We start from the raw sequence: 56,963 nt of genomic DNA, 5'->3' as shown, positions 1-56,963 counted from the left end.
GACCAGGGGTCGGCCTTGGACACCCGCAGCCGCGCCTTGCGGGTGCGCGGCGTCGTGCGCGCCCCGGTCCGCGGACGGCGCACGGCGCCGGACTGGGCGCCCTGGTACGCCTGCGGCGGGTGGTACGGCTGGGACGACTGCTGCTGAGGCTGGCGCTCGCCGGGCAGCGCCCCGTTCCCCTGCGCGCCCTTGCCGGCCGCGTACGAGGCCTCGTACTGGTCGGCAGCCTGTCCAGCGGCTCCGGACCCTCGGGTGTCCGTCACAGTCCCCCCCTGGGATCCATGAGACTCGTTCGAGTCGTGTGCGTCAGTGGCGGAGCCACGGGCACCGTCCGTACCGGTAGTGCCGGTCCGCTTTGCCTCGGCGCCCGTGGCTCCGCTCACGATGACTCACTCCTCGCGCTACTCGGCCGAGGAGTCCGTGCCCTCGTCCGTACCGGTGGCCGGTTCGGCTGCGTCCGATTCGTCGACGACGATGTCTCCGTCGACTTCCTCGGCCTCGCGCCCGGCCTCGGCGTTACGAGCGATACCGACCACGGCATCGCGCTTGCCCAGGTTGATCAGTTGGACGCCCATCGTGTCACGGCCCGTCTCCCTGACCTCGTTGACTCGCGTACGAATCACACCGCCGGACAGTGTGATGGCGAGGATCTCGTCGGTCTCCTCGACCACCAGGGCGCCGACGAGCTCGCCGCGGTCCTCCACGATCTTGGCGGCCTTGATGCCGAGGCCACCGCGACCCTGGACGCGGTACTCGTCGACGTTGGTCCGCTTCGCGTACCCACCGTCGGTGGCGGTGAAGACGAACGTACCGGGGCGAACCACATTCATCGAGAGCAGTTCGTCGCCGTCGCGGAAACTCATGCCCTTGACGCCCGAAGTGGCGCGGCCCATCGGGCGGAGCGCGTCGTCCGTTGCGGTGAACCTGATCGACTGGGCCTTCTTGCTGATGAGCAGCAGGTCGTCCTCGGCCGAGACCAGCTCGGCGCCGATCAGCTCGTCGTCCGAACCGTCGTCCGTCTCACGGAGGTTGATGGCGATGACGCCACCCGAACGAGGCGAGTCGTAGTCCTTGAGCGGCGTCTTCTTGACGAGGCCGCCCTTGGTGGCGAGCACCAGGTAGGGCACCGCTTCGTAGTCACGGATCGCGAGGATCTCGGCGATCTGCTCGTCCGGCTGGAAGGCGAGGAGGTTCGCCACGTGCTGGCCGCGCGCGTCGCGTCCGGCGTCGGGCAGCTCGTACGCCTTGGCGCGGTAGACGCGGCCCTTGTTGGTGAAGAACAGCAGCCAGTGGTGTGTCGTCGACACGAAGAAGTGGTCGACGATGTCGTCCTGCTTCAGCTTCGTGCCGCGGACGCCCTTGCCGCCGCGCTTCTGCGAGCGGTAGTCCTCCGTCTTGGTGCGCTTGATGTAGCCACCGCGCGTGATGGTGACGACAATGTCCTCCTCGGCGATCAGGTCCTCGATGGACATGTCACCGTCGAAGGGCACGAGCGCGGAGCGACGGTCCTCGCCGAACTTGTCGACGATCGCCGCGAGCTCCTCGCTGATGATCTGGCGCTGCTTCTCGGGGGAGGCCAGGATCCCGTTGTACTCGTTGATCTTCGCCTGGAGCTCGTCGTGCTCGGCGACGATCTTCTGGCGCTCCAGGGCGGCGAGCCGGCGCAGCTGCATCTCGAGGATGGCGTTGGCCTGGATCTCGTCGATCGACAGCAGGCCCATCAGGCCCTCGCGCGCGATGTCGACCGTCTGGCTGCCGCGGATGAGCGCGATGACCTCGTCGATGGCGTCCAGGGCCTTCAGGAGGCCACGCAGGATGTGCGCCCGCTCCTCGGCCTTGCGCAGCCGGTACTTCGTACGGCGGACGATGACCTCGACCTGGTGGGCCACCCAGTGCCGGATGAACGCGTCCAGGGAGAGGGTGCGCGGCACGCCGTCGACCAGCGCCAGCATGTTGGCGCTGAAGTTCGACTGCAGGTCGGTGTGCTTGTAGAGGTTGTTCAGCACGACCTTGGCGACCGCGTCGCGCTTGAGGACGATGACCAGGCGCTGGCCGGTGCGCGAGGAGGACTCGTCGCGGACGTCGGCGATGCCGCCGACCTTGCCGTCCTTGACCAGGTCGGCGATCTTCTGCGCGAGGTTGTCGGGGTTGGTCTGGTACGGGAGCTCGGTGACCACCAGGCACTGGCGGTTCTGGATCTCCTCGACCGCGACGACCGCGCGCATGGTGATGGAGCCGCGGCCCGTGCGGTAGGCCTCCTCGATGCCCTTGCGGCCCACCACCAGGGCGCCGGTCGGGAAATCGGGGCCCTTGATGCGCTCGATAAGGGCGTCGAGCAGCTCCTCGTGCGTGGCGTCGGGGTGCTCCAGGGCCCACTGCGCGCCCGCCGCGACCTCGCGGAGGTTGTGCGGCGGGATGTTGGTGGCCATGCCGACCGCGATGCCCGCCGAGCCGTTGATCAGCAGGTTCGGGAAGCGCGCCGGCAGAACCGTCGGCTCCTGGTTGCGGCCGTCGTAGTTGTCCGTGAAGTCGACGGTCTCCTCGTCGATGTCACGGACCATCTCCATGGCGAGCGGCGCCATCTTGCACTCGGTGTACCGCATGGCGGCCGCCGGGTCGTTGCCCGGGGAGCCGAAGTTGCCGTTGGAGTCCACCAGCGGCATCCGCATCGACCACGGCTGGGCGAGGCGCACCAGGGCGTCGTAGATGGAGGAGTCGCCGTGCGGGTGGTACGTGCCCATGACGTCACCGACGACGCGGGCGCACTTGTAGAAGCCCTTCTCGGGGCGGTAGCCGCCGTCGTACATCGCGTACAGGACGCGACGGTGGACGGGCTTCAGGCCGTCCCGTACGTCGGGCAGCGCGCGGGACACGATGACGGACATCGCGTAGTCGAGATAGGAGCGCTGCATCTCCGTCTCGAGCCCGACGGGCTCGACACGCATGCCCACGCCGGGAACGGCGGGCTCCTCTTCGGGCATCACAGGGGTGTTCTCGTCGGCCATTGCTGGTCAAAGTCCTTTCGAGGTGCGGCTCGTACGGGCCGACTCAGATGTCGAGGAAACGGACGTCCTTGGCGTTGCGCTGAATGAACGAGCGCCGTGCCTCGACGTCCTCTCCCATCAGCACCGAGAAGAGGTCGTCGGCCTGTGCCGCGTCGTCCAGGGTGACCTGGCCGAGCACGCGGTGTTCCTGGTCCATCGTCGTGATGCGCAGTTCCTCGGCGTTCATCTCACCGAGGCCCTTGAAGCGCTGGACCGAGTCGTCCTTGATGCGCTTGCCGGCCTGGCGGCCGAGCTCCACCAGGGCGTCGCGCTCGCGGTCCGAGTACGCGTACTGGAAGTCGTCCCGCGACCACTTGATCTTGTAGAGCGGCGGGCGCGACAGGTAGATGTGCCCGGCCTCGACCAGCGGCCGCATGAAGCGGAACAGGAAGGTCAGCAGCAGCGTGTTGATGTGCTGACCGTCGACGTCGGCGTCCGCCATCAGGATGATCTTGTGATAGCGGAGCTTCTCGATGTCGAAGTCCTCGTGCACACCGGTGCCGAAGGCGGAGATGAGCGCCTGGACCTCCTGGTTGTGCAGGATCTTGTCGATGCGCGCCTTCTCGACGTTCAGGATCTTGCCTCGGATGGGCAGGATCGCCTGGTACATCGGGTTGCGGCCGGACTTCGCCGAACCACCGGCGGAGTCACCCTCGACGATGAAGATCTCGCACTTCGTCGGGTCGTTCGACTGGCAGTCGCTCAGCTTGCCCGGCAGCGACGCCGTCTCCAGGAGCCCCTTGCGGCGGGTCAGGTCGCGCGCCTTGCGGGCGGCCACCCGCGCGGTGGCGGCCTGGATGCCCTTGCGGATGATGTCCGCGGCCTCGTTGGGGTTCCGGTCGAACCAGTCCGTGAGGTGTTCGTGGACGACCTTCTGCACGAAGGTCTTGGCCTCCGTGTTGCCCAGCTTGGTCTTGGTCTGGCCCTCGAACTGGGGCTCACCCAGCTTCACCGAGATGATCGCGGTCAGACCCTCGCGGATGTCCTCACCCGTGAGGTTGTCGTCCTTCTCGCGAAGGAGCTTCTTCTCGCGCGCGTAGCGGTTCACCAGACCCGTCAGCGCGGCCCTGAAGCCCTCTTCGTGCGTACCGCCCTCGTGGGTGTGGATGGTGTTCGCGAAGGAGTACACGCCCTCGGTGTACTGCGAGTTCCACTGCATGGCGATCTCGGCCGAGAGGAGGCGCTCCTTGTCCTCGGCCTCGACGTCGATGACGGTGGGGTGGATGACCTCGCCCTTGCGGGAGTTGAGGTACTTCACGAAGTCGACGATGCCGCCTTCGTAGTGGTACGTCACCGTGCGGGGCTCGTCGTCGGCCGCCTCCGCCGTGTCCGCGCCCACCACGGCCTTCGCCGACTCGCGCTCATCAGTGAGTTTGATCGTCAAACCCTTGTTGAGGAACGCCATCTCCTGGAAGCGCCGTGCCAGCGTCTCGAAGGAGTACTCGGTCGTCTCGAAGACGTCGGGGTCGGCCCAGAAGGTGACCGTCGTGCCCGTCTCCTCGACCCGCTCGTGCTGGGCGAGCGGGGCCGTCGGGACGCCCAGCTTGTAGTCCTGGGTCCAGCGGTAGCCATCGGTCCTGACGTCGACGGCCAGCTTGGTCGACAGGGCGTTGACGACCGAGACGCCGACGCCGTGCAGACCGCCGGAGACGGCGTAGCCGCCACCGCCGAACTTGCCGCCCGCGTGCAGCACGGTCAGCACGACCTCGACGGCCGGCTTCTTCTCGACGGGGTGGATGCCCACCGGGATGCCACGGCCGTTGTCGATGACACGGACGCCGCCGTCGGCGAGGATCGTGACGTCGATGGTGTCCGCGTACCCGGCCAGGGCCTCGTCGACGGAGTTGTCGACAACCTCCTGCACGAGGTGGTGCAGGCCACGCTCACCGGTCGAGCCGATGTACATGCCGGGTCGCTTGCGGACCGCGTCCAGACCCTCGAGGACGGTGATCGCGCTGGCGTCGTACGAGGGCGGGGCCTCGCCGTTCTCGCCGGCGGCGGTGGACGGGATGTTCTCGTTGGGGTTGCCGGAATCGGCCACGAAGCGCCCTTTCTGGCACAGCACAAGCCAAGCTCCCGGCGGTGGCCGGAGCGGCTGCGTCGTTCAGCGATAGTCAGCGTTGCTCGGTGCGTCCCACAAGTGGGGCGGGATTAGCTTCCAGTCTACCGGTAGCGCTGACAGTGATGGGGGTTTGCCGGTACCTGAGTCCGCATGTGCCGTCCTGAACGGGACTCGGCCGACTCCCCATATGCGGAACGGGGCTCCAAAGGGCTCACAGCGGCACTCAGCGCTTCGGGACGTCAACCGCCAGCTACCGTCGCCGACGGGCTCATCCGTAGGTGTCGCCGGGGCCCGTGCTTCCGGGGGCGCGCAAGGGTCCGAAGCGGCGCGCGGGGCCCTGGGGGCCGAGCACCTTGATGAGGCGTACGGTGCCCTGCCCCAGGTCCTCGTTGAGGCGCGCGACCAGCTGCGGAGCCATCAGCCGCAGCTGCGTGGCCCACGCCGTCGAGTCGCACTGCACGGTCAGGACACGCTCGTCCTCGTCGTACTTCTGGGGTACGCAGTGGTTGGCCAGGTCGTCGCCGACGATCTGCGGCCAGCGCCCCATCACGCCGCCCACCGCGGCCGGCGTCTCCCAGCCGCGCTCGGTGATCAGCCGGTTGATCGCGGAACCGAGCGGCAGCGGATCGCGCCCGTCGGCGCGCGCGCCGGACCGCAGTCCGCCGCGGCGGGCCTGCTTCTTCTGCTGTGCGGCGTCGCCACGCGCGCGTGCCTGTTCTTTCGCGGCCCGCAGGGCGACCCTCGCCAGGTCGACGCCGGACGGCTCGGGCGGCTTCGGGCTCTCCGCGGGCCCGGGGGCACTCTCGACGGGCTCCTCGGCGCTCATGCGCGCTCCACCGCGCCGTCCGCCACCGCGTAGCGCGTGCCGCTGAGCACGCCCGGGACGTCGTCGTCCACCGCCGCGGTGACCAGCACCTGCTCACCCGGGGCCACCAGCTCCGCGAGGCGCTCCCTGCGGCGCGCGTCCAGCTCCGCGAAGACGTCGTCGAGGACGAGCACCGGCTCGTTGCCCTCGGCCCTCAGCAGGTCGTACGAGGCCAGGCGCAGCGCCAGCGCGTACGACCAGGACTCGCCGTGGCTCGCGTACCCCTTGGCGGGGAGCTGGCCCAGCTTGAGGACGAGGTCGTCGCGGTGCGGGCCGACCAGGGTGACGCCCCGCTCGATCTCCTGCTTGCGGGCCTCCTCCAGGGCGGCGGTCAGCTGCTCGTAGAGGGCCTCGCGCGTGTGCCCGTCACCGGGCGCGGAGGGCTTGTACTCCAGCGAGACCGGGCCGCCTCCGGGCGCCAGCTGCTCGTACGCCTTGTCGGCCAGCGGCTGCAGCGCCGAGATCAGGTCGAGCCGCTGGGCGAGCAGCTCGGCGCCCGCGCGCGCGAGGTGCTGGTCCCAGACGTCGAGGGTGGACAGGTCCATGGAGCGGCCGCCGTGCCGGCGGGCGAGAGCGGCCGACTTCAGGAGGGTGTTGCGCTGCTTGAGGACCCGGTCGTAGTCGGACCGGACGCCGGCCATGCGCGGCGACCGCGCGGTGATCAGCTCGTCGAGGAAGCGGCGCCGCTCTCCGGGGTCGCCCTTGATCAGTGCGAGATCCTCGGGCGCGAACAGCACGGTGCGGACGATCCCCAGCACGTCGCGCGGCCTGACCTGCGAGGACCTGTTGATGCGGGCGCGGTTGGCCTTGCCGGGGTTGAGTTCGAGCTCGATGAGCTGCTGGCGCTCGCCCTGGCGGACCGCGGCCCTGATGACGGCGCGCTCGGCGCCCATGCGCACCAGCGGCGCGTCCGAGGAGACCCGGTGGCTGCCGAGGGTGGCCAGATAGCCGACGGCCTCGACGAGGTTGGTCTTGCCCTGGCCGTTGGGGCCCACGAACGCGGTGACGCCCGGGTCGAGCGGTACCTCGACCCGGGCGTACGACCGGAAGTCGGCCAGCGAGAGATGCGTGACGTGCATGGTGTGCGCCGACCTCCCCCGGCCTACTTCACTTGCTTCAGAGGCCTGTGGGAAACGGCTGGAGTTCCCCACAGGCTGTGGATCAGTTCTCGCTCTTGGACTCCACCGCGTGGCCGCCGAACTGGTTGCGCAGCGCGGCGATCATCTTCATCTGCGGGGAGTCGTCCTGGCGCGAGGCGAACCGCGCGAAGAGCGAGGCGGTGATGGCCGGCAGCGGCACCGCGTTGTCGATGGCGGCCTCCACCGTCCAGCGGCCCTCTCCGGAGTCCTGCGCGAAGCCGCGCAGCTTCTCCAGGTGCTCGTCGTCGTCCAGGGCGTTCACCGCGAGGTCGAGCAGCCAGGAACGGATGACCGTGCCCTCCTGCCAGGAGCGGAAGACCTCACGGACGTCGGTGACGGAGTCGACCTTCTCCAGGAGCTCCCAGCCCTCGGCGTAGGCCTGCATCATCGCGTACTCGATGCCGTTGTGGACCATCTTCGAGAAGTGGCCCGCGCCGACCTTGCCCGCGTGCACCGAGCCGAAGTCGCCCTCGGGCTTGAGCGCGTCGAAGATCGGCTGGACCTTCGCGATGTCCTCGGCGTCGCCGCCGTACATCAGCGCGTAGCCGTTCTTCAGGCCCCAGACGCCGCCGGAGACGCCGCAGTCGACGAAGCCGATGCCCTTGGCCTTCAGCTCCTCGGCGTGCTTCTCGTCGTCCGTCCAGCGGGAGTTGCCGCCGTCCACGACGACGTCGCCGGGCTGCAGGAGCTCGGCGAGCTCGTCGACGGTGGACTGGGTCGCGGCTCCGGCCGGAACCATCACCCACACCACCCGCGGGCCCTTGAGCTTGCCGACCAGCTCTTCGAGGCTGGAGACGTCAGCGACGTCCGGGTTGCGGTCGTATCCGATGACGGTGTGACCTGCGCGGCGGATGCGCTCGCGCATGTTGCCGCCCATCTTGCCGAGGCCGACGAGACCGAGCTCCATCAGAGGTTCCTTCACTAACGAGGTGGCGTTACGGCACTTTCGTACCTGCGTCCGAGCCTACGCCCGGACGCACGCACACACCTGTGGGCTCAGCCGCTCAGACGTACCGGCATGATCAGGTACTTGTAGGCGTCGTCGGCCTCCGCGTCGACGGCCGGCCGGCCGCTCAGCAGCGCGGGCTTCGTCGATGTGGTGAACGACAGCTGGGCGACCGGCGAGTCGATCGCGCTGAGGCCGTCGAGCAGGAACGTCGGGTTGAAGGCGATCGAGATGTCGTCGCCGTCCAGCTGGGCGTCGACCCTTTCCACAGCCTGTGCGTCGTCGCTGGATCCGGCCTCCAGGATCAGCACGCCCTGCTCGAAGCTGAGCCGCACCGGGGTGTTCCGCTCGGCCACCAGGGCCACACGCTTGACGGCCTCCACGAAGGGGGCGGTCTCGATCACGGCCACCGAGTTGAACTCGGTCGGGAACAGCGTGCGGTACTTCGGCAGGTCGCCCTCGAGCAGCCGCGTCGTCGTACGCCGTCCGGCGCCCTCGAAACCGATCAGACCCTCGCCGGCACCCGAGCCGGACAGGGCCAGGGTGACCGTGTCGCCGCTCGTGAGGGCCTTGGCGGTGTCCAGGAGCGTCTTGGCGGGCACCAGGGCCACAGCGGACGCCTCGGGGTTCTCCGGCTTCCACAGGAACTCGCGGACCGCGAAGCGGTAGCGGTCGGTGGAGGCCAGGGTGACCGTGTCGCCCTCGATCTCGATGCGCACACCGGTCAGCACCGGCAGCGTGTCGTCGCGGCCCGCGGCGATGGCCACCTGGGAGGCGGCCGAGGCGAAGACCTCACCGGGGACGGTGCCCGTGGCGGTCGGCATCTGCGGCAGCGCGGGGTACTCCTCCACAGGAAGCGTGTGGAGTGTGAACCGCGAGGAGCCGCAGACCACCGTCGCCCGTACACCGTCTGTGGAGATCTCCACCGGGCGGTTGGGGAGCGCACGGCAGATGTCCGCGAGCAGGCGGCCCGACACGAGGACGGTGCCCTCCTCGTCGATCTCCGCGTCCACCGAGACCCGCGCCGAGACCTCGTAGTCGAAGCTCGACAGGCTCAGTGCGCCTTCCTCGGCCTTCAGCAGCAGGCCCGCGAGGACGGGCGCAGGCGGCCGGGCCGGGAGGCTGCGCGCCGCCCAGGCCACTGCCTCCGCGAGTACGTCGCGTTCAACCCGGATCTTCACCGTTAGCCGACCTCCTGCTGTTGCTGGCTGCTCTCGCCCGCTGGGCCTGTGGCCCTCGTCGTCTGACTCGGTGTCTCTCAGCCATGCCGTGGGAAGGACACCGGGGACCAGTCTGACGCACCGCGCTGACAGTCGGTGCCTGTCGGGGTCAAGTCGTGCCGAGCGGTGTCGGAGCTCCGGAGCGAGAGTTGTGCACAGCCCCCACTTCGAAACCATTTCCCCGGTCTCTCTAGTTGGGAGTAGTAGTAGGGGCTGTGGAAACCGTGGATAACCGCGAATGCGCAGGTCAGCCCCGGTTTTTTATCCACTGTGCCTGTGGGCGGAGCCGGTGGACAACCGGTGGTTTCTGTGGACGGGCGAAAGTTCTGCACACCCGATGCACAGGGAGGGGCTACTTCTCCCCAGCGCTGTCCCCAGCTTTACCCAGCTTCCCCACAGGCCAACCGACCACCTTGGTGTGACGCCTTTCACTCGACCCGGTGAGAGGGCGCGTTGCGTTGCCGAACAGTGGACAGCCGTGTGGAGAAGCTGGGGAAAGCTGGGGACAACGCGCTCCAGCCTGTGGGCCGCCGGTGGACAACTTCATGCACAGCCTGTGGACGAATTTTTCCTCCACAGCCTGTGGAGAGTCGTCGTCCACGAATCCACAACCACTTGACCTGGCCTGATGATCTCTCAGCAGACTCCCCTGTGGACAGCGTCTGGACAACTTCCCGGTCCCCAGGGTGTGGAGGGGAAAAAGTGTGCACCTCTGTGGAGAACAGCCGTCTGAGCAGGGGAAATCGAACAGCGGGAGGCGGTCGTACGACGTCTCTGTACGGGTCGGGGCCGCCCGGAACGGCCACCTGCGGCCCGTAAAACGCCCTCCACGCGCGCGTGCACGACGAAAAAGGGCGCCCCAGGAGTTGCCCCGGGACGCCCTCAGCGATGTGTCGCGGCCGCTGTCAGCCGTTCTTGATGCGGTTGGTGAGCTCGGTGACCTGGTTGTAGATGGAGCGCCGCTCCGCCATCAACGCGCGGATCTTGCGGTCGGCGTGCATGACGGTCGTGTGGTCGCGGCCGCCGAACTGCGCGCCGATCTTCGGCAGGGAGAGGTCGGTCAGCTCCCGGCAGAGATACATGGCGATCTGGCGGGCCGTCACCAGGACACGGCTGCGCGAGGATCCGCACAGGTCGTCCACCGTCAGCCCGAAGTAGTCGGCGGTCGCCGCCATGATGGCCGTCGCGGTGATCTCCGGAGCCGCGTCCTCACCGCCCGGGATCAGGTCCTTGAGGACGATCTCGGTGAGCCCCAGGTCCACCGGCTGCCGGTTCAGCGACGCGAACGCGGTGACTCTGATCAGCGCGCCCTCCAGCTCACGGATGTTCCGCGAGATCCGGGACGCGATGAACTCGAGCACCTCCGGCGGCGCGTTCAGCTGCTCCTGCACCGCCTTCTTGCGGAGGATCGCGATGCGCGTCTCCAGCTCCGGCGGCTGGACGTCGGTGATCAGACCCCACTCGAAGCGGTTGCGCAGCCGGTCCTCCAGCGTGACCAGCTGCTTGGGCGGCCGGTCGCTGGAGAGCACGATCTGCTTGTTCGCGTTGTGGAGCGTATTGAAGGTGTGGAAGAACTCCTCCTGCGTCGACTCCTTGTCCGCGAGGAACTGGATGTCGTCGACGAGCAGGATGTCCATCTCGCGGTAGCGCTTGCGGAAGCTGTCGCCCTTGCCGTCGCGGATGGAGTTGATGAACTCGTTGGTGAACTCCTCCGAGCTCACGTAGCGCACGCGCGTGCCGGGATACAGGCTGCGGGCGTAGTGCCCGATCGCGTGCAGCAGATGCGTCTTGCCGAGTCCCGACTCCCCGTAGATGAAGAGGGGGTTGTACGCCTTCGCCGGCGCCTCGGCGACGGCGACCGCGGCCGCGTGGGCGAAACGGTTCGACGCGCCGATGACGAAGGTGTCGAAGAGGTACTTCGGGTTGAGGCGCGCGGTGGGCTCGCCGGGTCCCGTCGCGGGCGCAGGCTGCGCGGCCAGCGGGCCGGGGGCGCCGCTGGACGAGGTGGGCCCGACCGGGCCGCCCCGGTGCACGCCGTGGCCGCCGTGGGTGCCGTGACCGCCACCGCCCCGGTGACCGCCGGGCGGCTCCGACATGTCGTGGCGCTCACGCCGGTCGTGCTGCTCGGAGCGCTGCTGCTCGTAGCGCTCCTGCGGCGGCTGTGAGCGGTAGTCGTGCTGCGGCTGCTGGACCGGGTTCGCGTACGGGTCGCGGTCGGGGAAGCCGAGCCGAGGCTGCTGCCAGCCGTAGTCGTCCTGCTGCTGAGGCTGCTGCTGCGGCCAGGCGCCGGGGGCCGGGCGCTGGTAGTCGGGGTAGGCCGGGCGCGCGGTCGGCAGCTGCTCGGACCGGGAGCCGCCCTGGTGCTCGTCCGCGGGGCGGCGTCCGTAGGCGTCGTACGCGTCGTGTCCCTGCCCGGAGGCGGGGGGCAGCTCGGGCTCCTCGTAGCGCTGCTGATGCGTCTGCTGCTGGTGCGCCTGCTGCTGATGTGACTGCTGGTGCTGGGGGGCCTGGTGCTGGACGGGCGGGGCCGGCGGGCCCGGGGGCTCACCGACGGAGTCGTCGACCGTGATGGCGATACGGATCGGACGGCCGCACTCGCGGCTCAGGGTCTCGCTGACCACGGGGGCGAGACGCCCCTCCAGTACGCCCTTGGCGAATTCGTTCGGAACGGCGAGCAGCGCGGTGTCGGCGACGAGCGCCAGGGGCTGGCAGCTCCGCAGCCACCGCTCGTCCTTCGCCTCCACGCCCTGCCCGCGGCCCTCACCCAGCAGATGTTCCAGGACTCGTGGCCACACTGCGGCAAGATCGGCAGGTACGTCAGCCACAGGGCACGCTCTCTCACGGGGTCCCACGAACGTGTGGTTCTCGGGACGGAAACAGGAAGGGGGAGAAGGAAGGGAACGAATCGGAGTTCCGTCACGGTAGTCAGGGCGACGGCTACGGTTCAAGTTGTTGTCCACAGGCTGTGCACAGTGTCTCCCCTCGGAGGCCGGTTTGACCGGATGGCGTAGCCCCGCGTACCGTGACCAGGTCGAGTTGTCGATGGCTGCTGCCGCCTGCCTCCGATGGGCAAAGATCACGATCTGTGATTGTGAAGCGGTGCACTCGGTGCGTATTCGCGAGCTTCTCGTGGGCGCACGGTGACAGCCAGGCGATGTCCCGCCACCACCGAATCATTTCTGGAGCCCCCGAGTGAGCAAGCGCACCTTCCAGCCGAACAACCGTCGTCGCGCCAAGACCCACGGCTTCCGCCTGCGGATGCGCACCCGTGCCGGCCGCGCGATTCTCGCGAACCGTCGTGGCAAGGGTCGCGCCAGCCTTTCCGCCTAATCGCATCAGGTCATGACGTCGTGCTGCCTACCGAGCATCGGCTGAGGCGGCGCGAAGACTTCGCGACCGCGGTACGCCGAGGACGCCGGGCCGGACGCCCGCTTCTCGTCGTCCATCTGCGTAGCGGCGCAACGGACCCGCACGTGTCGGGGGAGAGCTCTCCCCCGACACGTGCGGGTTTCGTCGTCAGCAAGGCCGTGGGCGGAGCGGTCGTACGCAACGCCGTGAAGCGCAGACTCCGTCATCTGATGCGCGACCGGGTGGCCGAGATGCCCCCCGGTAGCCTGGTAGTAGTACGAGCGCTGCCCGGATCGGGTGACGCCGACCATGCACAGCTGGCCCGAGACCTGGATGCCGCCTTGGAGCGGCTGCTGGGAGGGGGCGCGCGATGAAGTACCCGCTGCTGGCTCTGATCAAGCTGTACCAGTGGACGATCAGTCCGCTGCTGGGCCCGGTGTGCAAGTACTACCCGTCGTGTTCTCGCTACGGCTACCTGGCCATCGACCGGCACGGTGCGATCAAGGGAACGGCGCTCACTGCCTGGCGCATCCTGCGGTGCAATCCGTGGTCGCTCGGTGGTGTCGACCATGTTCCGCCGCGCAAGCGTCCGCGGTGGCACGAGATGCTGCGCGCTGCCTGGCGCGAACGCAAGGGCGGGCCCTCCGCCGCAGGCGCCCCGACCGGAGATCTTCCCCCGGGAACGGCCGCCGAGACCGAGACCCCGTCCCATGCTCAAGGAGCCTGATTAGTGGACACGATTGCCAGTCTCTTCAGCTTTATCACGACACCAGTTTCGTGGGTCATCGTCCAGTTCCACTCGGTGTACGGGAAGATCTTCGGTCCCGACACGGGCTGGGCCTGGGGCCTGTCCATCGTGTCCCTGGTGATCCTCATCCGGATCTGCCTGATCCCGCTCTTCGTGAAGCAGATCAAGGCGACTCGGGCGATGCAGACGCTGCAGCCCGAGATGAAGAAGATCCAGGAGCGCTACAAGAGCGACAAGCAGCGCCAGTCCGAAGAGATGATGAAGCTGTACAAGGAGTCGGGCACCAACCCGCTCTCCTCGTGCCTTCCCATCCTGGCCCAGTCGCCGTTCTTCTTCGCGCTGTACCACGTGCTCAACGGCATCGCGACCGGCAAGACGATCGGCGTCATCGACGACCAGCTCCTGGAGAGCGCGCGTAAGGCCCACATCGTCGGTGCCCCGCTGGCCGCGAAGTTCACCGACGGTGCCGACAAGGTCGCTTCCCTCGGTGCCACCCTGACGGATGTCCGGGTCGTCACCGCGGTCATGATCGTCATGATGTCGGCGTCGCAGTTCTTCACGCAGCGCCAGCTGATGACGAAGAACGTGGACACCACGGTCAAGACGCCCTTCATGCAGCAGCAGAAGATGCTGATGTACGTCTTCCCGGTCATGTTCGCCGTCTTCGGCATCAACTTCCCTGTCGGTGTCCTCGTCTACTGGCTGACCACCAACGTGTGGACCATGGGCCAGCAGATGTTCGTGATCCGCCGTAACCCCACCCCCGGCTCCAAGGCCCAGGCCGCCTTCCTGGAGCGCCTGCAGAAGCAGATCGCGCACAACAAGAAGGTGCGGGGACGTGGCAACACGAACATCATCAAGGCGATCGTCGCCAAGGGCCGGGACCGCAACGAGTTCGAGCGCAAGTTCATCAACGGTCTGACCAAGGCGGGCCTCGCGGCCCAGGCCGACGGCACCGTGGTGGAGAGCGACACCACCGTCCTCACCGAGAGCGAGGACGGCACGCCCGGCCAAGGCGCCCCGAAGCGCCAGCAGCCCAAGCGTCAGAGCAAGTCCAAGCGCCAGACCGCCACGACGCAGGCGGCGGGCGCCACGAAGGCGGACGTCTCCTCGGAGACGAAGCCTTCGCTGGAGAAGACCGCGGCCGAGCCCGAGGACGCTTCCCCCCAGACCAAGCCGGCCGGTGGCACCAACAAGCAGGGCAACCAGCCTGGCGCCGGTCAGCGCAGCCGAGCCAAGTCGGGACAGCAGCGCAAGGGCCAGCAGCGGCCCAAGCACCCGTCCTCCAAGAAGTAGAAGGAGCCCATCCAGTGACGGAAGGCACCACCACCTCCGCCGCAGCCGAGGCCGGCGACACCCTCTCCCGCCTCGAGCAGGAGGGCGAGATCGCCGCGGACTACCTCGAGGGTCTGCTCGACATCGCCGACCTCGACGGCGACATCGACATGGACGTCGAGGCCGACCGGGCCGCTGTCTCGATCATCAGCGACAGCGGCAGCCGCGATCTGCAGAAGCTCGTCGGCCGTGACGGTGAGGTCCTGGAGGCCCTGCAGGAGCTCACGCGTCTCGCCGTCCACCGCGAGACGGGTGACCGCAGCCGCCTGATGCTGGACATCGCGGGCTACCGCGCCCAGAAGCGCGAGGAGCTCTCGGAGCTGGGTGCCAAGGCCGCGGCCGAGGTGAAGAGCTCCGGCGAGCCCGCCAAGCTCGAGCCGATGACGCCGTTCGAGCGCAAGGTCGTGCACGACGCGGTCAAGGCTGCCGGCCTCCGCAGCGAGTCCGAGGGCGAGGAGCCGCAGCGCTTCGTCGTCGTTCTCCCTGCCTGATCGGCACAGCGTTTTCCGGCCCCGTCTGTTCGCAGGCGGGGCCGATCTTTGTCAGCCTGATAGACAGCCACCCCCAGTGCGGTACGGAAGGACGGCCCCCGTGACGGAGGCAGCGGAACTCCCCCCGGCGCCCGAAGAGGCCCGGACGGTATTCGGTGATCGCTTCTCGGACGCGGTCCGGTACGCGGAACTGCTGGCCGACGCGGGAGTGCAGCGAGGCCTGATCGGTCCCCGCGAAGTGCCACGGCTGTGGGAGCGACACCTGCTGAACTGTGCGGTGCTCTCCGAGGTGGTGCCCGAGGGCGTCACCGTCTGCGACGTCGGCTCGGGCGCCGGCCTGCCGGGCATCCCGCTGGCCCTGGTCCGTCCGGATCTGAAGATCACGCTCCTGGAGCCGCTGCTGCGGCGCACGAATTTCCTCACTGAGGTCGTCGAGCTGCTCGGCCTCGACCACGTCACGGTGGTGCGGGGCCGTGCCGAGGAAGTCCTCGGCAAGCTGCCTCCCGTCCATGTGGTGACCGCGCGAGCCGTCGCTCCGCTGGACCGACTGGCGGCATGGGGCGTCCCGCTGCTCCGTCCGTACGGAGAGATGCTGCTCCTCAAGGGCGACACCGCCGAGGAAGAGGTGAAGGCGGCAGGCGCCGCGCTCAGCAAGCTGGGCGCGGTGGACACCTCGGTGCTGCAGGTCGGCGAGGGCGTGGTGGACCCGCAGTCCACGGTCGTCCGGGTCGAGGTCGGAGAGAGCCCCGGCGGTGTGCGCTTCGCAGCGAAGCGCGCCAAGGCCGCCCGCACCGGCCGCACGCGCCGACGCCGCTGAGGCGCGCTACCTGCCGCTCTCCAGTCGGCGTCGCTGATCCGTCCTGACGACGAGCCGTACTCCACACAAGCTGCCAAACGTACGCATACCGGGGTGTCGCACCAGCGGCACCCCGGCTGCCGTGCATCGTGTTTCACGTGAAACGTCGCTCACTGCTGCATGGCATCATCAGTCGCGGCCGCGCTGCGGAACCTCGCGACCGCCGGCCACTCGGTTCCCTCGATAAGGGCACGGAGTTTTCCACAGAGGTGGATTCGTCCACAGAAGACCGGGCCTCGCTGGTTCATGACCCTCAAAGCATGGGAGGCTCTGTTCATTGCGAGCCTGATGTCGAGGAGAGTGAATCCTTGCGGTCCGACGCCAACATCGCGGGACCGATGACCGATCCGGTCCCCGGTCCCCGTACCGAGTCGGCGGGGGAGGATGTTTCACGTGAAACACCGACCCCGATGGACGACACACCCATCGGTCGTGCTGCCCAACTGGCAGTAGAAGCGCTCGGCCGCGCAGGCGAAGGCCTGCCCCGCCCCGAGCAGACCCGCGTCATGGTGGTCGCCAACCAGAAGGGCGGGGTGGGCAAGACGACGACGACCGTCAATCTCGCCGCCTCGCTCGCTCTGCACGGCGCCCGCGTCCTGGTGATCGACCTGGACCCGCAGGGCAACGCCTCCACGGCTCTCGGTATCGACCATCACGCCGAAGTGCCGTCCATCTATGACGTGCTGGTGGAGAGCAAGCCGCTCTCCGACGTCGTGCAACCGGTGTCCGATGTCGAGGGACTCTTCTGCGCCCCGGCCACCATCGATCTCGCCGGTGCGGAGATCGAGCTGGTGTCGCTGGTGGCGCGGGAGAGCCGATTGCAGCGGGCAATCCAGGCGTACGAGCAGCCGCTGGACTACATCCTCATCGACTGCCCGCCGTCCCTGGGCCTGCTGACGGTCAACGCCCTGGTGGCCGGTGCGGAGGTGCTGATCCCCATCCAGTGCGAGTACTACGCACTGGAAGGGCTCGGTCAGCTCCTGCGGAACGTCGATCTGGTCCGCGGACACCTGAACCCGAACCTGCATGTGTCGACGATCCTGCTCACCATGTACGACGGCAGGACCCGACTCGCCTCCCAGGTGGCGGACGAGGTGCGCAACCACTTCGGCGAGGAGGTCCTGCGGACGAGCATTCCGCGGTCGGTCCGTATCTCCGAAGCGCCGAGCTACGGCCAGACGGTGCTCACCTATGACCCGGGGTCGAGTGGGGCCCTCTCCTACTTCGAAGCGGCACGAGAAATCGCGCTGCGCGGGGTCGGAGTGCGCTACGACGCCCAGCACGCCCACGTGGGCGCTCAGAACGACCAGCACAGCACGACGGAGGGGATGCAGTGAGCGAGCGACGGAGAGGACTGGGCCGAGGCCTCGGCGCCCTGATCCCTGCGGCCCCGACGGAGAAGCAGCCCCCACCGAGTGCGGGTGGAGCATCTGCTTCCCCCTCGGCGGTGCCGGTACTGACGGCCGAGCGCGGGGTCGCGGCCGCGAAGGTGACAGCGCTCCCCCAGAGCTCTGTTTCCCATGAAACGGTCGAGCCGCCTCGCCAAGCCGCAGAGGCGCCGACGGAGCATCAGACGGTCGCCGGGGCGTACTTCGCCGAGCTGCCGCTGGACTCCATCACGCCCAACTCGCAGCAGCCGCGTGTGGTGTTCGACGAGGACGCACTCGCCGAGCTGGTGACCTCCATCAAGGAGGTCGGGCTCCTCCAGCCGGTCGTCGTCCGGCAGCTGGGCCCCGCGCGCTACGAGCTCATCATGGGTGAGCGGCGCTGGCGGGCCTGCCGGGAGGCCGGCCTGGAGCGGATCCCCGCCATCGTCCGGGCCACGGAGGACGAGAAGCTTCTCCTGGACGCGCTGCTCGAGAACCTGCACCGCGCCCAGCTGAACCCGCTGGAAGAGGCCGCCGCCTACGACCAGTTGCTCAAGGACTTCAACTGCACGCACGATCAGTTGGCGGACCGCATCGGCCGGTCCCGTCCGCAGGTCTCCAACACGCTGCGCCTGCTGAAGCTCTCGCCGGCCGTGCAGCGCCGGGTCGCCGCCGGAGTCCTCTCCGCGGGCCACGCCCGCGCACTGCTCTCCGTCGAGGACTCGGAGGAGCAGGACCGTCTTGCGCACCGGATCGTGGCCGAAGGCCTCTCGGTGCGTGCCGTCGAGGAGATCGTGACCCTCATGGGGTCGCGGCCGCAGAGCGCCCCGAAGGCCAAGGGGCCACGCGCCGGAGCCCGTGTTTCGCCGGCACTGTCCGGCCTCGCCACGCGCCTCTCCGACCGGTTCGAGACGCGGGTCAGGGTGGACCTGGGCCAGAAGAAGGGGAAGATCGTCGTTGACTTCGCCTCTCTGGAGGACCTGGAGCGCATCCTCAGCACGCTGGCCCCGGGAGAGGGACCCGTGCTGAAGAACGGTCTGGCCGAGGACGACTCGGACGACACCTCCGAGGGTATGTCCGGAGACCGGGAAGCCTGAGCCGCAGAGTCCGGCACCGCGAGAGCGGGCCGTGTCCGGTCTGTACCGGAACACGGCCTGCTCTTTGCTTTCTTACGGTTTCGATGCAATCACATCGTGGATACGATGCGTTCGGGTATGGCGCATCCACCTGACGGCACCTCATGGGGGAGGCAGGGGTCATGCGAACGATGAGCCGCACCGGACTGATGACCGCGAGCCTCGGGCTGGGAGCGGTCGGCGGGTTCGTCGGCAGCCTGCTCAGGGAACGCAGCGCTCTGACCGCCGCCCGCTGTACGGCGGCCGAGGGAAATGAGGAATCGCGTTCATGGGGCGTCGGCTCGTACCGCTCACACTGGACAACCTCCCGGATCTCCCCGAACGGTGCCGGACGTGCGTCTTCTGGGAGCTGGACCCGGTCAGCGGCCAGGCCGCGGTAAAGGCGGGAACCCCGGAGCTGGAGAAGGAGGCGTGGATCTCCGCCGTCCTCCTGGAGTGGGGGTCCTGTGGCCGGGTGGTCTATGTCGACGACATGCCGGTGGGCTTCGTGCTCTACGCGCCGCCGGCGTATGTACCGCGCTCCACGGCCTTCCCCACGAGCCCGGTGGCCCCGGACGCCGTGCAGCTGATGACCGCCTGGATCATGCCGGGCTATCAGGGGCAGGGCCTGGGCCGGGTGATGGTCCAGACGGTGGCGAAGGATCTGCTGCGCAGGGGCTTCAAGGCGATCGAGGTCTTCGGGGACGCGCGCTGGGAGAAGCCGGCCTGTCTGCTGCCCGCGGATCATCTGCTGGCGGTGGGCTTCAAGACGGTCCGCCCGCACCCCGCCTATCCGCGGCTGCGGCTCGAACTGCGCACGACGCTCTCCTGGAAGGAGGACGTCGAGCTGGCGCTCGACCGGCTGCTGGGGGCGGTCCAGAAGGAGCCTGCGCTCCGACCGCTATGAGCCCGGCGACCGGGTCGCCGAACGACGAATGGACCAGCCCCCGGAGGGACTGGTCCATTCGTGTTTCACGTGAAACATCGTCGCTGATTACTCGGCGATGAAGTCCTCGAGGTCGCGGACGATCGCGGCCTTCGGCTTGGCGCCCACGATGGTCTTGGCCACCTCGCCACCCTGGTAGACGTTCAGGGTCGGGATGGACATGACGCCGTACTTGGCGGCCGTCGCCGGGTTCTCGTCGATGTTGAGCTTGACGACCTCGATCTTGTCGCCGTGCTCGGCGGCAATCGCCTCGAGGGACGGGGCGATCTGACGGCACGGGCCGCACCAAGCGGCCCAGAAGTCCACCAGGACGGGCTTGTCGCTCTTGAGGACGTCCTCGTCGAAGGAGGCGTCCGTCACGTTCTTCAGGTTGCCGGCCACTGCGGGCTCCTCATTTCTCGGGGTGGTGCAGGGGGAAGGGTACGGGTCAGACGCTGGCGGTCGGGGTCTTCTCGGGCTCCGGGGCCTCGGCGTCGGAGAGCGCCGCCAGGAACCGCTCGGCGTCGAGAGCGGCCGAGCAGCCGGTGCCGGCCGCCGTGATGGCCTGACGGTAGGTGTGGTCGACGACGTCACCGGCGCCGAAGACACCGGTCAGGTTCGTCCGGGTCGAAGGTGCGTCGACCTTCAGGTACCCCTCGTCGTCCAGCTCGAGCTGGCCCTTGAAGAGCTCGGTGCGCGGGTCGTGGCCGATCGCGATGAACAGGCCCGTCACCGGCAGCGCGGACGTCTCGCCCGTCTTCAGGTTGCGCAGCGTCAGGCCCTCGAGCTTCGGGTCACCCTTGATCTCGGCGACCTCGCTGTCCCAGATGAACGAGATCTTCGGGTCGGCGAAGGCACGCTCCTGCATCGCCTTGGAGGCACGCAGGGTGTCACGGCGGTGCACGATCGTCACGGACTTGGCGAAGCGCGAGAGGAAGGTGGCCTCCTCCATCGCGGTGTCGCCACCGCCGATCACGGCGATGTCCTGGTCCTTGAAGAAGAACCCGTCACAGGTGGCGCACCAGGAGACACCGCGGCCGGAGAGGGCGTCCTCGTTCGGCAGGCCCAGCTTGCGGTGCTGGGAGCCGGTGGTGACGATGACGGCCTTCGCGCGGTGCACGGTCCCGGCGGTGTCCGTCACGGTCTTGATCTCACCGCTGAGGTCGACGGCGACGACATCGTCGGGTACGAGCTCGGCGCCGAAGCGCTCGGCCTGGGCCCGCATGTTGTCCATGAGCTCGGGGCCCATGACGCCGTCCTGGAAGCCGGGGAAGTTCTCCACCTCGGTGGTGTTCATCAGCGCACCGCCGGCGGTGACGGCGCCCTCGAACACCAGCGGCTTCAGCGACGCGCGCGCGGTGTAGAGCGCCGCCGTGTAGCCGGCGGGCCCGGAGCCGATGATGATCACGTTACGGACGTCGGTCACGGCTTGATTCCTCGTCTCTGGGGACTGCTGCGTACTGCTGGCGGGGTACCTGTATCAGGACTCTCACCCCACCCAACGGATCCTACGGGGCATGCATTCCCCGACACGTACGCGCGCACGGGAGCGGGCGAGGAGGGAGAGTGCCCTGCGCCACAAGACCGCTGGCAGCAGCGCCGAGCGCCCGCGCAACGGCGCGGCGATAAACCCTGGGACGTCAGCCCTGCGGGTAAGCGTGGGTCACGAGAACCTTGCCCGCGGACGGCGAGGACTTCCCCACACAGGCTGCATCGACGACGTACGCGGAGACCATGCCGCTGTCGGATTCATGGGGCACCACGACGAGGTAGGCGCGCTTGCCTTCGTATGAGCCCTCCTCGGCGGCGAGCGGAGTCCTGTCACCGATGCCGCGCTGGATGCATTCCGGAACCTCGACCGCTCGCAGCGTGGAGTCCTTGTTGGGCGACTCCGGGCTGGAACGGGGAGCGAAGGACGGCGTCGACGCCTCCGACTTCCCCGGAGACTTCCTGACGTGGTTCTTGTCGAGGAGATCGGCGACGTGGGTCTTGAGCTCTTTCCCGGAGAAGACCTCCGCGGCGTTCGGCCGTTCCGATGCGGACCCGGTCGTCCCGGTGGGATCGCTCCCCATGGTCTGCGTCAGCAGGGTGCCGAGGCCGATGGCGGCCGCGGTGAAGACGGCGCCGAGCACGGCGGTGCGTCGGCGGGTGCCCCGCAGCCGGCCCGAGCGCCCCGGACCGGTGGCCGCACGGGAATGACCGGCAGGGCGGTCGGTAGCCCCGGAGGGCGCAGGGGTGGGCGTTGTTTCACGTGAAACATGCGCGGTCGCGGGTGCCGAACCCACAGCCACGGGCTCCGGGACCGCTTCTGTCGGCATGCCGTCGGAGGTCGCGGAGTCCAGCAGTGCCTCGGCCGCCAGCGCGGCATCGATGCGCCCGGCCACGTCATCCGGCATGCGCGGCGGGCCCGGCAGGGTGCCGAGCAGGCTGCGGATCTCCTGCAGTGAGGCGTGGACGTCGGCGCAGAGGTCACAGCCGGCCAGGTGGCTGAGCACCTCGCTCGTACGCGACGGAGAGAGGAGCCCCTCGGCCAGGTCGGAGATCTCAGCGACGTCCGGGTGCCCGGACGAGTCGGTCGTGGTCGTCACGCTCGCCCACCTCCGCCCTTCACAGCAGCTGAATCGCTCGTTCCCGTATCCCGTGGCCCTGCTGCCGGTGGGACGGATGGCTCCTGCGTCCGGTTCCTTTCTGCGCGGGGCTTCTTGCTGTGGCCGTCGTCCGCGGGGGTGCCGCCATCCGCATCACCGGGAGGGGATTCCGTCCGCAGATGGGTGAGGAGTGGCAGCAGTCTGGCTCTCCCGCGAGCGCAGCGGCTCTTGACCGTGCCGGTGGGGACGTCGAGCACGTCGGCGGCCTCGGCCACCGGGTAGCCCTGCATGTCGACCAGGACGAGCGCGGCCCGTTGCTCGGGAGGGAGGGTGCCCAGTGCCTCCACGAGCTCCCGGTGCAGATCTCCGCGCTCCACCGGGGCTGCGGCGGACTCCTCCGGCTCCAGGAGCTGCTCGAGGCGTTCGGCGTCGTCGATCGGGGAGGTCTTACGGGAGGCCGCCTTACGCGCCCGGTCGAGGCAGGCGTTCACCGTGATGCGGTGCAGCCACGTCGTCACGGCCGACTGCCCCCGGAAGGTGTGGGCCGCGCGGTAGGCGGAGACCAGCGCGTCCTGCACCGCGTCGGCCGCCTCCTCGCGGTCCCCCAGGGTGCGCAGCGCCACGGCCCACAAGCGGTCGCGGTGGCGCCGGACGATCTCGCCGAAGGCGTCCTTGTCGCCCGCGACATGGCGGGCGAGGAGGTCCTTGTCGCTCATGTCGCCGTGCGCGGTGTCGTCCACCGTCGAACCGCCTCCCCCCGTGAGCCGTGGTGGGCCTTCTAGCCCTTGAGCTTCACGTCGGTGATCGCCTGCTTGTACCCCGCCCGGTAATACCCCTCGGCAGCAGAACGCGGAACCTCCGTCATCCACAGGAGCACGTACTGCGACTTCACGGGCTTCTTCGCCTTGATCTTCAGGGTCTGGCCCGACGTGGTGGCAGTGCCGATCTTCTTCAGGGAGGAGACATCCGTCGAGGGCGTCAGGGAGTCCGCGGCGTACAGCTCGACCGTGGTGTGGTCACCGCCGTAGTGAAGGGCTATCGACGCCTCGGAGACGTTCTGTTCCGATCCGAGGTCGTAGACGATACCGACACCCGGCTTGTACGGGGCGAGCCTCGGCCCTTCATTGAACGTCTTGGTCCGCCAGAGCGTGGACCCGTCGGTGTCGTAGGTGTTGTCGACGTCTCCCGGCGCCTGGGCCCCGCCGGACACGACGAACTCCTGGGCGCCCTTGATCGCGATCGGCTTGGCGGGCTTGGGCTGGCCCTTCTCGCCGCCTTCATTGGTGTGCGTGGTGCCGGGGTCGCTGGAGTTCTCACGGTCCATCAGGGCGTCCGCCAGCTGCCAGCTGCCCAGCCCGAGCGCGGCGATGAGCAGGGCGGAGACGCCCCACTTGAGCACCTTGCCGGTACGGCTCTGCAGCGGAGGCGGGGGCGCGGGCACCACCTGGGTGACCCCCGGATGTGCCGATGTGCGGCCGTACGTCCCCTGTTGGTACGTGGTGCGCTGGTACTCCGGCGGCGCGGTGAACGCGGGCTCCGGCGGGCGGATGCGGGGCATCTCGCCGATCGCCTTCACCAGCTCCTCCGGAGTGGTGCACGGAGGGTCCTGGCGGGACGCGGTCGCGCCGTCGTTGACGAGCGCGCGCATGGCGAGCTCCGACAGGCCGCGGTGGACGCCGGCGCGCACCTGGTCGGGGGCGATGAGCCCGACGTCCTTGGGCAGCCCGGAGAGGCCGTACGCGTCCTCCTCGTACGGCCAGCGCTGGGTCAGCGAGGCGTACAGGAGGGCGCCGATCGCCTCCGTGTCCGTGCGCTGCGGGGTCTCGGAGCTGATGCCGCGCAGGGCGGCGTTCACGGCCAGGCCACGGATGCGGTACTGGCCGGTGGAGGTGCGCAGGACGGCGCCCGGGGTCAGCCGCAGATGGGCGAGCCCCTCGCGGTGCGCGGCGGCCATGGCCTGCGAGACCTGGCTGACGAGCTGGTAGGCGTCGTGGGCCTCCAGCGGGTTCGCGGCGAGGAGCGCGGTCAGCTCCGTGGCGTCCGGGAGCCATTCGTGGACCACGTAGACGAGGTCGTTCTCCTCGACCGCGTCCAGGACCTGCACGAAACGCGGGTCACCGAGCAGCGCCGAGGAACGGGCCGCGGCGAGGACCGAGCGGGCCCTCGGGTGGTCGGCGGGCAGCAGATGCACGCCGACGGCACGCCGGAGTTTCTCGTCGACCGCACGCCAGCTGCTGAATCCGTCCAGACGGGTGACGCACTCCTCGAGGCGATAGCGTCTGGCGAGCTTGTGGCCACTGTGCAGTTCGGGGGGTGAGGAGGCCCCGCGGCTCGTGGACTTGTCGTTGTCCGCCCCGTCTTCGTCTGCTGCCGTGTCCCGCTCCCGGGTCTGGGCCACCCCGTCGGCCGTGGCCTTCTCCGCCTTGGCGGCCAGCGGCTCGTCGCCGCTGGTGTCTGCCACGTCGACGGCAGCCGTGCTCCGTTCCGCCACCGTCGTTCCTGCCTCCCCATCCATTGCGCTACGTCGGACGCCAAAGCCAATTGTGCCCACAGTCTGGTGCTATGCACGACACACGGTGGCTGGCGATGGTTGTGCGCGGCCGCTCATCTCAGCGACCGAGACGGCCGCGGACCATGCCGACCATCGAGTTGAGCTCCGCGATCCGCATGCGCTTCGCGGCGACGAAGAAGACTCCGAGCAGTACCACGCCACCTGCGAGCAGGGCCGCCAGCGACCCGAGGACACCCTGTCCGAGCCCCTGGGTGACCGCGTAGGCGGCGCCGCCGCTGAGCAGGGCCGCGGGCAGCGCCGCGATCCCGAGGCGGGCGTAGGTGCGCAGGACGTTGGCGCCGTCCAGGTCACCGCCGAGGCGCTTGCGCAGCCGGCGCCAGGCGACGCCCACACCGATGGCGTACGCGAGGCCGTAGACGGCGGCCATGCCGGTGACCGCCCAGCGGGTGGGCAGCAGCATGTAGCAGGCGCCGGAGGCGGCGGCGTTGACGGCCGCGACGATGACCGTGTTGTAGAAGGGCGTGCGGGTGTCCTCGTAGGCGTAGAACGCGCGCAGCACCACGTACTGCACGGAGTAGGGGATCAGGCCGAGGCCGAAGGCCATCAGCATGTAGCCCATGTTCGTGGCCTGTGCGCTGCCCGAGGAGCCGAAAATCAGGGTGCACATCGGGATGCCGAGCGCGACGAATCCGAAGGCGATCGGGACGATCGCGACCGCCGTGGTGCGCAGGCCCTGTGAGATGTCGTCGCGTACGGAGCCGGTGTCACCGTCGTGCGCGGACCGGGCCAGCCGAGGCAGCAGGGCCGCCATCAGGGAGACCGTGATGATGGCCTGCGGGAGGCCCCAGATGAGCTGGGCGTTGGCGTAGGCGGCGAAGCCGATGCCGCTCGTCGCGGGCAGGTCGGTGGTGGCCGCGGTCGCCAGCTGCGTCACGACGATCGCGCCCGCCTGGTTGGCGAGGACGAAGAGAATGGTCCACTTGGCGAGCTTGGCGGCCTTGCCGAGACCGTGGCCCTTCCAGTCGAAGCGGGGGCGCAGCCGGAAGCCGGTCTCGCGGAGGTACGGGATCATCGCCAGCGCCTGTACGACCAGACCGAGCAGGACGCCGACGCCGAGGAGGCGCTCGGCCTGCGGGGGGATGCTGTTCACCGTCATGCCGGACTCGGCCGACGACCCGTACACCCAGATGAACATGCCGAGCGTCGAGATGATGACGATGTTGTTCAGGACCGGCGTCCACATCATCGCGCCGAACTTGCCGCGCGAGTTGAGGATCTGCCCCATCACCACGTGCACACCCATGAAGAAGATCGAGGGCAGGAAGTAGCGGAGCAGGGTGACGCCGACCTCGGTGGCCGCCGGGTCGTCCGCGACCGGCACCGACATCACCCGGACCAGCTGCGGTGCCAGGACGATGCCCAGGACGGTGAGCGCGCCGAGCGCCACCATCACGAGCGTCAGGAGACGGTTGGCGTAGGCCTCGCCGCCGTCGTCGTCCTCCTTCATGGAGCGCACCAGCTGGGGCACGAAGACCGAGTTGAGGCCGCCGCCGACGGTGAGGATGTAGATCATCGTCGGGATCTGGTAGACGACCTGGAAGGTGTCGCCGAGCAGACCGACACCGAGCGCCGAGACGATCAGGGCGGAGCGGATGAAGCCGGTGAGGCGGGAGACGAGCGTGCCGGCCGCCATGACCGCGCTCGACTTCAGCAGGCTCGACGCACGGCCGCCGGACTTGCCGGCGGGGGCGGGCGGCGGCGCGGCGGGCTCCGGCGCGGGATCCGTCATCGGAGCGGCGGCGGGCGCCGGGACGATCGGCTGCTCGGCGGCGGGCGGGTAGCCACCGTCGACGGGCTGCGGGTAGCCGTTGCCCTGCGGATAGCCGCCGTCCTGGTGGTACTCGCTGCCCTGCTGGTAGCCGTTGCCCTGGGGGTAGCCGTTGTCCTGCGGGTATCCGTTGTCCTCGGGGTGGCCGCCCTGCTGGTAGGCGCTCTGCGGATAACCGCCCTGCGGATGGCCCTGCTGGGGGTAACCGCCTTGTTGCGGGTACCCGGCCTGCTGCTGATAGCCGCCCTGCTGGTAGCCCTCACGGGGATACGCGTCCTGCTGGTAGTCGGCCTGTCGGCCGCCGTACCCGCCGGGCTGCTGGTCGCGGAAGAGGTGGGCGAAGGCGTCCGGCTCGTGGCGCTCCTCGCCGGCCTGGGTGACCAGGTCGTCGACGCCCACGAACTGCGTCGTACGGGCGTCGTCGCCGTACGGGAGGTGCCGGGTCGGGCCCTCCGGCTCGGGGGCAGGGGTCTGCGCCCACCTGCGGGGGTCCGGAGCGTGTGGCGGGGCGGGCGGCTGGCCGTAGAGCGGCTGCTGCGGGTAGGTGCCCGGCGGCGGCGGTGGGTGCACCGCGCGGTCGTAGAGCGCCTCGGTCACCGGATCCTGGGCGGAGAGGTCCTGCGCCCGGTAGGGATCCTGGTCGTAGGCGTCCTGGAGGTACATGTCCGGCGCGGGCTGCGGCGGCACCTGCCCGTGCTCGGGAGAGCCGGGCGGCAGGTCCTCGGGAGAAGCGGAGCCACCCGTGCCCTGGCCACGGTCACCGTCGTACGGCGCGTTCATGGTTACCCCACCTCATCGTCCCCGGGCCCACCGGCCACGACATCGCTCAACGCTCCACTCTCTCACCCGTGTCGGACGGGTCGGTGCTTTCCGGGGCGGTGTCCGGTGTCGGGTCACTCGGCTGCTCGGGGTCGCCCTCGCCCGGCTCGCTGCCGGATCCGCCCTCCGGGCCGTCGCCCGGGCCCGTTCCCGGCGCCTCCTGGGCCCGCTTCCGGGCCGCGCGCTTGCGCTGCGTGTACATCCGGAACCCGGCCAGCACGAGCAGCAGGAGACCGCCGGCGATGACGAGCATCACGGCGGGGGTGACCTCGGTGACATTGACGTCGAAGCGCACGACGTCGCCGTACGGCTCGCCGTCCTCCGTGTACAGCTGGGCGTAGACCGGGACCGGGCCGTTGGCGTTGGCCGTGGTCGTGAACTTCACGGACTGGGAGTGGCCACCCGCGATCTTGATCTGCTTCTCCTCGAACTGCCCGTCGCCCACCTTCAGACGCGTGGGGTTGGTCGAGGACAGACGCAGGACCAGGTGCTCGACGTCCTGCACCAGGTTGTTCTGCACGGAGATCGGGATGGTGGCGCTGCGGCCGGAGAGCTTCGCGTCGGACCGCTGGATGAGGGAGACCTGCCTGGTGAGGTCCTTCAGGTAGCTCCCGACACTGCGCCGGTAGGCCTTGGCCTCGGTCGGGCGGCCGCGCCAGGACGTGGACATCTCACGGTCTATGGCCCTGCCGAAGGGGGTGACCACCCGGTCCTTCTCGGTGAGGATCACCTGGAAACGCTCGAGCCGGCTCTGGGTGTTCTGGATGGCCTCGAAGGCCAGCTGCGGCAGCTCCTGCTTGCGCAGGGCGGCGGGGTAGGACCCGGCCGACGGGACCTGGGTGGTGGCGTCCGGGTCCGGCTTGGCCTTCGCGGCCGCGGCCAGGTCCTGCGGCTGGGACCACTTCTCGTCGCCGAGGGTCGACAGCGCCTTGTGCATGGCCTGGGCCTGGCTCGCCGTGGGCATGCGCTGCGGGGCGACGACGATGTTCCGCTGCCGGTCGGGATCCTGCAGATTGATCATCAGGCTCTGGGCGAGGAACTCCTGGACGGCGAGAGTGGAGTCCTCCGCTCCCGTCATGTCGCCCTGGAAGGCCGTGGAAAGGCGCGCGTCGGCCACCACGGCGGTCGTGCCGCCACCGATCGGCCGCGCCGCGGACGGCGAGTAGGACAGACCGCCGGTCTCGCGCAGGCTGTCGCTGCGGGCGATCACCGTATGGGCACCGGCGGAGGTGGCGACGTCGACGATCGACGGGTCGATCGCGCCGTCGGCGGGCCAGGCGAAGTCCGTGCTCGGCTTCACCTGCAGGATGGCCTTCACCGCGCCGGCGCCGACCTCGGTGGCCTCCTTCAGGTGGCCGAGGGAGCCGGAGACCGTCTTGCCGGTGTGGGCGAGGGAGGCGAGGTCGGGGTCGGCGAAGGGCAGGGACACGACCTTCTTGCCCTTGACGGCGGACTGGAGGCTGTTGAGCCACTGATTGGCGAGCGTCTGGTGCTTGCCCGCCCTGGTGGTCTTCCCGTCGGGGTTCTCGATCCGATAGCTCTTCGTCATCGCCTCGACCGAGGAGAGCAGGTCCGGATCGACGACCCAGGTGACGTCCAGGCTGCTGCCGAGCGACAGGAGCTGTTCCAGGCGCCCGCCCGTGGCCAGTTCCTTGGCCAGGTCGTCGTTCTTGAAGACGGGGGTCTGCTGCTCGTCGGATCCGGTCTTCGCCGTGAGGTGGTTGGTCGAGGTGAGCGGCCACAGGTACGTGGTCTTCGTCTTCGTGGAGGCGGCGTCCGGCTGCCACGGCAGGAAGGTGTGCTCGATGCCGAGGACCTGGGGGTAGGCCTGGGCGGCGGTCTGCCCGGTGAGGGCCACGCCGAGCTGGTAGACGCCCTCGGAGCCCAGCGGCAGCTCCTTCGCCGGTACGGAGATGCTGAAGTCCTGTCGCACGCCGGGAGCGAGCCTGCTGAACTTGTCGACGTACTTCCCGCCGACCTCCGTGCCCTCGGATCCGGGCTGGAAGCCCGTGCGCTTCGCGGCGCTGTCGATGGAGCTGCGTGAGTTGAGCGGCGCGACACGCAGCCCGACCTGGGCGCCGGTCACCGTCTGCTTGCCGTTGTTCGTGACCGTGCCCGAAACGGTGACCGTGTCGCTCTCGCCGGGAGCGGTGGGGGTGAGCGAGTCCACAGAGACGTCGACGGTGCGGGAGCCGGTCGCCTCGGCCTTCGCGCCCGGCACGCCGGTGGCCGCCTTCGTGCCCGGCTCGGCGTGCGCCACCGGCCCCGCCGGGACCTGCAGCAGCCCGGCCAGCAAAGGGGTACCCACCAGCAGTGCTGCGGTGCGCCGCAGCCACCGGCGGGCAGGTGAGGGGCTTGTCCCCGGGAAGTCTGCCGCCTCGGCCACGCGTTCGCCCGTCCCTCGTCGTCAGTGGTCGTCGGATGTGCGTCCACGCATGGTAACGATGCGCGCTGTGGCGAAGTGCCGCGGACTGCTCCACGTGATCGGAAGAGCTGTCCGGAGCGGCGGCGCGGGGCCCGTGGGGCCGGGCGGGAATCGGGTCGGCCGCCGGCGTCCGGTGCACGTACCCTTTTCTGTTGTGCCGAACGCCAATGAAGACAATCCCAGCGCACTGAGCCAGGTGCAGCGCCGCGCGGTCAGCGAACTGCTGCGGGTGTCCCCTGCCGCGGACGACCTCGCCCGCCGTTTCCAGGAGGCCGGGTTCTCCCTCGCCCTGGTCGGCGGCTCGGTCCGGGACGCCCTGCTGGGCCGGCTCGGCAACGACCTGGACTTCACGACCGACGCCCGCCCCGAGGACGTACTGAAGATCGTCCGGCCGTGGGCGGACGCGGTGTGGGAGGTCGGGATCGCCTTCGGCACGGTCGGCTGCCAGAAGGAGGCCCGCGTCGGGGACGTCGAGCAGAGCTTCCAGGTCGAGGTCACGACGTACCGCTCAGAGGCGTACGACAGGACCTCGCGCAAGCCCGAGGTGTCCTACGGCGACTCCATCGAGCAAGACCTCGTGCGCCGTGACTTCACCGTGAACGCGATGGCCGTGGCGCTCCCCGAGAAGGAGTTCGTCGACCCGCACGGCGGGCTGGAGGACCTCGCGGACCGGGTGCTGCGCACCCCAGGCACGCCCGAGGAGTCCTTCTCGGACGACCCGCTTCGGATGATGCGGGCCGCGCGCTTTGCCGCGCAGCTGGACTTCGAGGTGGCTCCCGACGTCGTCGCCGCGATGAAGGCGATGGCCGAGCGCATCGACATCGTCTCCGCGGAGCGTGTGCGGGACGAATTGAACAAACTGCTCCTTTCCGCACACCCGCGCAAGGGCCTGGCCCTCCTCGTCGAGACGGGGCTCGCCGAGCGGGTCCTGCCCGAGCTGCCCGCGCTGCGCCTGGAGCGGGACGAGCACCACCGCCACAAGGACGTGTACGACCACTCCCTGATCGTTCTCGAGCAGGCGATGGCCCTGGAGGCGGACGGTCCCGACCTGACGCTGCGGCTCGCCGCGCTGCTGCACGACATCGGCAAGCCCCGGACACGACGCTTCGAGAGCGACGGCCGGGTCTCCTTCCACCACCACGAGGTGGTCGGCGCCAAGATGGTCAAGAAGCGCATGACGGCCCTCAAGTACTCCAACGAGCTCGTGAAGGACGTCTCGCGCCTGGTCGAGCTCCACCTGCGCTTCCACGGCTACGGCACGGGCGAGTGGACGGACTCGGCCGTACGTCGCTACGTACGGGACGCGGGCCCCCTCCTGGAGCGGCTGCACAAGCTGACCCGCTCCGACTGCACGACGCGCAACAAGCGCAAGGCGAATGCCTTGTCCCGCGCGTACGACGGCCTGGAGGAGCGCATCGCCCGCCTCCAGGAGCAGGAGGAACTGGACTCGATCCGCCCCGACCTCGACGGCAACGACATCATGGAGGTCCTGGGCGTCAGCCCGGGCCCGGTGATCGGCAAGGCCTACAAGTTCCTGCTTGAGCTGCGCCTGGAGAACGGACCGATGGAGCGGGACGCGGCGGTGGCGGCGCTCAAGGAGTGGTGGGCGACCCAGGACTGAGTCGACGTCATGCGAGAGGGCGGGGCGGATGTTTCACGTGAAACACCCACTCCGCCCTCATTACGCCGAGGGGCGTTGTTTCACGTGAAACCGTGAAACAACGCCCCTCAGTTGTTCCTGCTGTTCGCTACTAGGCCTTCTTCAGGCACAGCACGACGTTATGGCCCTTGCCGCTCTGGTAGTAGGCGATCTCGGAGGTCTTGACGGCCTCGCACTTGGTGCTGTCGCTGGTGCCGTCGAACTTCTCGACGACCTTGAACTCGGAGTCGCCCGAGGAGCAGTCGACCTCTTCCAGATCTGGCGTGATCTGGCTGCCCTTGTTGTGCATGCAGCTGCCGACGGAGATGGACTCAGCGTCGCTCTTGCTGAACTGCCACTTGCCGATGCCTATGAGGATCGCGACCAGGATGAATCCGCCGATGCGCAGGAGCAGCTTCTTGCCGCCGCGCCGCGGCGCGGGGGGCGGGGGGACGGGGCCGCCCTGGTTGAAGGCCGGGTACGGGGCCGTCGGCCCACCCGGCTGGCCCTGCTGCGGCGGGTAGGGGGCTGCGGGGGCCTGCTGGCCGTACGGAGCGACGCCGCCCTGCGGCTGCCCATAGGGGTTCTGGCCCTGGGGCGGGTACGGAGTCTGGCCCTGGGGCGGCGGAGTGGTCACTTTGGGGGTCCCCCTCGAACGGAAGCGCGATGGCGCGAATACGACGCCCGTAAGTTATCCGGGCCGAGTGGGAACTCTGAAGTCCAGAAGGGCTCTGTGTCACTGATGTGACACTTACTGCGCGTCAAAGCGGGCCATAGCCCCAGCAATCGCCGCGTAGACCAGAGCCACCGTGACGACCAGCGGTATCGAGCGGCCGTCCGGCGGCAGTATCAGGGCGGCGACCGCCGCCGCGCCGACGAACGCCACGTTGAAGAGGACGTCGTAGACGGAGAAGATCCGGCCGCGGAAGCCGTCGTCCACCGAGGACTGCACCACCGTGTCCGTGGCGATCTTCGCGCCCTGAGTCGTCAGGCCGAGGACGAAGGCGGCGACGAGCAGCGGGGCGGGGGCGAAGGTGAGCCCGAGCGCCGGTTCGAGGACCGCGGCCGTTCCCGCGCAGGCGATGATCCAGCCGCCCGCCCCCAACCGCCCCACCGCGGCCGGCGTCACCAGGGCCGCCACGAAGAAACCGGCGCCGGAGACCCCCAGGGCCACTCCGAGCAGCGCGAGCCCGTCGGGCTCCGTCGACGACCACGCGTACCGGCAGAGCATCAGGACCATGACCGTCAGCGCGCCGTAGCAGAACCGCATCATCGTCATCGCCGCCAGCGCGCGGGCGGCCGCGGGGCGTCGCGTCAGGTGCCGTACTCCCGCCGCGAGTCCGTGTGCCGTGCCGGCCAGCGCGGCCGCGAGCCGTGGCGGCACGAGCTCCGGATCGGGGCCGAGGAGTTCACGGGCCATGCGCAGCGAGACGAGGGCCGCGCAGAGGTAGAGCAGAGAGCCGAGCAGCACCACCGCCGCGTCCGAGTCCGCGGCCACCAGCCGGACGACGAAGGCGAGGCCGCCGCCGGCGGTCGCGGCGAGCGTCCCCGCGGTCGGCGAGAGGGAGTTGGCGAGGACGAGGCGGTCGGCGTCGACCACGCGGGGCAGTGCGGCCGAGAGACCGGCGAGCACGAAACGGTTGACGGCGGTGACGCAGAGCGCGGAGACGTAGAAGAGCCAGTCGGGCACGCCGCTCAGCATCAGCACCGCGGTCAGCGACGCCAGCACGGCCCGCAGGAGGTTGCCGTAGAGGAAGACCTGACGACGCTGCCAGCGGTCGAGCAGCACGCCCGCGAAGGGACCGATCAGCGAGTAGGGCAGGAGCAGCACCGCCATGGCGGAGGCGATCGCGCCCGGTGACGTCTGTTTCTCCGGGGAGAAGACGACGTACGTGGCGAGCGCGACCTGGTAGACGCCGTCGGCCCCCTGGGAGAGCAGCCGTACGACGAGCAGGCGCCGGAAATCCCGCAGTCGCAGCAGTATCCGCAGGTCACCGACGACAGCCATGGAGCACAGCCTCACATACGCGGAGGGTCCCCGGGCGGAATGCCCGGGGACCCTCGACAAGCGGCAAGGAGAGAGCTTTCAGCGCTCTGCCTCGGTCAGGGCTCGACCTCTCGGTCAGCGCTCGACCTCGCCCTTGATGAACTTCTCGACGTTCGCGTAGGCCTCGTCGTCGAAGTACTGGACCGGCGGGGACTTCATGAAGTAGCTCGACGCGGAGAGGATCGGGCCGCCGATGCCGCGGTCCTTGGCGATCTTCGCGGCGCGCAGGGCGTCGATGATGACACCGGCCGAGTTCGGGGAGTCCCAGACCTCGAGCTTGTACTCCAGGTTCAGCGGGACGTCGCCGAAGGCGCGGCCCTCGAGGCGGACGTACGCCCACTTGCGGTCGTCGAGCCACGCCACGTAGTCCGACGGGCCGATGTGGACGTTCTTCTCGCCCAGCTCACGGTCCGGGATCTGCGAGGTGACGGCCTGCGTCTTCGAGATCTTCTTGGACTCGAGGCGGTCACGCTCCAACATGTTCTTGAAGTCCATGTTGCCGCCGACGTTGAGCTGCATGGTGCGCTCGAGACGGACGCCGCGGTCCTCGAACAGCTTCGCCATCACACGGTGCGTGATGGTGGCGCCGACCTGCGACTTGATGTCGTCGCCGACGATCGGGACACCGGCCTCGGTGAACTTGTCCGCCCACTCCTTGGTGCCGGCGATGAAGACCGGGAGGGCGTTGACGAACGCGACCTTGGCGTCGATGGCGCACTGCGCGTAGAACTTCGCGGCGTCCTCGGAGCCCACGGGCAGGTAGCAGATGAGGACGTCGACCTGGCGGTCCTTGAGGATCTGGACGATGTCGACCGGGGCCTCGGAGGACTCCTCGATGGTCTCGCGGTAGTACTTGCCCAGGCCGTCGTGGGTGTGGCCGCGCTGGACGGTGACGCCCTTGTTCGGCACGTCGCAGATCTTGATGGTGTTGTTCTCGCTGGCGCCGATGGCGTCCGAGAGGTCGAGGCCGACCTTCTTCGCGTCGACGTCGAAGGCGGCGACGAACTCGACGTCACCGACGTGGTAGTCGCCGAACTGGACGTGCATCAGGCCCGGGACCTTGGTGTCCGGGTCTGCGTCCTTGTAGTACTCGACGCCCTGGACCAGCGAGGCGGCGCAGTTGCCCACGCCGACGATGGCTACGCGAACCGAACCCATTCCGGTTGCTCCCTGTGTGATCTCGGTATTCCGGTTGAAACCCCGCGGAACGCTGGGTCTCACTTGGTGGGGTCATCGGACGGATCCGGCGGCGGGTTGGTCTCCCGCCGCCGGGGCAGGCCCGCCGACTCCCCGGATGTGCTGTTCTGCTGAGCGGAGCCGCCGGGGGCGGACCGTTGCTGGTCCCGCCCCGCCCGCTCGCTCTCGATGAGCTCGTTCAGCCAGCGCACTTCGCGCTCCACGGACTCCATGCCGTGGCGCTGCAGCTCGAGCGTGTAGTCGTCCAGGCGCTCCCGGGTACGGGCCAGGGAAGCGCGCATCTTCTCCAGGCGCTCTTCGAGGCGGCTGCGGCGGCCCTCGAGCACCCGCATCCGCACGTCCCGCGAGGTCTGCCCGAAGAAGGCGAAGCGGGCGGCGAAGTGCTCGTCCTCGTAGGCGTCGGGGCCGGTCTGCGACAGCAGATCCTCGAAGTGCTCCTTACCTTCCGCCGTCAACCGATAGACGATCTTGGCGCGACGCCCTGCGAGTGGAGCTGCGAGGGCGTCCTCGGGGCTGCTGCCCGTCTCCTCGATCAACCAGCCGTTGGCGACCAGCGTCTTGAGGCAGGGGTAGAGCGTCCCGTAGCTGAAGGCGCGGAACACTCCCAGTGACGTATTGAGGCGTTTGCGCAGCTCATAGCCGTGCATCGGGGACTCGCGAAGCAGGCCGAGCACGGCGAATTCCAGGATGCCGGAGCGCCTGCTCATCTTCGCCTCCCGTCTGCCGCGGTCCCTCAGGACGACCTTTATGCCGAGCTGATGTATCGACTCGATACATCGAGACGATAGAACGGCGACCCGGATGAGACAAGAGGGGGCACGGTGAACGGCGTCACATCACCGATTCGTAGGAAGTAACTTGCCTGATTTGGGGTGAACTTCGGCTCTACGAGGGTTTTGACGGTGCGTAGTCTGTGCGCCATGCATGCCACCGGGAACCAAGTGACGCCGGGGAGCGTCGTCGTCCCCGGTGCAGTGCGGGTGAGCTCCGGAACGGGCGCATCCGTACTTCGGGGGGACCGGAAACCAGCCGCCGTTGCCAGGCGTGGACAGCTGCGCCTGCCCGAGGAGTAATCGTTCGATGAGCGAGCACCGTCGCAAACCGCCGCAGCCGCAGGGCGGCGGACGCGCCGCGGCCCGGCGCGGCGCCCCACCACCGTCGGGCCGCCGTGCGGCACCGCGGGGCGACACCGGATCGCCCTCTTCTTCTTATGGGGCACCGGGATCAGGCACTCCGGACGACGGAGGCCGACCCTACGGCGGCCGGGCCGAAGCCCGGCGCGCCGCACAGCGCAGTGGCTCACTCGGTGCGAGCGGCGGCCGCCGCAGGGCGCCCGACGGAGGTGGGCGCTCGGGCGGTGGCGGCCGTCGAGGCGGTGGCGGCCCCGGCGGTCCGAGCGGACCGGGCCGCGGTAGAGGCCGCGGTGGCGCCGAGCCGCCCCGCAAGAAGCGGTTCATCGACTACCCGCGCGCGGGCAAGTACGGCGCGCGGCGCTGGGTCCCCTCGTGGCGCCTGGTCTCGGGTGTGTTTCTCGGCTTCCTCGGCAGCGTGATGGCGGTCGCCGGCATCTCGTACGCGTTGGTGGAGGTGCCCGAGGTCGACAAGGCGGCCAAGGCGCAGAACAACGTCTACTACTGGGACGACGGCAAGCAGATGGTCGCGACCGGCGGTGAGCGCAACCGCCAGATCATCGACTACGACGACATCCCCGAGGAGATGCGCTTCGCCGTCATGTCGGCGGAGAACAAGTCCTTCGAGAAGGACAAGGGCGTCGACCCGATGGGCATCACCCGTGCCCTGGTGAACATGGCCAAGGGCGGGCAGACCCAGGGTGGCTCGACGATCACCCAGCAGTACGTGAAGAACGCGCGGCTGGGCGACCAGTCGCAGACGTTCACCCGTAAGTTCAAAGAGCTCTTCATCTCCATAAAGGTCGGCCGGACGGTCTCCAAGGAAGACATCATGGCCGGATACCTCAACACCGCCTATTACGGGCGTGGGGCGTACGGCATCCAGGCGGCCGCGCGGGCCTACTTCAACAAGGAAGCCAAGGAGCTGGACCCGAGCCAGTGCGCGCTTCTCGCCACCGTGCTCAAGGGCGCCACGTACTACGACCCCGCCGGCTACCCCGAGATCGACCCCGCGGCCAGCTCGCAGGACAACACCGAGCGCGCCAAGAAGCGGTGGGCGTGGATCCTCGACGAGGAGGTCAAGGACGGCCGTCTGACCGCCGCCCAGCGGGCCAAGTACCAGAAGTTCCCCAAGCTGCAGAACCCGCGCTCGAACATCGACCTGGCAGGCCAGACCGGCTACCTCGTGGACCTGGCCAAGGCGTACGTCATCCGGAACACCAACATCACCGCCGAGCAGCTCCAGCAGGGCGGCTACGAGATCCACACGACCTTCAACAAGGCGAAGGTCAAGGAGCTCGAGGAGTCGGTGAACAAGGTCCGCAAGGCGCGGATCAAGCCGAAGCTGCGGCCGGAGAAGGACACGCACGTCCAGTTCGGCGGCGCCTCGGTGGAGCCCGGGGACGGCGCGATCAAGGCCATCTACGGCGGTGAGGACGCCACGAAGCACTTCACCAACAACGCCGACCAGACCGGTGCCCAGGTCGGTTCGACGTACAAGCCGTTCGTGTTGGCCGCCGCCTTCAAGAACGGCGTGCGCAACCCGGACCTCGGCGAGATCCAGGCGGACAGCGAGCGCACGGTGGTCAACCCGAAGAGCCTGTACAGCGGCAAGAACAAGCTCAAGATCCAGAAGTACGACGGGAACGTCTGGACCGACCGCGACGGCAAGGAATGGCTCCAGAAGAACGACGGCAATGAGTCGTACAACCCCCCGACGTACCAGATCGACCTCCGCGAGGCGATGAGGCAGTCGGTCAACTCGGCTTATGTGCAGCTCGGCATGGACGTCGGTCTGGAGAAGGTGAAGGAGGCGGCCATGGCGGCCGGCCTCAAGGACGACCGGTCCATGGCGAGCGCCAACTACCCGTCCTTCTCGCTCGGAACCTCGTCGCCGAGCGCGATCCGGATGGCCGGGGCGTACTCCACCTTCGCGGCGAGCGGTGAGCAGAACGACCCGTACTCCGTCACCGAGGTGCAGCACGAGGGCGACTCGGTCTACACCCACAAGAAGCAGAGCAAGCGTGCCTTCGACGACACGGTCGCGGACAACGTCACCGACGTGTTGCGGACGGTCGTGGACAAGGGCACCGGTACCTCCGCCAAGCTCGCCGGCCGCCAGGTCGCGGGCAAGACCGGTACGACGGACGGCAACAAGTCCGCCTGGTTCGTGGGCTACACCCCGCAGCTGTCGACGGCGGTGAGCATGTACCGGCTCGACGACGACGAGTCCAACAAGCAGCGGCACTTCCTGGAGATGTTCGGCACGGGTGGCGAGGAGAAGATCCACGGTGCCTCGTTCCCCGCGCAGATCTGGCAGGACTACATGGAGCGGGCGCTCAAGGGTGAGCCGGTGAAGAACTTCCCCGTGCCCGGGCCGATCGGTGAGGTCGTCGGCGAGACCCCGCCCCCGTCGACCGCTCCTACGAAGTCCGAGGAGCCGCAGAAGACCACGTCGCCCACGCCCTCGCAGTCCAAGTCCTCCAAGCCTCCGACGCAGTCGCCCGACCCCGGGGAATCCTGCGACCCGCTCGACTGGGACTGCAAACACGACGGTGGCCAGGAGAACGGCGGGGCCGAAGGGGGCGTCGGCGGCGGCCCCGGCGGACCGGGAGGCCAGTCACCACCCGCCACGGAGGACCCGGCCGGTGGCGGGGTCAACGAGGGGAACGAAGACGGCGGAAGCCACTTCATCGGTGGCCCGGGCTGAGCCGAGCCCGTGGGAGTGGCCCGGTGAACCGCCGGGACACCGTCCGCGGATGTTTCACGTGAAACGAGGGCCGTGAAAAACGAGGGCCGTCGCGCCGATGGGCGCGGCGGCCCTCTCCGCGTTCTCCGTCGGGTACGGCAGGATGGCGGGCATGCCCAGTGCAGACCCCCACAGCGCAGACTCCCCCGGCGCGCATTCTCATGGTGCAGAGCACGAGAGCGTCGGCCCCCACCGCTCAGGACACCTCGGTGCGGACTCGGGCGCCGAGACCGCGCTCACGAGCGAGTACGAGCCGGCGGAGGCGCGGGAGCCGGAGCCCGAGCCGGTGCGGCCGACCGGAGAGGACGAGGTCGCCCGGGCCGGCAGCGAGCTGATCGGGGGCCCGACCGGACGAAGAGTGCTGTTCGCGCCGACCTGGTGGACCCCGGTGCGCATCATCGCGCTCGTCGCTCTCGGGATGTTCGTGCTCGGAATGATCCAGAAGATGCCGTGCTACAACGGCGCCTGGTTCTTCGGGGCGAGCTCGCAGTACACGCACGCCTGCTACTCCGACATCCCCCACCTCTACCAGGGCCGCGGCTTCGCCGACGGGCTCGTGCCGTACTTCGACAAGCTGCCCGGTGACATGGAGTACCTGGAGTACCCGGTCCTGACCGGGGTGTTCATGGAGGTGGCCTCCTGGGTCACTCCCGGCAGCGGCTCCATCCAGCACCAGGAAAAGATCTACTGGATGGTCAACGCGGGGATACTGATGGCCTGCACCGCGGCCCTCGCCATCTGCGTCGCGCGGACCCATCGGCGGCGCCCCTGGGACGCGCTGCTCGTCGCTCTCGCGCCCGCGCTCGCGCTGACGGCCACCATCAACTGGGACCTGCTCGCCGTCGCTCTCACGGCCGCCGCGATGCTGATGTGGTCACGCGCGCGTCCGCTCGCCTTCGGCGTGCTCCTGGGCCTCGCGACGGCCGCCAAGCTCTATCCGGTGCTGCTGCTCGGACCGCTGCTGATCCTGTGCTGGCGCGCGGGCCGCTGGCGGGAGTTCGGGGCGGCCCTGGCCGGCACGGTGGGCACCTGGCTGGTCGTCAACCTTCCGGTGATCCTGCTCGCCGGCGACGGCTGGTCGAAGTTCTACTCCTTCAGCAAGGAGCGCGGCGTCGACTTCGGCTCCTTCTGGCTGATCCTGTCCCAGCGCATGGACTCGCCACCGGGGACGGACACGGTCAACACCTTGGCGACGGTTCTGATGCTCCTCGCCTGTCTCGCCGTCGGCGCGCTCGGACTGACCGCGCCGCGCCGCCCGCGCTTCGCGCAGCTCGCCTTCCTGGTGGTCGCCGCCTTCGTCCTCACCAACAAGGTCTACTCGCCGCAGTACGTCCTGTGGCTGATTCCGCTCGCCGCGCTCGCCCGCCCGCGCTGGCGGGACTTCCTGATCTGGCAGGCGTGCGAGGTCGCGTACTTCCTGGGGATCTGGATGTACCTGGCGTACACGACGAGCGGAGACGCCCATAAGGGTCTGCCGACCGAGGGCTACCAACTGGTCATCGTCATCCACCTGTTGGGCACGCTCTACCTGTGCGCGGTGGTCGTACGCGACGTCCTGATGCCCGAACGGGACGTCGTACGGCAAGCCGGGGAAGACGACCCCTCAGGGGGCGTCCTGGACGAGGCGGAGGACGTCTTCGTCCTCGGCTACACCGGCCGCGCCACCCGGACCGCGCTGCGTTCCACCGCGGTGCCCGCCGCCGCTTCTCCCGCGGTGAAGTGGGGAAGGGCGACCGATCCGGCGCCCTGAAGTGGCTGCGCCGAGACCCAGGCGTGTTCGCTCAGGGCGAACGGGCCGATGAGAGGGGAAAACGGAGGGGCCGGTACGACGACGAGTCGTACCGGCCCCTCCGTCCATCGCTCAGCCGCTGCTCAGCGGTCGACGATCCGGTCGAACTGCGTGGTGGTGTGCCGCAGATGGGCCACCAGCTCCTCGCCGACCGTCGGCTCCGGCGCGTCGGACGGCACGAACAGGATCGAGACCTGCATGTGCGGCGGCTCCGCGAACCAGCGCTGCTTGCCCGCCCAGACGAAGGGCGAGAGATTGCGGTTCACGGTCGCGAGGCCCGCACGGGCCACGCCCTTGGCGCGCGGCATCATGCCGTGCAACGCCTTCGGGGCCTCCAGGCCGACGCCGTGCGAGGTGCCGCCCGCGACGACGACCAGCCAACCGTCCGACGCCGCCTTCTGCTGGCGGTAACCGAAGCGGTCGCCCTTGGCGACTGCGGTGACGTCCAGGACGGCGCCCCGGTACTCGGTGGCCTCGTGGTCGCCCAGCCAGAGGTTCGTGCCGATCCGCGCGCGGAACCGGGTCTGCGGGAACTGCTGCTGCAGACGCGCCAGTTCACCCGCCTTGAGATGACTGACGAACATCGTGTGCAGCGGAAGCCGGGCCGCGCGCAGGCGGTCCATCCAGCCGATGACCTCCTCGACGGCGTCCGAGCCGTCGGTGCGGTCCAGCGGCAGGTGGATGGCGAAGCCCTCGAGGCGCACGTCCTCGATCGCCGCGTGCAGCTGCGGCAGCTCCTGCTCGCTGACGCCGTGCCGCTTCATCGAGGACATGACCTCGATGACGACGCGGGCGCCCACGAGGCCGTAGACGCCGTCGAGCGAGGACACGGAGCGGATCACGCGGTCGGGCAGCGGCACCGGCTCCTCGCCCCGCCGGAACGGGGTCAGGACCAGCAGATCGCCGCTGAACCAGTCCTTGATCCTGGCGGCCTCGTAGGTGGTGCCCACGGCGAGGACATCGGAGCCGAAGCGGGTGGCTTCCTCGGCGAGGCGCTCGTGACCGAAGCCGTAACCGTTGCCCTTGCAGACCGGGACGATGCCCGGGAACTGCTCCAGCAGGTGCTTCTGGTGTGCCCGCCAGCGCGCGGTGTCGACATAGAGCGTGAGCGCCATGGCTGGATCCCGGAACCTTTCTCGTGCCTGCGGTGTATCGGAGTGATGGAAGGAAATTGTGCGGGATCAGCGGCGCGACATGTAGATGTCGAGCGCCTTGTGCAGCAGCTTGTTGAGCGGGAAGTCCCACTCGCCGATGTACTCGGCGGCCTCGCCGCCGGTACCGACCTTGAACTGGATCAGACCGAAGAGGTGGTCCGTCTCGTCCAGTGAGTCGGAGATGCCGCGCAGGTCATAGACGGTGGCCCCCATGGCGTACGCGTCGCGCAGCATGCGCCACTGCATCGCGTTCGAGGGCCGGACCTCACGCCCGATGTTGTCCGACGCGCCGTAGGAGTACCAGACGTGTCCGCCGACGACGAGCATCGTCGCGGCCGACAGGTTCACGCCGTTGTGCCGCGCGAAGTACAGCCGCATGCGGTTGGGGTCCTCGGAGTTGAGGGCCCGCCACATCTGCTCGAAATAGGCCAGCGGCCGCGGGCGGAACTTGTCGCGCACCGCGGTGATCTCGTAGAGCCGCTGCCACTCGGCGAGGTCCTGGTAGCCGCCCTGGACGACCTCGACGCCGGCCTTCTCGGCCTTCTTGATGTTGCGCCGCCACAGCTGGTTGAAGCCCTTCTGGACCTCGTCCAGGGAGCGGTTGGCCAGCGGCACCTGGAAGACGAAGCGGGGCTGCACGTCACCGAAGCCGGCGCCGCCGTCCTCACCCTGCTGCCAGCCCATCCGGCGCAGCCGGTCGGAGACCTCGAAGGCACGCGGCTCGATGTGCGTGGCCTCGGTGTCCCGCAGGCGCTTCACGTCCGGGTTCTGGATGCCTGCCTTGATCGCCGGAGCGTCCCAGCGGCGGATCACGACCGGCGGACCCATCTTCACGGAGAAGGCGCCCTGCTGCTTCAGATGCGCCAGCATCGGCTGCAGCCACTCGTCGAGGTTCGGGGCGTACCAGTTGATGACCGGGCCCTCGGGGAGGTACGCGAGATAGCGCTTCAGCTTGGGCAGCTGTCGGTAGAGCACCAGGCCGACGCCGACCAGCTGACCGGTCCTGTCGTCGAACCAGCCCAGGTTCTCCGAGCGCCATTCGCTTTTCACGTCAGCCCATGCCGGGACCTGGCAATGACTCGCCGACGGCAGTGTCTGGATATACGCCAGATGCTGCTCGCGACTGATGGTCCTCAGGGTCAGACTCATTCGGGGCGCTCCTCGGGCTGGTGTGTCCCCATGGGTACAGGGGCTCCGGCTCTCGCGCCGAAGCCTACTGCGCCCCGCGAGCGCCCCGACTGGGCGTACGGAACTCAGCACCCCGGCCCGCGTGGGCGACCGGGGTGCCCGGAGGCCGTCAGCCGACGATTCCGCCGAAGAGACCGCCGTGTGCCATGCCCAGGAAGAAGCCGACCGCCGATGCGCCGAGGCCGAGGATCAGACCGAAGCGCTCGCGCGTGGTCACCGAGATGAACTGGCCGTACGCGCCGGTGGCGATCCCGATCAGGCCTGCCCACGAGCTGATCAGATGGAGGTTGTGGAACATCGCCGTCACGAAGGCGATCACCCCGAGCACCAGCGTCACGCCGAGCAGCGCGTCCTGGAGCGGATGGGCTTTGCCGTCGGTGGCGAAGAGAGAAGTGCCGGTATTCGGTCGCATTGCCTGTGCCATGGAGGCACCTCCTGCGGAAGGCGGCGCATCGTAGCGCCGTACACACCCGATGTGTACAGATTCTGCCCCTCCGACGCCGGATTTCAACCGGAAGCCTCGGTGCGGGTACTCTGTACCGTCTGCACCGGTGTCTGCCCTGGCCACAGCAAGAGCCCCCGCTCGCGGGAGTCGATTGTCAGTGGCGGCCGATACCGTTGCGTACGCATCACGACCCTCCTGCCACGGAACGACCGTGGCCGCTGAGTCCAAAGGAGGTGGGTTCCACATGCGTCACTACGAAGTGATGGTCATCCTCGACCCCGATCTCGAGGAGCGCGCTGTCTCCCCGCTGATCGAGAACTTCCTCTCCGTCGTCCGTGAGGGCAACGGAAAGGTCGAGAAGGTCGACACCTGGGGCCGTCGTCGTCTGTCCTACGAGATCAAGAAGAAGCCTGAGGGCATCTACTCGGTCATCGACCTGCAGGCCGAGCCTGCGGTCGTCAAGGAGCTCGACCGACAGATGAACCTGAACGAGTCGGTCCTCCGGACCAAGGTCCTCCGTCCCGAGATGCACTGAGCTCTCTAGCTCAGCAGCACCCGGGAATCGAGTAGCAGCAACAAGCAGCCAGCAGCAAACCCGCCGAGAGGTTCCCCCATGGCAGGCGAGACCGTCATCACGGTCGTCGGCAATCTTGTCGACGACCCCGAGCTGCGCTTCACCCCCTCCGGTGCGGCGGTCGCGAAGTTCCGTGTCGCGTCCACCCCCCGCACCTTCGACCGTCAGACGAACGAGTGGAAGGACGGCGAGAGCCTGTTCCTGACCTGCTCGGTCTGGCGTCAGGCGGCGGAGAACGTCGCGGAGTCGCTTCAGCGAGGCATGCGCGTCGTCGTGCAGGGCCGCCTGAAGCAGCGGTCCTACGAGGACCGTGAGGGCATCAAGCGCACGGTCTACGAGCTGGACGTCGAGGAAGTCGGCGCCAGCCTGAAGAACGCCACGGCCAAGGTCACCAAGACCACCGGTCGCGGTGGCCAGGGCGGTTACGGCGGCGGTGGCGGCGGCCAGCAGGGCGGCAGCTGGGGTGGCAACCCCGGTGGCGGTCAGCAGCAGGGTGGCGGCGGCGGTGCTCCCGCCGACGACCCCTGGGCGACCGGTGCGCCGGCCGGCGGCGGCCAGCAGCAGGGCGGCGGCGGTGGCGGCTGGGGCGGAAGCTCCGGCGGCTCCGGTGGCGGCTACTCGGACGAGCCCCCCTTCTGAGCCTCAGGGCTTTCAGGCCTTCGGGCCGAGGGTGGGCCGAACCCCACTTCTTGATCACACAGGAGAAACACCATGGCGAAGCCGCCTGTGCGCAAGCCTAAGAAGAAGGTCTGCGCTTTCTGCAAGGACAAGGTCACGTACGTGGACTACAAGGACACGAACATGCTGCGGAAGTTCATTTCCGACCGCGGCAAGATCCGTGCCCGCCGCGTGACCGGCAACTGCACGCAGCACCAGCGTGACGTCGCCACGGCCGTGAAGAACAGCCGTGAGATGGCGCTGCTGCCCTACACGTCCACCGCGCGATAAGGGAAGGGTGACCGACTAATGAAGATCATCCTCACCCACGAGGTCTCCGGCCTCGGTGCCGCCGGCGAGGTCGTAGACGTCAAGGACGGCTACGCCCGCAACTACCTGATCCCGCGGAACTTCGCGATCCGCTGGACCAAGGGTGGCGAGAAGGACGTCGCGCAGATCCGTCGCGCGCGCAAGATCCACGAGATCGCGACCATCGAGCAGGCCAACGAGGTCAAGGCCCAGCTCGAGGGCGTCAAGGTCCGTCTGGCCGTCCGCTCCGGCGACGCCGGTCGTCTCTTCGGTTCCGTCACCCCGGCCGACGTCGCTTCGGCGATCGAGGCTGCCGGTGGTCCGAAGGTCGACAAGCGCCGCGTCGAGCTGGGCTCGCCGATCAAGACGCTGGGCGCTCACACGACGTCCGTGCGTCTGCACCCCGAGGTTGCCGCGAAGGTCAACGTCGAGGTCGTCTCCGCCTAAGCACTGCGCTTGGCAGGACTGAGTGAGGGGCCGCACCCATCGGGTGCGGCCCCTTTCTCGTGGGTCTCCGCTCCCGCTGTTTCACGTGAAACAGCGGGAAACGCTCAGCGGGTGGCGCCCGTGACGATCCAGCGGCCGGAGCGGGAGCGCAGCCACAGGGTCAGCATCCGTACCGCCATCATCAGTGTCATGGCGCCCCAGAGGGCAGTCAGACCCCCGCCGAAGGTCGGCACGAGCAGGGCGACCGGGGTGAAGACGGCCAACGTGACGATCATGGCCCAGGCCAGATAAGGCCCGTCGCCCGCACCCATCAGGACACCGTCGAGAACGAAGACGATGCCGCAGACCGGTTGGGCGAGGGCCACCACCACCAGGGCAGGCAGCGCCGCGTCCTGGACGGCCGCGTCACCGGTGAAGAGCGGGATGAACAGCGGGCGGGCGAGGACGACCAGCAGGCCGAGGACGACACCCGAGGCGATGCCCCACTCGACCATCCGACGGCAGACGGCGCGAGCGCCGTCCGGATCGTCGGCGCCCAAGTAGCGACCGATGATCGCCTGGCCCGCGATGGCGATGGCGTCGAGTGCGAAGGCCAGCAAACTCCACAGGGACAGCACGATCTGGTGGGCGGCCACGTCGGAATCGCCGAGACGGGCGGCGACGGCGGTCGCGATCATCAGGATGGCGCGCAGCGAGAGGGTGCGGACCAGAAGCGGCGCACCGGCCTGTGCGCAGGCCCTGATGCCGGCGGCGTCGGGGCGCAGCGAGGCGCCGTGGCGGCGTGCTCCGCGTACGACGACGTAGAGGTAGATGGCCGCCATGCCGCACTGGGCGATGACCGTGCCCCAGGCGGAGCCCGCGATGCCGAGGTCCGCGCCGTAGACCAGGCCGACGTTGAGGACGCCGTTGGCGACGAATCCGCCGATCGCGACGTACAGCGGGGTCCTGGTGTCCTGCAGTCCTCGCAGCACACCGGTGGCGGCGAGCACCACGAGCATGGCGGGGATGCCGAACGAGGAGATCCGCAGATAGGTGACGGCATAGGGGGCCGCGGTCTCCGACGCTCCGAAGAGCTCCACGAGAGCGGGGGCGGTGGGCAGTACGACGGCGATGACGAGGGCGCCGAGGAGCAGCGCGAGCCAGATGCCGTCCATGCCCTGGCGGATGGCGGACTGCAGATCACCGGCGCCCACCCGGCGCGCGACGGCGGCCGTGGTGGCGTAGGCGAGGAAGACGAAGATGCTCACCGCGGTGGTGAGGAGTGGCGAGGCGATGCCGAGGCCGGCCAGTTGCCCGGTGCCGAGGTGGCCGACGATGGCGCTGTCGGCGAGGACGAAGAGGGGCTCGGCGACGAGCGCGCCGAATGCGGGAACGGCGAGCGAGATGATCTCTCGGTCGTGCCGTCGCCGGGCGGCCTTGGGCGCCGCGGGAGCCTGTGTCATGAGCACCAATGTAATCTTCCACAGGTAAGAGATGCAATGCTTTAGAGACCCTTACCAGATGCGGCTTTCCGCGTGCCGCCGGGCGTGGTTTGCAACGATCTTGGTCCGACTGGGGAAGTTTTTCTTCTGCACAGCCGGTGGATGGGAAAAGCGCAGGTCAGAGGAGCTTCAGGAGGCAGGCTGAGGGCTTGTTCACAGGGCTGTCCACCGGACCGTGCACAGGTTTGGCGGGGTTCTCCACAGCCTGGGGTCCGTCATCCACACCGCCTGTGGATAACCAGATTGGCTGACGGTGCCCACAGGCCTACCGTGGTCCGGCGGCCGCCTCGTCGTACGACCTCGGAAACCCCGTAAAACCGACGCGTCAGAACCGGAGTTGGGCCCGCTTATTTGTCAGTGTCGTGCCGTAACAAAGAGGGGCACGGCGAGGTCCGCTCGGCGGACGGGAGGAGGTGGCCCGGTGAGTATCTCCGAGCCTTTGGACGACCCCTGGGCCGACAGCGGTCCCAGTGACCGTCTGCCCGTATCCCGTCAGCGCCGCGACGGAGGCAGGGGCCGCGACGAGCAGCACGACCGGGGCCGGGAGAGCGGCTGGGACGGTGGTGGTTCGTCGTTCGAGCGCGTTCCGCCGCAGGATCTCGACGCGGAACAGTCCGTGCTCGGCGGCATGCTGCTGTCCAAGGACGCCATCGCCGACGTCGTCGAGGTCCTCAAGGGGCACGACTTCTACCGCCCGGCCCACGAGACGATCTACGCCTCGATCCTCGACCTGTACGCGAAGGGCGAGCCGGCCGACCCCATCACCGTGGCGGCCGAGCTCACCAAGCGCGGTGAGATCACCAAGGTCGGCGGCGCATCGTATCTGCACACGCTGGTCCAGACGGTCCCGACGGCGGCGAACGCCGAGTACTACGCGGAGATCGTCCACGAGCGGGCCGTACTGCGCCGCCTCGTCGAGGCCGGCACGAAGATCACGCAGATGGGATACGCGGCAGACGGCGACGTCGACGAGATCGTCAACAGCGCCCAGGCCGAGATCTACGCGGTCACCGAGCAGCGCACCACCGAGGACTACCTGCCGCTCGGCGACATCATGGAGGGCGCCCTCGACGAGATCGAGGCGATCGGCTCGCGGTCGGGAGAGATGACCGGCGTGCCGACCGGCTTCACCGACCTCGACCAGCTCACCAACGGCCTGCACCCGGGCCAGATGATCATCATCGCGGCCCGTCCCGCCATGGGTAAGTCGACGCTCGCGCTGGACTTCGCGCGAGCCTGTTCGATCAAGCACAACATGCCGAGCGTGATCTTCTCGCTCGAAATGGGGCGCAACGAGATCGCGATGCGTCTGCTCTCCGCCGAGGCGCGGGTGGCGCTGCACCACATGCGGTCCGGCACGATGACCGACGAGGACTGGACCCGGCTGGCCCGGCGCATGCCTGATGTCTCGGCCGCCCCGCTCTACATCGACGACTCCCCGAACCTGTCGATGATGGAGATCCGGGCCAAGTGCCGCCGCCTCAAGCAGCGCAACGACCTGAAACTCGTCGTCATCGACTACCTGCAGCTGATGCAGTCGGGCGGCTCCAAGCGGTCCGAGAGCCGACAGCAGGAAGTCTCGGACATGTCGCGAAACCTCAAGCTCCTGGCCAAGGAGCTGGAGCTGCCGGTGATCGCGCTCTCGCAGTTGAACCGTGGCCCCGAGCAGCGCACGGACAAGAAGCCCATGGTCTCCGACCTGCGTGAATCCGGCTCGATCGAGCAGGACGCGGACATGGTGATCCTGCTGCACCGCGAAGACGCGTACGAGAAGGAGTCCCCCCGCGCCGGCGAGGCGGACATCATCGTGGGCAAGCACCGTAACGGCCCGACGGCGACGATCACCGTCGCCTTCCAGGGCCACTACTCGCGCTTCGTGGACATGGCGCAGACCTGATCTTCGGGAGCACGGCCTCCCTCTCCACGACGGTCCACAGGAGCGCTAGCCCCGCGGAAGTACCGTTCACAACCGTCCTTGCAGCGTCCTTCGGTTGCCTTCCTAGGGCTCCTAGGTTAAAACTAGGGGTCCTAGGATCGTTGGAGGGTGCATGGTGCGGGCCGGGCTGACGGTGGAGCGGGTGACGGTCGCGGGCGCCGAGCTGGCGGACGACGTCGGGCTCGACCGGGTGACCATGTCGCAGGTCGCGCGGCGACTGGGCGTGAAGGACGCGAGCCTCTACACGCATGTCCGCAGCCTGGAGGATCTACGCGGACGGATCGCCCTGCTGGCGGCGGACGAGAAGACCATCCGCATCGCGGAGGCGACCGCCGGGCTGGCGGGCAAGGAAGCGCTCGTCGCCTTCGCGGAGGCCTGGCGGGAGTACGCCCACCAGCATCCGGGCCGTTACATGGCAACGCAGGCCCCGATCCAGATCGACTCCGAGCTGGCCGCAAAGGCGGCCGGACCTCGGCGGGCGGTCGAGCTGACCTACGGCATGCTGCGCGGCTACGGACTGGCCGAGCCGGACCTGACCGACGCGGTCCGGCTGCTGCGCAGCACGTTCCACGGGTTCGTCGCCCTGGAAGCGGCGGGCGGCTTCGCGCACAGGCGTTCGCCGGAGCAGTCCTGGACCCGCGCGCTCGACGCCCTGCACACCCTCCTGGAGCACTGGCCCCCGTCCGGAGAAGGACACTCCTCATGACCGCCCCCAGCATCGGCAGCCTGCGGGTGAACGGCGCGACCTTGCACTACGAGGTGCGAGGCCAGGGCCCGCTCGTCCTGCTGGTCCCCGGAGGGACAGGCGGCGCGGCGTCCTTCGACGGCATCGCCGATGACCTGGCCGCCGCATACACCGTCGCCACCTACGACCCTCGCGGCATGTCGCGCAGCACGCTGGACGACCCCGGCGCCGAGCAGCACGTGGCCGAGCACGCCGATGACGCGTTCCGGATGCTGGAACTGCTGTCGCCCGGTGTGCCCGCCCTGGTCTTCGGCGCCAGCTCGGGCGCGATCGCGGTGTTGCACCTGCTCACCTCCCACCCGGAGCGCGTCGCACGCGTCGTGCTGCACGAGCCGCCGGTAGTAGAGGTCCTGCCGGATGCGGCCGAACACCGCGCACTCATCGCCCGCGTGCAGGACACGTTCCGCACCCAAGGGCTCATGCCGGCCATGGCCGTGTTCGCTGCGGGCCTGACGAAGGACGGCGACACCACCGAGCCGCAGGCCGAGCTCGAACTCCCGCCGCAAGCGGCGGCGCGGGCGGAGCAGACGATGGGGGACCTGCCGTACTTCGTCGGGCGGATCGTGCCCGGCTTCATGTCCTACGTGCCGGACATCCCTCGGTTGGAGGGGCTGTCGGACCGACTCGTGATCGCCGGTGGGCAGGACTCACGCGGTGAGCTGCCCTACCGCTCGGCCGCCGTCCTGGCCGAGCGTCTCGGCACGGAACTCCAGCACTTCCCCGGCGGGCACATCGGGCTGACCACGCATCCCGCAGAGTTCGGCGAGCTCCTGTGCAAGGCTCTCCAAGCCTCGATCTGACTCGCGCAGACCTGGTCGACTCCGTCGGAGGCGGTCGGAGGCGGTCGGAGGCGGTCGGAGGCGGTCGGAGGCGGTCGGAGGCGGTCGGAGGCGGTCGGAGGAGGTGACATGCGACAGCGCAGGATCTTCCCGGCCATCCCACACCCTGTCGTCCGGTTCAGAGGGCGCTGAGCCCGGTGAGTTCGCAGGAGAGGTCCCAGAGTCGGGCCGCCGCGTCCGGGTCGACGGCCCAGGGCTTGACGCCGCCGATCAGCATGTCGTCGGTGGTGGCGGGCACGGCGATGTCGCAGTCCTGGCAGTACGCCCCGCCGTGGCCGGCCAGCAGGGGCGAGGTCGCCGCCCACACTGCCGTCGCCGCGCCCTGTTCAGGCGTCTTGAAGCCCTCGGCGGGTGTGCCGTCCTGAGTGATCCACCCCTGGGCGAGCTGCTCGTCGCGGGGAATGTGGCGCTGCAGCGGGGTGAGGATGCTGCCGGGGTGGACGGCGAAGGCGTGCAGGCCGCGGGCGGAGCCGAGCCGGTCGAGGTGCAGGGCGAAGAGGGCGTTGGCGGTCTTGGACTGGGCGTAGGCCAGCCAGCGGTCGTATCCGGTACGGAAGTGCGGGTCCTCCCATCGGATGTCGGAGAGGAAGTGCCCGGAGGAGGCGACGGCCACCACGCGGGCCCCGGTGGACGCGAAGGACGGGGACAGGCGGTGGGCCAGCGCGAAGTGCCCGAGGTGGTTGACGGCGAAGTGCGCCTCCCAGCCCGGGCCGACGCGCGTCTCCGGACAAGCCATCACGCCCGCGCCGTTGATGAGGACGTCGAGCGAGCGGCCCGTTTCCAGGAAACCTGCTGCGAAGACGCGGACGCTCTCCAGGTCGGAGAGGTCGAGTGCCCGGACCTCGGTCCGGGGAAGGCCGTGCAGGGCGGCCTCGGCGGTGTCGGGACGGCGGGCGGGGACGATGACGTGTGCGCCCGCCTGGACCAGAGCGCGGGTGGTCGCGAGCCCGAGCCCGGAGTAGCCGCCCGTGACCAAGGCCGTCGCACCCCTCAGGTCCACGCCCGCGAGTACGTCGGTGGCCGTGCTGCGGGCGTCGAATCCGGTGCCGAGCTTGTGCTGTTCGGTGATCATGAGCGAGACGCTAGGACCTTGAGCGCAGGCTAGGTCAAGCGATCGAAGCGCAGGCCGGGTCGAGCGATCGATACGGTCCTGGCATGAGCGAGGACGCGGGCGGGCTGCCCGACGAGACGACGAGGCCGACGAACGGGCTGTCCATCGGCCAGGTGGCGGAGGCGACCGGCCTGAGCGTGCACGCACTGCGCTTCTTCGAGCGCGAAGGACTCTTCCTCCGCGAGATCCCACGCTCTGGCGGGGGCCAGCGCGTCTACCAACAAGCCGACGTGGACTGGCTCCTGTTGTGCCGACGGCTGCGCGACTCGGACATGCCCATCGCCACCATCCAGAGATTCGCGGCGCTCGTACGCTCCGGGCCGGGCAACGAACCGGAGCGCCTCGCGCTGCTCCAGGAACACGAGCGCGCCGTCCGCGCGAAGATCGACGACCTCGCCGCCTGTCTCGACGTCATCCACGGCAAGGTCGTCACCTACGAGCAGCACCTGCGCGACGGAACGGCCGCCGGGCTCTGGGCCCCTGGGCCGCTCACACTCCCGAGGCGCGATTCGTCGGTCCAGTGACGGACCACCACGGCACCCCTGCGGCAGGCAGCGGCGCCGGGCAGACGCTTGAGGAGAACACTCATGCCGGCTCGTATGCAGCACCCCGCCGTGATCATCCCTGAGGCCATGACCGCCCTGCTGGTCCTGTCCCGGGTCACCAGGACCCAGGGCCTGCCGCAGTCGACGGTCGAGCTGGTGCAGCTGCGCGTGAGCCAGATCAACGGATCCAGCGTCTGCGTGGACGGGAACGCGCGCAGCGCCGGCGCGGCGGGTGCTACGGACGAGCAGTGTTCCGCGGTGGCTGCCTGGCGTTCCACGCCCTACTTCACCGACGCGGAGCGCGCCGCTCTCGCTCTCGCGGAGGCGGCGACCCGGCTCGCGGACCGGCCCGACCCGGTGCCGGCCGCGGTCTGGGACGAAGCCGCGAAGTACTACACCGAGCAGGAGCTGGCGGCGCTCATCCTCGCCATCGGGGTGACCAACATGGTCAACCGGATCAACGTCACGACGCGGCGGGGCGCGGGCTCGATGCCCTGGGAGGGCTGACGGGTGCGGGGCGAATTGGCTCGACTCGGGGGCGGCTCCCGGGTGAACTGGTCCCATGACGACACCCCATGAAGACCTCCGGCCGTACGAAGGCCTCTTGCCGTCCACCCGTCGAGCTCTGTTGCACCGCACCGCCACCGCGCAGCGTGAGGGCCGTACCCCTTCCCTGGTCACCGCCGTGGCCCGGGACGGCGCGCTGGTGTGGAGCGCCGGCCGCAGCATGGTGGACGGGCACGCGCCGGACGAGAACGTCCAGTACCGCATCGGTTCGATCACCAAGACCTTCACCGCGGTGCTGGTGATGCGGCTGCGGGACGAGGGCGTGCTGGACCTGGGAGACCCGCTGGAGAAGCACCTGCCGGGCACGGGCGTGGGGGAGGCCACCGTGGCCGAACTCCTCTCCCACACGGGCGGTTTGGCCGCCGAGACGCCGGGCGCCTGGTGGGAGCGCACGCCCGGCTCGACGCGTCCGGAACTCTCCGACGTGCTGGGTGAGGAGCCCTTCAAGCACCCCGTGGGCCGACGCTTCCACTACTCCAACCCCGGTTACACGGTGCTCGGTTCGCTGGTGGAGGAGTTGCGCGGCGCTCCCTGGGAGGAGGTGCTGCGCCGCGAGGTGCTGGAGCCGCTGGGCCTGAACCGGACGAGCGCACAGCCGCAGGAGCCGCACGCGGGCGGCTTCGCCGTGCACCCTTGGGCCGATGTGATGATGCCCGAGCCCGTCGAGGACCTGGGTCTGATGGCGCCTGCGGGTCAGCTGTGGTCCACCGCGGCCGACCTGGCCCGCTTCGGGGACTTCCTCGCGAAGGGGGACGACCGGGTGCTCGCCGCGGAGTCCGTACGGGAGATGCGCACGCCGTCGGCTCCTCTGCAGACCGGCGAATGGGACAGAGCCTACGGGCTGGGGCTGGATCTGCTGCGCTGGCAGCAGGGCAGCCTGGCGGGGCACAGCGGATCGCTGCCGGGTTTCCTGGCGGCGCTGTGGGTGAGTGAGGCCGACGGGCTCGTCACCGTCGCACTGGCCAACTGCACGTCGGGGCCGCCGATTTCCGCGCTGGCCGTGGACCTGCTGAAGACCGTGGCCGATGCAGAGCCGCGTATCCCTGAGCCGTGGCGCCCGCTGACCGACGTCGACGAGAAGGCCTTGGAGGTGACCGGCCCCTGGTACTGGGGGACCCAGGTGCTCGCACTCCGGCTGACGGCCGATGGTGGGCTCGATCTGGGGCCGCTCTCCGGAGCGGGACGACAGGCACGGTTCCGGTCCAACGGTGACGGCACCTGGACGGGGCTCAACGGCTACTACGCGGGGGAGTTGCTGCGGACGGTACGGCGAGCGGACGGTTCGGTGAGCCACCTGGATCTGGGGTCGTTCGTCTTCACTCGTGAGCCGTACGACGCGGGAGCACCGGTTCCTGGAGGCGTGGACCCGCAAGGGTGGCGCGGCTTCCCGTAGGCGTTGTTGCGGTGCTTCAGGTCGGGCGGCCTGTTTCACGTGAAACGCCGCCCGCCGGAGCCAGGCGGCCTGTTTCACGTGAAACAAGGTGCGTGAAGTAGGCTGCTCCTCGCTCACGCTCCAGTGATGTCTCAGAGCTGGAGCTTGAAGCCCACGTGCGACGCCGAGAACCCGAGCCGCTCGTAGAAACGATGCGCGTCGGTGCGCGAGGCGTCGGAGGTCAGCTGTACCAACTGGCAGTTCCGGCGGCGGGATTCCTCGACGGCCCACTCGATGAACCGTGTGCCGAGCCCGCTGCCGCGCTCCTCGGCATGAACGCGTACGCCCTCGATGATCGACCGAGTGGCCCCCTTGCGGGAGAGCCCGGGAACGATCGTGAGCTGAAGCGTGCCGACGACGCGGCCATCGCGCTCGGCGACGACCAGATGCTGGTTCGGATCGGCGGCCAAGAGCTCAAATGCGGCGACGTACGGAGCGAGGTCGTCCGGCGACTCGCGCGCGGCACCCAAGGGGTCGTCGGCGAGCATGCCCACGATGGCGGGCAGATCCGCGGCAGTGGCAGGGCGTATTTCAAGATCTCCCATGGCCGCAGCTTATGTGGCCCGACCGCGGCGTGGGTGGGAGCCTCCGTAGCCGCGCCACCGCCGTCCGTCCCTATGCGGGCACGCGCAGCGTCTCGACGGCCTTGACCAGGGGGGCCAGCTCCGGGTTCCGCGCCGCCTCGTCGAGCGCTTCGCGGAGCGCCGCGTCGTTGGTGGGGCGCGCCTCGGCGAGGAGCGCGGCACCGGCCTCGCTGACGTCCGTGTAGATGCCCCGACGGTCGGTGGGGCACAGGTAGCGGGACAGCAGTCCGCGCTCCTCGAGCCGGGTCACCAGGCGGGTGGTCGCACTCTGACTCAGCACCACCGCGTCGGCGACCTGCTTCATCTGCAGGTGACCGCCCTCGCCGTCGTGCTGCCGGTTGAGGACGTCGAGGAGCCCGTACTCCCGCACGCTCAGGTCGTGCTTGGCCTGGAGGGCGCGCTCGACATGGGCCTCGATCTTCCCGTGGAGCAAGGAGAGGGCGCACCAGCTCTGTGCGAGCGCGGTGAGTGCGGGGTCTGTCGCTGTCATGGCTCTTGTTCCTCCGTCCCGGAGCGGCTGCACCCAGAGTAGTCCACCGATGCAATATCCGGCGGTTGCAATTAACCCGCGTACGCAACTATTGTGTACGCACGTTAAGCGCATCTGCAATCGTTTGGAAGGTAGATCCATGCCTCTCGCGCTTCTGGCCCTCGCGATCGGGGCTTTCGGGATCGGGACCACCGAGTTCGTGATCATGGGACTGCTTCCCGAGGTCGCGGGCGACTTCGGCGTCTCCATCCCGACGGCAGGCTTCCTCGTGACCGGTTACGCCCTCGGTGTCGTGCTCGGCGCTCCCCTGATGACCGCCCTCGGCACCCGTATCCCGCGCAAGCGGATGCTGATGCTCCTGATGGGCCTCTTCGTCGTCGGCAACCTGCTCTCCGCCGTGGCACCGGTCTTCGGAGTGATGCTGGCCGGCCGCGTCGTCGCCTCACTCGCCCACGGCGCCTTCTTCGGCATCGGCTCGGTCGTGGCGGCCGAACTGGTCGCTCCGGAGAAGAAGGCAGGAGCGATCGCCATGATGTTCTCGGGACTCACGGTCGCCAATGTCGTCGGTGTCCCGCTCGGCACGCTCGTCGGACAGGCCATCGGCTGGCGGATCACCTTCGTGATCGTCGCGGCCCTCGGCGTCCTCGGTCTCTTCGGGGTCGCCAAGCTCGTGCCGGACCTGCCCAAGCCCGAAGGCGTGCGGCTGCGCGACGAGATCGGAGCCTTCCGCAACGTACAGGTGCTGCTCGCCATGGCGATGACGGTCCTCGGCTTCGGCGGCGTCTTCGCGGCCATCACCTACATCACGCCGATGATGACGGACGTCGCCGGCTACGCGGACTCCTCCGTCACCTGGCTGCTCGTCCTCTTCGGACTCGGCATGGTCGGCGGCAACCTGGTCGCCGGACGGTTCGCGGACCGTGCGCTGATGCCGATGCTCTACGTGACGCTGGGCTCCCTCGCTCTGGTGCTGGGTCTGTTCACCCTGACCGCGCACAACAAGATCGCGGCCGCCGTGACCGTCCTGCTGATCGGCGCCCTGGGCTTCGCGACCGTGCCGCCGCTGCAGAAGCGGGTCCTGGACTACGCATCGGGCGCCCCGACCCTGGCCTCCGCGGTCAACATCGGCGCCTTCAATCTGGGCAACGCGCTCTCGGCGTGGCTCGGCGGGCTCGTCATCTCCGCCGGCCTCGGCTACACCGCCCCGAACTGGGTCGGCGCGGTCCTCGCCGCCTCCGCCCTCGTCCTGGCGCTGGTCTCGGCCGCCCTGGAGCGCCGCTCCTCCGGCCCCGGCCTCGTCGTGGCGGGCGGGACGCCGGTCCCCGTCGAGCAGTCGGCCCCCGTCGATCAGCCGACTCCCGTCCACCACTGATTCCCCACTCCCCCGAATCCCCGGTGTCGCCCGACCTCCCGACATCCACCGGGCCACCGGTACCGCACCACCTCGCACCACGCACCTCGCAAGGAGATCCCCTCATGACCACCACCCCCGTCGCCCCGCTGACCATCGAGGATGCCGAGGTTCTCGTCACCGCGGCCCGCCGCGCCGCCGAGGCCGCCGACGTCACCGTCAGCGTCACCGTCCTGGACGCGGGCGGTCACCTCCTCGCCTTCCGGCGGGACGACCGGGCCGTGCTGATCTCCGGCGAGACCAGCACCCGCAAGGCGTACACCGCCCTGCAGCTGAACACGCCCACCGCCGACCTGGTCGACGCCGTCCAGCCCGGCGGCCTCTTCCACACCCTGCCCACCGCCCTCGACCGCCCACTGCTCTTCATCGCGGGCGGGATTCCGGTCCACCGTGACGGCCGACTGATCGGCGCCGTCGGCGTCGGCGGGGGCGCGCCCGAGCAGGACCACGGCTTCGCAACGACGGCCGTGGAGGCCCTCGCGTAAAGCGTCCAGAGCACAGGGCGTCCAGAGCACAAGGCGTGCAGAGCACAGGGCACGCCGGACGTAGGGCACGTAGAGCAGCACATATGGACGGCGTACGAGAGAGGCCCGCCCCCGGGAAACGAACCCCGTGGGCGGGCCTCTCTCGCGTGACCTGGGCCGGGCTCCGCGTCTGGTGCCGGGCCGACGCGACCGGCTCAGCCGGCGGCGACCGTCAGCGGTGCGAAGCGTCGGGTCCAGTCACCCGGGAGCTCCGGCACTCCGTACGCCATCACGTCGTTGTCGGCGACGTGCGCGAGCCCGCTTTCCTTCGCCCACGCCAGCAGCTCCGTGTGCCGTGCGTCGATGTCGGTGCGCACCGGGCGGTCGGTGCCGGCGCCGA

51 protein-coding genes (2 of these 51 only partly in view) are annotated in these 56,963 nt (G+C 69.1%); 24 read left to right on the top strand and 27 right to left on the bottom strand.

Annotated elements, in window-relative coordinates; genetic code table 11:
* The 8 genes from ACZ6B8_RS13595 to dnaA all read right to left on the bottom strand — a co-directional run.
* Nucleotides 1-383: the 5' portion of a DUF3566 domain-containing protein gene (locus ACZ6B8_RS13595; RefSeq protein WP_471088524.1), read on the bottom strand. Its footprint begins 325 nt before the window's first position; only the first 383 of its 708 coding nucleotides appear in the window; the start codon lies at nt 381-383; its stop codon lies beyond the left edge, outside the window.
* Nucleotides 384-401: 18 nt separating this feature from the next.
* Nucleotides 402-3,005, bottom strand: a complete 2,604-nt coding sequence (gene gyrA, locus ACZ6B8_RS13590) for a DNA gyrase subunit A (protein ID WP_471088522.1) — start codon at nt 3,003-3,005, stop codon at nt 402-404.
* 43 nt (nt 3,006-3,048) lie between these two features.
* Entirely contained in the window at nt 3,049-5,109 is a 2,061-nt protein-coding gene (gene gyrB, locus ACZ6B8_RS13585; RefSeq protein WP_471088520.1) for a DNA topoisomerase (ATP-hydrolyzing) subunit B, read from the bottom strand.
* Nucleotides 5,110-5,374: 265 nt separating this feature from the next.
* On the bottom strand, nt 5,375-5,932 hold the full coding sequence (locus tag ACZ6B8_RS13580; RefSeq protein WP_471088518.1) for a DciA family protein: 558 nt from the start codon (nt 5,930-5,932) through the stop codon (nt 5,375-5,377).
* Nucleotides 5,929-7,050: a DNA replication/repair protein RecF gene (gene recF / locus ACZ6B8_RS13575; protein WP_471607323.1), complete on the bottom strand. Its 1,122-nt coding sequence runs from the start codon at nt 7,048-7,050 to the stop codon at nt 5,929-5,931. Before recF ends, ACZ6B8_RS13580 begins: the two co-directional genes overlap by 4 nt.
* Nucleotides 7,051-7,132: 82 nt before the next feature.
* Nucleotides 7,133-8,017, bottom strand: coding sequence for a phosphogluconate dehydrogenase (NAD(+)-dependent, decarboxylating) (gene gnd, locus ACZ6B8_RS13570; RefSeq protein WP_471088514.1), 885 nt, complete (start codon nt 8,015-8,017; stop codon nt 7,133-7,135).
* 89 nt (nt 8,018-8,106) lie between these two features.
* Nucleotides 8,107-9,237 (bottom strand): DNA polymerase III subunit beta, encoded by a 1,131-nt coding sequence (gene dnaN / locus ACZ6B8_RS13565; RefSeq protein ID WP_384252507.1) that lies wholly within the window; start codon nt 9,235-9,237, stop codon nt 8,107-8,109.
* Nucleotides 9,238-10,181: 944 nt separating this feature from the next.
* The gene (gene dnaA / locus ACZ6B8_RS13560) at nt 10,182-12,101 is read right to left on the bottom strand and encodes a chromosomal replication initiator protein DnaA (protein ID WP_471607322.1); all 1,920 of its coding nucleotides are present in this window, start codon (nt 12,099-12,101) and stop codon (nt 10,182-10,184) included.
* A gap of 367 nt (nt 12,102-12,468) precedes the next feature.
* Here dnaA and rpmH point away from each other — a divergent pair, with 367 nt between their 5' ends.
* The 9 genes from rpmH (at nt 12,469) to ACZ6B8_RS13515 (ending at nt 19,443) form a co-directional block, all read left to right on the top strand.
* Complete coding sequence (rpmH, locus tag ACZ6B8_RS13555; protein WP_006381191.1) at nt 12,469-12,606, top strand: 50S ribosomal protein L34; 138 nt, start codon at nt 12,469-12,471, stop codon at nt 12,604-12,606.
* Nucleotides 12,607-12,626: 20 nt separating this feature from the next.
* Complete coding sequence (gene rnpA / locus ACZ6B8_RS13550) at nt 12,627-12,998, top strand: ribonuclease P protein component (RefSeq protein ID WP_471088510.1); 372 nt, start codon at nt 12,627-12,629, stop codon at nt 12,996-12,998.
* A complete protein-coding gene (yidD, locus tag ACZ6B8_RS13545) occupies nt 12,995-13,351 on the top strand; it encodes a membrane protein insertion efficiency factor YidD (protein ID WP_384252516.1) in 357 nt (118 codons plus the stop codon). Before rnpA ends, yidD begins: the two co-directional genes overlap by 4 nt.
* Before the next feature lie 3 nt (nt 13,352-13,354).
* Nucleotides 13,355-14,668: a membrane protein insertase YidC gene (yidC, locus tag ACZ6B8_RS13540; RefSeq protein ID WP_471088508.1), complete on the top strand. Its 1,314-nt coding sequence runs from the start codon at nt 13,355-13,357 to the stop codon at nt 14,666-14,668.
* Between the two features lie 14 nt (nt 14,669-14,682).
* The gene (locus ACZ6B8_RS13535; protein ID WP_471607321.1) at nt 14,683-15,198 is read left to right on the top strand and encodes a Jag family protein; all 516 of its coding nucleotides are present in this window, start codon (nt 14,683-14,685) and stop codon (nt 15,196-15,198) included.
* 100 nt (nt 15,199-15,298) lie between these two features.
* Nucleotides 15,299-16,015 carry a 16S rRNA (guanine(527)-N(7))-methyltransferase RsmG gene (rsmG, locus tag ACZ6B8_RS13530; protein WP_471088504.1) on the top strand — a complete coding sequence of 239 codons (717 nt, stop codon included), beginning with the start codon at nt 15,299-15,301 and terminating at the stop codon, nt 16,013-16,015.
* Between the two features lie 299 nt (nt 16,016-16,314).
* Entirely contained in the window at nt 16,315-17,391 is a 1,077-nt protein-coding gene (locus ACZ6B8_RS13525) for a ParA family protein (RefSeq protein WP_471088790.1), read from the top strand.
* Nucleotides 17,388-18,518 carry a ParB/RepB/Spo0J family partition protein gene (locus tag ACZ6B8_RS13520; protein WP_471088502.1) on the top strand — a complete coding sequence of 377 codons (1,131 nt, stop codon included), beginning with the start codon at nt 17,388-17,390 and terminating at the stop codon, nt 18,516-18,518. Before ACZ6B8_RS13525 ends, ACZ6B8_RS13520 begins: the two co-directional genes overlap by 4 nt.
* Nucleotides 18,519-18,825: 307 nt before the next feature.
* Nucleotides 18,826-19,443 carry a GNAT family N-acetyltransferase gene (locus ACZ6B8_RS13515; protein ID WP_471088500.1) on the top strand — a complete coding sequence of 206 codons (618 nt, stop codon included), beginning with the start codon at nt 18,826-18,828 and terminating at the stop codon, nt 19,441-19,443.
* Nucleotides 19,444-19,530: 87 nt separating this feature from the next.
* Here the strand turns inward: ACZ6B8_RS13515 and trxA are convergent, their stop codons facing one another.
* The 7 genes from trxA to ACZ6B8_RS13480 all read right to left on the bottom strand — a co-directional run bounded on the left by trxA (nt 19,531) and on the right by ACZ6B8_RS13480 (nt 29,594).
* Complete coding sequence (gene trxA, locus ACZ6B8_RS13510) at nt 19,531-19,863, bottom strand: thioredoxin (protein ID WP_355812115.1); 333 nt, start codon at nt 19,861-19,863, stop codon at nt 19,531-19,533.
* A 46-nt stretch (nt 19,864-19,909) separates the two neighbouring features.
* Nucleotides 19,910-20,887, bottom strand: coding sequence for a thioredoxin-disulfide reductase (gene trxB / locus ACZ6B8_RS13505; RefSeq protein WP_471088498.1), 978 nt, complete (start codon nt 20,885-20,887; stop codon nt 19,910-19,912).
* A 214-nt stretch (nt 20,888-21,101) separates the two neighbouring features.
* Complete coding sequence (locus ACZ6B8_RS13500; RefSeq protein WP_471607320.1) at nt 21,102-22,049, bottom strand: anti-sigma factor family protein; 948 nt, start codon at nt 22,047-22,049, stop codon at nt 21,102-21,104.
* Complete coding sequence (gene sigM / locus ACZ6B8_RS13495) at nt 22,046-22,789, bottom strand: RNA polymerase sigma factor SigM (protein WP_471607319.1); 744 nt, start codon at nt 22,787-22,789, stop codon at nt 22,046-22,048. Before sigM ends, ACZ6B8_RS13500 begins: the two co-directional genes overlap by 4 nt.
* A 38-nt stretch (nt 22,790-22,827) precedes the next feature.
* Nucleotides 22,828-24,540, bottom strand: a complete 1,713-nt coding sequence (locus ACZ6B8_RS13490; RefSeq protein ID WP_471088492.1) for a protein kinase family protein — start codon at nt 24,538-24,540, stop codon at nt 22,828-22,830.
* A 118-nt stretch (nt 24,541-24,658) separates the two neighbouring features.
* Entirely contained in the window at nt 24,659-27,169 is a 2,511-nt protein-coding gene (gene murJ, locus ACZ6B8_RS13485) for a murein biosynthesis integral membrane protein MurJ (protein WP_471607318.1), read from the bottom strand.
* 46 nt (nt 27,170-27,215) lie between these two features.
* Nucleotides 27,216-29,594, bottom strand: coding sequence for a DUF6049 family protein (locus tag ACZ6B8_RS13480; RefSeq protein WP_471088488.1), 2,379 nt, complete (start codon nt 29,592-29,594; stop codon nt 27,216-27,218).
* Between the two features lie 193 nt (nt 29,595-29,787).
* On the opposite strand from ACZ6B8_RS13480, the gene ACZ6B8_RS13475 reads away from it, so the two are divergent.
* A complete protein-coding gene (locus tag ACZ6B8_RS13475) occupies nt 29,788-31,254 on the top strand; it encodes a CCA tRNA nucleotidyltransferase (RefSeq protein ID WP_471088486.1) in 1,467 nt (488 codons plus the stop codon).
* Nucleotides 31,255-31,384: 130 nt separating this feature from the next.
* Here ACZ6B8_RS13475 and ACZ6B8_RS13470 read toward each other — a convergent pair whose 3' ends face one another.
* From ACZ6B8_RS13470 to ACZ6B8_RS13455, 4 genes are all read right to left on the bottom strand, one after another.
* Nucleotides 31,385-31,909 carry an LppU/SCO3897 family protein gene (locus ACZ6B8_RS13470; RefSeq protein ID WP_471088484.1) on the bottom strand — a complete coding sequence of 175 codons (525 nt, stop codon included), beginning with the start codon at nt 31,907-31,909 and terminating at the stop codon, nt 31,385-31,387.
* Nucleotides 31,910-32,023: 114 nt separating this feature from the next.
* Nucleotides 32,024-33,280: an MFS transporter gene (locus tag ACZ6B8_RS13465; RefSeq protein WP_471607317.1), complete on the bottom strand. Its 1,257-nt coding sequence runs from the start codon at nt 33,278-33,280 to the stop codon at nt 32,024-32,026.
* Nucleotides 33,281-33,394: 114 nt separating this feature from the next.
* A complete protein-coding gene (locus ACZ6B8_RS13460) occupies nt 33,395-34,477 on the bottom strand; it encodes an inositol-3-phosphate synthase (protein WP_471088480.1) in 1,083 nt (360 codons plus the stop codon).
* Between the two features lie 59 nt (nt 34,478-34,536).
* On the bottom strand, nt 34,537-35,223 hold the full coding sequence (locus ACZ6B8_RS13455; RefSeq protein WP_355812085.1) for a PadR family transcriptional regulator: 687 nt from the start codon (nt 35,221-35,223) through the stop codon (nt 34,537-34,539).
* 373 nt (nt 35,224-35,596) lie between these two features.
* On the opposite strand from ACZ6B8_RS13455, the gene ACZ6B8_RS13450 reads away from it, so the two are divergent.
* Both ACZ6B8_RS13450 and ACZ6B8_RS13445 read left to right on the top strand, forming a co-directional pair.
* Nucleotides 35,597-38,356, top strand: a complete 2,760-nt coding sequence (locus ACZ6B8_RS13450; protein WP_471607316.1) for a transglycosylase domain-containing protein — start codon at nt 35,597-35,599, stop codon at nt 38,354-38,356.
* 151 nt (nt 38,357-38,507) lie between these two features.
* The gene (locus ACZ6B8_RS13445) at nt 38,508-40,145 is read left to right on the top strand and encodes a glycosyltransferase family 87 protein (protein WP_471088476.1); all 1,638 of its coding nucleotides are present in this window, start codon (nt 38,508-38,510) and stop codon (nt 40,143-40,145) included.
* Nucleotides 40,146-40,267: 122 nt separating this feature from the next.
* On the opposite strand, the gene ACZ6B8_RS13440 is transcribed toward ACZ6B8_RS13445, so the two are convergent.
* From ACZ6B8_RS13440 to ACZ6B8_RS13430, 3 genes are all read right to left on the bottom strand, one after another.
* Nucleotides 40,268-41,299, bottom strand: coding sequence for an alanine racemase (locus ACZ6B8_RS13440; protein WP_471088474.1), 1,032 nt, complete (start codon nt 41,297-41,299; stop codon nt 40,268-40,270).
* A gap of 66 nt (nt 41,300-41,365) precedes the next feature.
* The gene (locus ACZ6B8_RS13435) at nt 41,366-42,487 is read right to left on the bottom strand and encodes a lipid II:glycine glycyltransferase FemX (RefSeq protein WP_471088472.1); all 1,122 of its coding nucleotides are present in this window, start codon (nt 42,485-42,487) and stop codon (nt 41,366-41,368) included.
* 148 nt (nt 42,488-42,635) lie between these two features.
* Nucleotides 42,636-42,950, bottom strand: coding sequence for a hypothetical protein (locus ACZ6B8_RS13430; RefSeq protein WP_471088470.1), 315 nt, complete (start codon nt 42,948-42,950; stop codon nt 42,636-42,638).
* A 265-nt stretch (nt 42,951-43,215) separates the two neighbouring features.
* Between ACZ6B8_RS13430 and rpsF the strand changes: the two genes are divergently transcribed.
* The 4 genes from rpsF (at nt 43,216) to rplI (ending at nt 44,958) form a co-directional block, all read left to right on the top strand.
* Nucleotides 43,216-43,506, top strand: a complete 291-nt coding sequence (rpsF, locus tag ACZ6B8_RS13425) for a 30S ribosomal protein S6 (protein WP_016644628.1) — start codon at nt 43,216-43,218, stop codon at nt 43,504-43,506.
* A 78-nt stretch (nt 43,507-43,584) separates the two neighbouring features.
* Nucleotides 43,585-44,184: a single-stranded DNA-binding protein gene (locus ACZ6B8_RS13420; RefSeq protein ID WP_471088468.1), complete on the top strand. Its 600-nt coding sequence runs from the start codon at nt 43,585-43,587 to the stop codon at nt 44,182-44,184.
* A 72-nt stretch (nt 44,185-44,256) separates the two neighbouring features.
* Nucleotides 44,257-44,493: a 30S ribosomal protein S18 gene (rpsR, locus tag ACZ6B8_RS13415; RefSeq protein ID WP_003949403.1), complete on the top strand. Its 237-nt coding sequence runs from the start codon at nt 44,257-44,259 to the stop codon at nt 44,491-44,493.
* 18 nt (nt 44,494-44,511) lie between these two features.
* On the top strand, nt 44,512-44,958 hold the full coding sequence (rplI, locus tag ACZ6B8_RS13410) for a 50S ribosomal protein L9 (RefSeq protein ID WP_355812067.1): 447 nt from the start codon (nt 44,512-44,514) through the stop codon (nt 44,956-44,958).
* Between the two features lie 104 nt (nt 44,959-45,062).
* On the opposite strand, the gene ACZ6B8_RS13405 is transcribed toward rplI, so the two are convergent.
* Nucleotides 45,063-46,400 (bottom strand): MATE family efflux transporter, encoded by a 1,338-nt coding sequence (locus ACZ6B8_RS13405; protein WP_471607315.1) that lies wholly within the window; start codon nt 46,398-46,400, stop codon nt 45,063-45,065.
* Nucleotides 46,401-46,860: 460 nt separating this feature from the next.
* Here ACZ6B8_RS13405 and dnaB point away from each other — a divergent pair, with 460 nt between their 5' ends.
* From dnaB to ACZ6B8_RS13390, 3 genes are all read left to right on the top strand, one after another.
* The gene (gene dnaB / locus ACZ6B8_RS13400) at nt 46,861-48,336 is read left to right on the top strand and encodes a replicative DNA helicase (protein WP_355812061.1); all 1,476 of its coding nucleotides are present in this window, start codon (nt 46,861-46,863) and stop codon (nt 48,334-48,336) included.
* A 151-nt stretch (nt 48,337-48,487) separates the two neighbouring features.
* Nucleotides 48,488-49,081, top strand: coding sequence for a TetR/AcrR family transcriptional regulator (locus ACZ6B8_RS13395; RefSeq protein ID WP_471088463.1), 594 nt, complete (start codon nt 48,488-48,490; stop codon nt 49,079-49,081).
* The gene (locus ACZ6B8_RS13390; RefSeq protein ID WP_471607314.1) at nt 49,078-49,920 is read left to right on the top strand and encodes an alpha/beta fold hydrolase; all 843 of its coding nucleotides are present in this window, start codon (nt 49,078-49,080) and stop codon (nt 49,918-49,920) included. Before ACZ6B8_RS13395 ends, ACZ6B8_RS13390 begins: the two co-directional genes overlap by 4 nt.
* A 157-nt stretch (nt 49,921-50,077) precedes the next feature.
* Here ACZ6B8_RS13390 and ACZ6B8_RS13385 read toward each other — a convergent pair whose 3' ends face one another.
* On the bottom strand, nt 50,078-51,031 hold the full coding sequence (locus ACZ6B8_RS13385; protein ID WP_471088459.1) for an SDR family NAD(P)-dependent oxidoreductase: 954 nt from the start codon (nt 51,029-51,031) through the stop codon (nt 50,078-50,080).
* 83 nt (nt 51,032-51,114) lie between these two features.
* Here ACZ6B8_RS13385 and ACZ6B8_RS13380 point away from each other — a divergent pair, with 83 nt between their 5' ends.
* The 3 genes from ACZ6B8_RS13380 (at nt 51,115) to ACZ6B8_RS13370 (ending at nt 53,575) form a co-directional block, all read left to right on the top strand.
* Nucleotides 51,115-51,594 (top strand): MerR family transcriptional regulator, encoded by a 480-nt coding sequence (locus tag ACZ6B8_RS13380; RefSeq protein ID WP_471607313.1) that lies wholly within the window; start codon nt 51,115-51,117, stop codon nt 51,592-51,594.
* A gap of 63 nt (nt 51,595-51,657) precedes the next feature.
* Nucleotides 51,658-52,122: a carboxymuconolactone decarboxylase family protein gene (locus ACZ6B8_RS13375; protein WP_471607312.1), complete on the top strand. Its 465-nt coding sequence runs from the start codon at nt 51,658-51,660 to the stop codon at nt 52,120-52,122.
* A gap of 55 nt (nt 52,123-52,177) precedes the next feature.
* Nucleotides 52,178-53,575 (top strand): serine hydrolase domain-containing protein, encoded by a 1,398-nt coding sequence (locus ACZ6B8_RS13370; protein ID WP_471607311.1) that lies wholly within the window; start codon nt 52,178-52,180, stop codon nt 53,573-53,575.
* A 131-nt stretch (nt 53,576-53,706) separates the two neighbouring features.
* On the opposite strand, the gene ACZ6B8_RS13365 is transcribed toward ACZ6B8_RS13370, so the two are convergent.
* Nucleotides 53,707-54,159: a GNAT family N-acetyltransferase gene (locus ACZ6B8_RS13365; protein ID WP_471607310.1), complete on the bottom strand. Its 453-nt coding sequence runs from the start codon at nt 54,157-54,159 to the stop codon at nt 53,707-53,709.
* Nucleotides 54,160-54,229: 70 nt separating this feature from the next.
* Complete coding sequence (locus tag ACZ6B8_RS13360) at nt 54,230-54,688, bottom strand: MarR family winged helix-turn-helix transcriptional regulator (protein ID WP_471088449.1); 459 nt, start codon at nt 54,686-54,688, stop codon at nt 54,230-54,232.
* 139 nt (nt 54,689-54,827) lie between these two features.
* Between ACZ6B8_RS13360 and ACZ6B8_RS13355 the strand changes: the two genes are divergently transcribed.
* Together ACZ6B8_RS13355 and ACZ6B8_RS13350 are read left to right on the top strand one after the other, a co-directional pair.
* Nucleotides 54,828-56,060, top strand: a complete 1,233-nt coding sequence (locus tag ACZ6B8_RS13355; protein WP_471607309.1) for an MFS transporter — start codon at nt 54,828-54,830, stop codon at nt 56,058-56,060.
* Nucleotides 56,061-56,164: 104 nt separating this feature from the next.
* Nucleotides 56,165-56,584: a GlcG/HbpS family heme-binding protein gene (locus tag ACZ6B8_RS13350; protein ID WP_471607308.1), complete on the top strand. Its 420-nt coding sequence runs from the start codon at nt 56,165-56,167 to the stop codon at nt 56,582-56,584.
* 194 nt (nt 56,585-56,778) lie between these two features.
* Here ACZ6B8_RS13350 and ACZ6B8_RS13345 read toward each other — a convergent pair whose 3' ends face one another.
* Nucleotides 56,779-56,963, bottom strand: the final stretch of a protein-coding gene (locus ACZ6B8_RS13345) for a GNAT family N-acetyltransferase (protein WP_471088443.1). It continues 685 nt past the right edge of the window; only the last 185 of its 870 coding nucleotides appear in the window; the start codon falls outside the window, past its right edge; the stop codon is at nt 56,779-56,781.

The sequence above is a fragment of the Streptomyces sp. NPDC041122 genome, assembly GCF_055592445.1.
The sequence above is the reverse complement of the archived record's forward strand: the minus strand, read 5'-3'. Positions and strand labels throughout refer to the sequence as shown.

Coding starts and splice junctions, on each gene's coding strand:
- gyrA (WP_471088522.1), bottom strand. CDS start 3,005: ATGGCCGACGAGAACACCCCTGTGATGCCCGAAGAGGAGCCCGCCGTT.
- ACZ6B8_RS13580 (WP_471088518.1), bottom strand. CDS start 5,932: ATGAGCGCCGAGGAGCCCGTCGAGAGTGCCCCCGGGCCCGCGGAGAGC.
- recF (WP_471607323.1), bottom strand. CDS start 7,050: ATGCACGTCACGCATCTCTCGCTGGCCGACTTCCGGTCGTACGCCCGG.
- gnd (WP_471088514.1), bottom strand. CDS start 8,017: ATGGAGCTCGGTCTCGTCGGCCTCGGCAAGATGGGCGGCAACATGCGC.
- yidD (WP_384252516.1), top strand. CDS start 12,995: ATGAAGTACCCGCTGCTGGCTCTGATCAAGCTGTACCAGTGGACGATC.
- ACZ6B8_RS13525 (WP_471088790.1), top strand. CDS start 16,315: ATGGGAGGCTCTGTTCATTGCGAGCCTGATGTCGAGGAGAGTGAATCC.
- ACZ6B8_RS13515 (WP_471088500.1), top strand. CDS start 18,826: ATGGGGCGTCGGCTCGTACCGCTCACACTGGACAACCTCCCGGATCTC.
- murJ (WP_471607318.1), bottom strand. CDS start 27,169: ATGAACGCGCCGTACGACGGTGACCGTGGCCAGGGCACGGGTGGCTCC.
- ACZ6B8_RS13465 (WP_471607317.1), bottom strand. CDS start 33,280: ATGGCTGTCGTCGGTGACCTGCGGATACTGCTGCGACTGCGGGATTTC.
- ACZ6B8_RS13460 (WP_471088480.1), bottom strand. CDS start 34,477: ATGGGTTCGGTTCGCGTAGCCATCGTCGGCGTGGGCAACTGCGCCGCC.
- ACZ6B8_RS13455 (WP_355812085.1), bottom strand. CDS start 35,223: ATGAGCAGGCGCTCCGGCATCCTGGAATTCGCCGTGCTCGGCCTGCTT.
- ACZ6B8_RS13450 (WP_471607316.1), top strand. CDS start 35,597: ATGAGCGAGCACCGTCGCAAACCGCCGCAGCCGCAGGGCGGCGGACGC.
- ACZ6B8_RS13445 (WP_471088476.1), top strand. CDS start 38,508: ATGCCCAGTGCAGACCCCCACAGCGCAGACTCCCCCGGCGCGCATTCT.
- ACZ6B8_RS13440 (WP_471088474.1), bottom strand. CDS start 41,299: ATGGCGCTCACGCTCTATGTCGACACCGCGCGCTGGCGGGCACACCAG.
- ACZ6B8_RS13435 (WP_471088472.1), bottom strand. CDS start 42,487: ATGAGTCTGACCCTGAGGACCATCAGTCGCGAGCAGCATCTGGCGTAT.
- ACZ6B8_RS13430 (WP_471088470.1), bottom strand. CDS start 42,950: ATGGCACAGGCAATGCGACCGAATACCGGCACTTCTCTCTTCGCCACC.
- rpsF (WP_016644628.1), top strand. CDS start 43,216: ATGCGTCACTACGAAGTGATGGTCATCCTCGACCCCGATCTCGAGGAG.
- ACZ6B8_RS13420 (WP_471088468.1), top strand. CDS start 43,585: ATGGCAGGCGAGACCGTCATCACGGTCGTCGGCAATCTTGTCGACGAC.
- rpsR (WP_003949403.1), top strand. CDS start 44,257: ATGGCGAAGCCGCCTGTGCGCAAGCCTAAGAAGAAGGTCTGCGCTTTC.
- rplI (WP_355812067.1), top strand. CDS start 44,512: ATGAAGATCATCCTCACCCACGAGGTCTCCGGCCTCGGTGCCGCCGGC.
- ACZ6B8_RS13405 (WP_471607315.1), bottom strand. CDS start 46,400: ATGACACAGGCTCCCGCGGCGCCCAAGGCCGCCCGGCGACGGCACGAC.
- ACZ6B8_RS13395 (WP_471088463.1), top strand. CDS start 48,488: ATGGTGCGGGCCGGGCTGACGGTGGAGCGGGTGACGGTCGCGGGCGCC.
- ACZ6B8_RS13390 (WP_471607314.1), top strand. CDS start 49,078: ATGACCGCCCCCAGCATCGGCAGCCTGCGGGTGAACGGCGCGACCTTG.
- ACZ6B8_RS13385 (WP_471088459.1), bottom strand. CDS start 51,031: ATGATCACCGAACAGCACAAGCTCGGCACCGGATTCGACGCCCGCAGC.
- ACZ6B8_RS13380 (WP_471607313.1), top strand. CDS start 51,115: ATGAGCGAGGACGCGGGCGGGCTGCCCGACGAGACGACGAGGCCGACG.
- ACZ6B8_RS13375 (WP_471607312.1), top strand. CDS start 51,658: ATGCCGGCTCGTATGCAGCACCCCGCCGTGATCATCCCTGAGGCCATG.
- ACZ6B8_RS13370 (WP_471607311.1), top strand. CDS start 52,178: ATGACGACACCCCATGAAGACCTCCGGCCGTACGAAGGCCTCTTGCCG.
- ACZ6B8_RS13365 (WP_471607310.1), bottom strand. CDS start 54,159: ATGGGAGATCTTGAAATACGCCCTGCCACTGCCGCGGATCTGCCCGCC.
- ACZ6B8_RS13360 (WP_471088449.1), bottom strand. CDS start 54,688: ATGACAGCGACAGACCCCGCACTCACCGCGCTCGCACAGAGCTGGTGC.
- ACZ6B8_RS13355 (WP_471607309.1), top strand. CDS start 54,828: ATGCCTCTCGCGCTTCTGGCCCTCGCGATCGGGGCTTTCGGGATCGGG.
- ACZ6B8_RS13350 (WP_471607308.1), top strand. CDS start 56,165: ATGACCACCACCCCCGTCGCCCCGCTGACCATCGAGGATGCCGAGGTT.